The sequence below is a fragment of the Flavobacterium sasangense DSM 21067 genome (genome assembly GCF_000686885.1).
In the GTDB taxonomy this organism is placed as follows: domain Bacteria; phylum Bacteroidota; class Bacteroidia; order Flavobacteriales; family Flavobacteriaceae; genus Flavobacterium; species Flavobacterium sasangense.
Genome location: NZ_JMLU01000006.1, coordinates 1 through 57671, shown reverse-complemented (window position 1 = coordinate 57671; position 57671 = coordinate 1). Strand labels below are relative to the sequence as shown.

Here is a 57671-nt window from a genome sequence, read left to right as displayed (position 1 = left end):
TTTGTTGTCATCTACAATTAGAATTTTAATTGCGTTATGTAAAACCTCTTCCTTACTATTTGGGATTGATGGTTTGTTTTCTGAATTATTTCGGTTAAAATAATTCTGTAAAGCATCATGTTTTATTGGTTTTATAATGCTTTGTACGTTTTTATTTGTTCCAATTTCATTAAATTTCGAATTAGAATTTTGCATTACAATTATGGATATGTAAGGCAAATCATTTAACTCATTTATGATATTAATTGTTGTTGTTTCAGACAAATATTCTAAATCTAAAAGTAATAAATCGTAATTATTTTTGGAAATAAATGCAGCAATGTTTTCTAGGTTGTTTTGGTAAACATCAGCATTAATAGCAAAGTTTTGTAACATGTTTTTAATTATTGAAGCTACAAGTTCATTATCTTCAATGATTAATGCGTTCTTAAAGTTGTGTTTGTTTGTATTTAAGTGGTTGTTGTAAAATTCTGATTTTAAGTCTAATTCGAAGCTAAAAGTAGAACCTACATTCGGTTCGCTATCAATTTCTAATTTACTATTCATTAATTTAAGAAGGCTGTTGGTTATGGTTAATCCAAGTCCAGTTCCTCCATAATTTCGTGTTGTAGAATTGTCTTCTTGTGTAAAAGCTTCCAAGATTTTTTTCTTGTTTCCTTTTTTAATTCCAATACCGGTATCTTTAACACTAAATTTAATTTTAGACGAGTTATCATTTATGTTGGTCGACGAAACTTCTAGCTCAATTTGCCCTTTTTGAGTAAACTTGACTGCGTTATTAAGAAGATTTTGTAAAATTTGTTTTAATCGCATTTCATCAACCCAAATAGCACAATGTACATTTTTATGAATGTTTACAATGAGTTCAAGGTTTTTTTGATGTGCCATTAATTTCATCATATCAATGCATTGATTTATGATGGAATGTAAACTTGTTTTTTCGTTATTGATAATTAATTTTCCAGCTTCAATTTTTGAAATGTCTAAAATGTCATTAACGACATCTAGTAAAGTAGATGCCGATTGATTAACGGTTTCTAAATGTTGTTTTTGAATTTCTGTTAAATCGGAGTTTAAAAGCAAATTACTAAAGCCAATAATTCCATTTAATGGTGTTCTGATTTCATGACTCATGTTTGCCAAGAATTCTGATTTAGCTTTATTGGAAGATTCGGCTAATTCTTTTGCAATAACGGCTTCTTCGGCAACTTTTCTTTCTGTAATATCAATTAAAACGCCTTCAATGTATGCAACTTCGTTATTAATGATAATGCCTTCACCATATTCTTCAATCCAAACGTAATTGCCATCTTTTCGTCTAATTCTACAGGTAACTTTGTAAGGTTTTCTGTTGTGTAAAGCTTCTTCTATTCTGAATCTTAACTCTTCTTTTTCTTCGGGATGATAAAGGTCGAGTAATGTAACTTTATTACTCATAAAATCATCGCGATGGTATCCTGTTAATTTTTCAATTTCATCGTTTAGATAAACTTTTGTTCGAGCAGTGTCATATTTAACTAAGAAAACAGAAGCAGGAATGTTATTTGCTAACAGTCTAAATTTTTCTTCGCTTTCTGCAATTGCCTTTTCATTGTTGATTCTAATAATTGTTGAAGCAATATTGTTTGCTAATGTAAGTAAAATGCTGATTTCTTCGTCATTCCAAATGCGTTCAGTTTTACAGTCGTCAAAGCCAATAAAGCCTAAAAAAGTATCTTTGTAAAAAAGAGGAATTATTAAGATAGAAACAATATTTTGGTCAATTAAGATATCTTTGAAATTGCTTTCTGGAACATTCTTGGTTAAATTTATGTAAGGTTTCTTATTTAATATAATTTGTATAAAATCTGCAAATTCTTCGTGAGGCATATTTTGAAAAATAGGATTGTCTATCTCTGCTAAATCGGTTTCAGAAACCCATTCGAAACGTTGACTTATTAAATTTGTTTTGATATCATTTTCAAAATAATACAGGCGATCTACTTTTAAAACCTTTCCTATTTGCTCTATTGACGAATCGAATATTTTAGATTTATCTTTGTGAATTAACAAATTGCTGGTTACGTTTGCAATTGCGGTTAAAATTTCATTTTTGTAAATGATTTGGTTTTCAGCATTTTTTCTTTTGGTGGTTTCAATTGCAAGCGCTATTATTTCGGCAACAGTTTTTGAGAAATTAATATCTTCATTTGTCCAATATCTGAGTTCGTGAGTAGCTTCTAAACACAAAATATTGTTTAGTTCACCACCTATGTATATGGGGATATCTAGTAATGATTTAATGTCATACTTTGGAAAATATTCTGTGGTAAATTCTTCCAGGGATTCATCTTTAAACACATTTGAAGCAATAATTATTGGTTGCGATTCAATATTTGAAATGTAGTTGCTAATATTTTTCTTAGGAATTGACAAATCTGCATAATGTTTGTCTTCGCTATGTACATAAATGTTTTTTAAATCAATTTGGTCTTGCTCATAATTCCAAAGCGCCACTCGGTCAATTTTTAATCCGATAGCAGTTTCTTTACAAATATGTTGGATTAAAGCATCTAAATCTTGAAAAGTTAAAAAGTTTAATGTGGATAATTTATTTGAGACATTATTTAATCGACTGATTTCCTCAATTCGCTTGTGTTCTTCAAGTTCTATTAATTTAGCAGTTGTAATATCTCTAATTATACACGAAAATCCAGAGACCATATCATTTTCGTCTCTTTTAATGGTTACTTTTTGAGAAACCCAAATTTCTTCGCCATTCTTTTTAATTATAGGAAATTCTAAAATGTCAAATTCATCGGTTTCAGAAATAGAATCGACATAAAATTTTGACACAGTGCTTTTAAAATCTTCTCTAATGAAATCACTAAAGTGTCTTCCTAAAAGTTCTTCAAGTTTGTAACCTAGTGTTTGAATTGAAAATTTGTTAGCATAAATAATATTTCCATATCTATCGCTTTCATAGATAATGTCTTTAGCATTTTGAATTAAATTGGTATATTTAGTTTCTAAACTAATTTTTGAGGTAACATCTTGTCCTGTTGCTACATAAGTGTTGTTGGTTTGTTTAAAATCGGTCCATTGAATGAATTTGTAATCACCGTTTTTGCATTTTAATTTTCTGAAATAAACAGCATTTGGTTTGAATTTATTTGAATAATCTCCAGATTCAAATTCAGTATCTTCGGTTAAAGACCAAAATGCTTTTCCTAAAACTTCTTCGGGAGTATAACCTAAAATTTTAGTTATGGAATCATTACAATATTGAACGTTGCCTAAATTGTCTGCCGCAATAATTATAGAGTTTGTATTGTTTATAATGTCTTGAGTAAAAATGAGCCTTTCATTTGCTTTAATGTTTCTTATTATTTGCCCTAAATGAATAATCATAATAATAAACAAAGCATTTATAAGTGTTACGATATTTAATGTTTCTTCATTTTTTAAAATGGTAAGAAAGAATAACAGAATAAAGTTAATACCAATAAAAATAATATAGGTTGTAAATCGTTTAAAAATTGCAAAAGCAAAAAATAGCAGTAATAAATATTTTGAAAACAAAAGAAAGTTCATGCTTTCTTTAAAAAAACCATAAATTACAGATAAAAGCAGTAAATAAAAGCAAATTCTAAAAATAGTATAACTGTATCTAGCTATTTCTTTCTTTGATGTTATTATGAAAATGAAAACACAAAAAGCTCCAATGAGAAATTCAAAATAGGAACTAATGCTTTTAGATTCATTAAAAATCAAATAGAACAATTCGGCAACCGGAAAAATCAATCCGAGATACAAAAAATAATATCGATATTGTGCGTTGGAATGATGGTTTATAGTGTTTCTTAAAGTTCGAAAATCAATATTAGACGATTTTAATTGAAAGTTAAAAAACAACCCAAAAACGGTTAGTAATAAAATTAAATAAATAAAAACATATAGACTGGCAACAGCCGAGATGTTGGATAAAAAAAAGAATCCATTTTGTAGAGTTACTGCCATTTAGCGATGTTACTGTTTCAAATATAAATGTAATTAAATATTTTTATAAAATCAAAAAGTTTATTAAATCAAGTTAAAATTATGGTTAATTCATATATTTTCACTAAAATTGGGGTCTTTTAAGAATATATTAATTATGAAAAAAATCAGTTTAACAATACTATTTTTTGTAGTTAGCTCATTATCAGTTGTAGCGCAACAAAAAATTACGTTAGAAGAAATCTGGGGTGGCGCTTTCAGAACAAAAGGAATGGACGCTTTAAGTGCTATGAAAAACACCAACCAATACACGGTGTTAAATTTCGATAGAAATTCTAAAAGTTATCAAATCGATTTATACGATTTTGCTACTTTAGAAAAAGTAAGCACCCTTTTTGATACTAAAAATCATCCTGAAGTAAAATCAATTGATAGCTATTCATTTGATAAAAGCGAGAAAAAGATTTTAATCGCAACTAACTCAAATCCTATTTTCCGTCATTCTTTTACGGCGCAGTATTTTATCTACGATATTCCATCAAAAACGGTAAATAGTTTTACTACAAATGCCATTCAAGAGCCAACATTTAGCGCTGATGGAACCAAAATTGCTTACGCATTTGAAAACAATCTATATGTTCATGATTTATCATCAGGTGTAAAAATTCAAATTACGCAAGATGGCCAAAAAAATAAAATCATTAACGGTATTACAGATTGGGTTTATGAAGAAGAATTTGCCTTCGTAAAAGCGTATGATTGGAATGTAACTGGTACAAAAATCGCTTACATCAAGTTTGATGAAACGGAAGTTCCAGAATTTTCTATGGACATGTATAATGAAGGTTTATATCCAACGCAAACTGTTTTTAAATATCCAAAAGCGGGTGAAAAAAACGCAATTGTTTCGTTGCACATTTTCGATTTAAAATCAGGAACAACAAAGAAAATCAATTTAGGAGATTACAAAGATTTTTATATTCCAAGAATCAAATGGACGAATGATGCTGCTACTTTGAGTGTTCAAGTAATGAATCGTCACCAAAATAATTTAGACTTACATTTTGTAGATGCAAACGCTGGAACAACAAAAATTGTTTTAAACGAAAAAGACGCAGCTTATGTTGATGTTACTGATAACTTAACTTTCTTGAAAGACAATAGTTTTATCTGGACATCAGAAAAAGACGGATTCAATCATATTTACCATTATGATAAATCAGGTAAATTGAAAAAACAAATTACTTCTGGAAAATGGGAAGTAACAAACTATTACGGTTTTGATGAAAAATCAGGAATGGTTTACTACCAATCTGTAGAGAATGGTTCTATCAATAGAGATGTTTACGCAATCAAAGTTGATGGAAAATCAAAAGTAAGATTGTCATCAAAAACAGGAACAAATTCAGCAACTTTTAGTCCAAATTTCCAATTCTTTATCAATACGTATTCAAGTGCAACTTCGGCACCAACTTATACTTTAAATGATTCTAAAACAGGAGCAGTTATTAAAACTATTGTTTCAAATGAAGCTGTTGAACAAAAATTAGCAAAATACGATGTAGCTCCAAAAGAGTTTTTCGTATTAACTACAGAAAAAGGGCATCAATTAAACGCTTGGATGATTAAACCGAAAAATTTTGATGCTACTAAGAAATATCCAGTTTTCATGTTTCAATATTCTGGACCAGGTTCTCAACAAGTAGCGAATACTTGGAACGGAACTAATGATTATTGGTTCATGATGTTAGCGCAACAAGGCTATATCGTAGCTTGTGTAGATGGAAGAGGAACTGGTTTCAAAGGAGCTGCTTTCAAAAAATGTACCCAAAAAGAATTAGGAAAGTTTGAAGTAGAAGATCAAATTGATGCGGCTAAAGTAATCGGAAAATACAACTACGTTGACGCATCTAGAATTGGAATTTTTGGATGGAGTTATGGCGGATTCATGTCGTCTAACTGTTTGTTCCAAGGTGCTGATGTATTCAAAATGGCAATTGCAGTAGCTCCAGTAACTTCTTGGAGATATTATGATAGTATTTATACAGAAAGATACATGCAAACACCACAAGAAAATGCAAGTGGTTATGATAACAATTCACCAATCAATCACGTAAGTAAATTAAAGGGAAACTTCTTGTTAATTCACGGAACAGCTGATGACAACGTTCACGTTCAAAACACTATGAAAATGGTAGAGGCTTTAGTGCAAGCCAACAAACAATTCGATTGGGCAATTTATCCAGATAAAAACCACGGAATTTATGGTGGAAAAACCCGCCTACAATTGTACACTAAAATGACCAATTACATCAAAGAAAAATTATAATAAACCAATAAACTAAAACAAATTATATGGAAAACAATGCTGTAAAAACGGGACATCCTAAAGGGCTGTACTTTTTATTCTTCACAGAAATGTGGGAGCGATTCAGTTATTATGGAATGAGAGCTATCTTTATTCTATTTATGACTAAAGTATTATTAATGAAAGATGCTGATGCTTCTGAAATTTACGGAAGTTATACAGGATTAGTATACTTAACACCCCTTTTAGGAGGTTATTTGTGCGACAAGTTTTTAGGTAATAGAAGAAGTATTGTAATTGGAGGTCTTTTAATGGCAATTGGTCAGTTCTTCATGTTTTTCAGTGCTTCGGTTGGAGCAAATGGAGGTGTTTCGTTAATGTGGATGGGATTAACCGCAATTATCATTGGTAATGGTTTCTTTAAACCAAATATTTCAACCATGGTGGGACAATTATATCCTGCAAACGACAGAAGAATCGACAGTGCATTTACCATTTTCTACATGGGAATTAACTTAGGGGCTTTCTTTTCGCCTTTAGTTTGTGGATCTATGGATTTTAAATGGGGATTTTTAGCAGCCGGAGTAGGAATGTTGATTGGTTTAGTTGCTTTTGTTTTAGGTCAAAAAAAATATTTGGTTTCAGAAGAAGGAAAATCAATTGGATTGCCAGTTAAAAAGTTAGATGTTAAAAGTATCGCTATGATTATTGGTTCAATTGGAATTATTTTCTTTATGTTGAACTTCAAACAAATGTTTAAAAGTGATGTAGATATTATTAGTTACTTCATCTATGGTGCTATGGTGGCAATGCCAATTTTAATTTTTAGTGATAAAAGTTTAACTAAAATTGAAACACAAAGAATTACGGTAATTTTCCTTTTAGCGTTTTTCGTAATTTTCTTCTGGGGTGCTTTCGAGCAAGCAGGAGCTTCATTAACGTTATTTGCAGATAGACAAACAGAGCGAACCATTTTTGGATGGGAGATGCCAGCGTCTTATTTTCAATCAGTAAATCCTTTAGCAGTTATTTCTTTAGCGCCAATTATGACTATCGTTTGGGGATTCTTGTATGCTAGAAAATTAGAGCCATCTTCTCCTAAGAAAATGGCGATTGGACTTGGTTTAGTTGCTTTAGGATATGTAGTAATTGCAATTGCTGTAAAAGGTTTAGGGTTAGGTGAAAAAGTTTCTATGTGGTGGTTAATTGGATTATATGTAATTCATACGATTGGAGAATTATGTTTATCGCCAATTGGTTTATCAATGGTTTCCAAATTAGCTCCTTTACGTTTGTCATCTTTAATGATGGGAACTTGGTTCTTAGCAAATGCGGCTGCAAATAAATTCGCAGGAACATTAAGTGCTTTAATTCCTGGTGGTGAAGACGGAACAGGTGGTGCAACATCTTTCTTAGGATTCCAAATCACGAATTTATATGAGTTCTTCATTTTGTTCATTATCATGTCGGGAGCTGCTGCTGCAATTTTATTTGTATTGAGTTCTTGGTTAGAAAAAAGAATGCACAACGACCACGTAGAAGGCCAACCAGAATAGATTCGAATTTTAAAATATTTTTTATATCTTTCAAACCTACAAGAAACCCTTGTAGGTTTGTTTTTTTAATACAATAAATTATGTGGAAAAGTCATCCTAAAGCATTGCCTTACTTGTTTTTATCTGAAATGTGGGAGCGTTTCGGTTACTATTTAATGATTGGTATTTTTACCCTTTATTTAAAAGATGTCGAAGCCGGATTCGCTATGACCGAGAAAGAAGCATCCGATTTATACGGAACTTTTATCGCTTTAGTCTTCTTAACACCTTTCATTGGTGGTTTAGTTGCTGATAGATATTGGGGTTATAAAAAATCCATTGTTATAGGTGGATTAATGATGGGAGCTGGTTATTTCATGATGGGAATTCATGATGTTACCATGCTTTACATCGCCATGACATTAGTAATTGTAGGTAATGGTTTTTTCAAACCAAATATTTCAACATTATTAGGAAACTTCTATTCAGAGGATAAATATAAAGACAAAAAAGACGAAGGGTACAACATTTTCTACATGGGAATTAACGTTGGAGCTTTCATTTGTAACTTCTTTGGAGCTGCTTTACAAATTTTATTAGGTTGGCAATATGCTTTCATGGCGGCTGGTGTTGGAATGTTTATTGGTGTAATCGTTTTCATTTTAGGAACAAAACATTATGGCGATAAAACAGAAAAAAAAGGAGTACAACCAGGCGATATGCCTTTCTGGAAAATTGTAATGTTTATTTTAGTACCATCTGCAGTTTTTGGAGTTATTGGTTGGTTGTTAAAAGGAGTGACTTCTGAGGCTAATCCAAACGGTTATATTTTTGGTTCGGATAGTACAGATGCTTTTATTTTCGCTTGTATTCCCGTAATTTTCTTCTACGGAAGTTTATATTTTAAAGCCAAAGTAGAAGACAAAAGACCAATCGGTGCTTTGTTAACCATTTTCGCAGTGGTAATTTTATTTTGGGCTGTTTTCAAATTGAATGGTTCAGCTCTAACAACTTGGGCAGATCGTTATACAGATAGAGAAATCACAGGAACCACTCAAACGGTTTTTAATGGATTGAAATTAGCTAAAGAAGTAGAATACAAAAAAGATACCGTTGAATTATACGATTCAAGTTTTCGAATTCAAAAAGTAGATGGCGAAGTTCAAAAAACGGTTGATTATCCAGTTTATTTCAGAAACGTAGCCAAAGATAAATTACCTGAAGAAGGTTCGAAAGTATCGCTTTGGGCAACCAATTTAAGTCAGTCAATCAATCCTGGTTGGGTAATTATTTTAACGCCATTAGTTGTTGCTTTCTTCACGTTTTTAAGAAGCAGAAAGAAAGAACCATCAACACCAACAAAAATTGCGTTCGGATTATTAATTTCCGCTTTATCTGTTTTAGTAATGATTGCTGCCGTAAATATGGGAGCAAACGGAACCGAAAAAGTAAGCGTTTGGTGGTTAGTTGCCAATTATGGTGTTATCACAATTGGAGAATTATTTTTGAGTCCGATGGGATTGTCTGTTGTCTCTAAATTAAGTCCAACGAACATTACTTCTTTAATGATGGGTGGTTGGTTTTTATCTACTTCTATAGGAAATAAATTAAGTGGAGTTTTAGCGAGTCTTTGGGATACCTATGATAACAAACAAGACTTCTTTTGGGTTAACTTCGGATTATTAATGTTTGCAACCATGTTGATGTTTGTTTTATTGAAACAACTTAATAAGGTAATGCAAGAAAAAGGAATTCACTAAGCATGGAAAAAGAAATAACAATTGAAGAAATTCAAAATTTTGAAGGAAAGTATCCAAAACAACTTTGGTATTTATTTACTGTAGAAATGTGGGAGCGCTTCTGTTTTTATGGAATGCGTGGAGTGCTAACTTTTTTTATGGTGGATCAACTTTTATTAAAAGATGACGCTGCCAATTTGCAATATGGCGCCATTCAGGCCTTTGTGTATGCTTTTACATTCATAGGTGGAATATTTGCGGATAAAATTCTAGGTTTCAAAAAATCATTATTCTTTGGGGGAATTGTTATGATTCTTGGGAATTTACTGATTGCATTTGCTCCTCAACAGATGTTTTATTATGGAATAGCTTTTTCAATTATAGGAACAGGTTTTTTCAAGCCTAACATTTCTTCAATGGTTGGGGAATTATACCATGAAAAAGATCCAAGAAGGGATGCAGGATACGGAATGTTCTATGCAGGAATTAATATTGGTGGTTTACTTGGCGGTGCGCTTTGTATTTATTTGGGTAAATATCATTCATGGACGTTATGCTTTTTAGCAGCAGCAATTGTAATGGTAGCAGGTTTAATAACTTTTCTATTAACAAAGAAATACCTTGGGCCAATTGGAGATTCACCATTATTAGCAATGCCAGAATCGAAAAGAAAAATTAGAGAAATTGCTGTTTATGTAGGGTCTCTTTTAAGTATTCCATTCATTTATACTATGGTAATTAATACCGATTACACTGATTATTTCATGTACACAATTGGAATTGTTGCAATTGGTTATTTTGTTTTTGAGTTATTAAAATTAGGTGAAATAAGCTTGCAAAAAAAGTTAATTGCGGCATTTTCATTTATCTTTTTTTACTTCTTATTCAATGCAATTTATGAACAAAGTGGCGGTTCATTATCGCTATTTGCAAAAGATAATTTAAATTCTAATTTGTTAGGTTTTACCATTGATCCTAATGTTGTTAATAATAGTTCAAATACATTTTTTGTTATTGTTTTAAGCCCGCTAATAGGATTGTTATGGTTGTGGTTAGCAAAGAAAAAAATAGAACCTAATACATTAATTAAATTTGGAATTGGCTTTTTATTTCTTTCAGCTTCCTTTTACTTGTTCTACTATACTAAGTTTTTCGCAAATATTGACGGAATGACTTCTTTAAACCTTTTTACGTTTGCTTATTTAGTAACAACAATTGGAGAGCTTTGTTTAGGACCAATAGGGATGTCAATTATCACCAAGTTATCGCCTAAAAAATTGTTCGGAATGATGATGGGATTATGGTTTTTGGCAAGTGCATTTGGTCAATTAGCTGCTGGAAAATTAGGTGCCGCAATATCACAATCTAATGGAGGAACAACTTTAATGTCAAAATTACAATCTTATACAGATGGCTATTATACGTTAGCTATTTATGCTCTGGTTGCTGGGGTATTTTTGATTGCTATTTCGCCAATCATTAAAAAATTAATGCAAGAAGTTAAGTAACAGCTATTTTTGGCATTTTATTTGCTTAATTTTGTTTTATAAATTTATAATATGAAAAAGATTTTAGTTATAGCGTTTTTAACTTTGACGAGTATGTCAATACAAGCACAAGAAGAGTTAACATGGCATACCGATATGTCAAAAGCAGCTGATATTTCTATAAAAGAGAATAAACCAATGTTTTTGTTTTTTACGGGTTCTGATTGGTGTGGATGGTGTATTCGTTTGCAAAAAGAAGTTTTCAAAACTCCAGAATTTATCAAATGGGCAAAAGAAAATGTGGTTTTAGTAGAATTAGATTTTCCCAGAAAAAATGAACAAACAGATGCTGTGAAAATGCAAAATGCACAGCTACAGCAACAATTACAAGTTAGAGGATATCCAACAGTTTGGTTTGTAAGTGCCGCTAAAACAGCTGAAGCTAAAGTTAATTTAACGGCTTTAGGAAGTACAGGTTATGTGGCTGGAGGTCCAAAAGTTTGGATTGATGGAGCTAATCAAATTATCCAAAACAAATAACAATTATTTCAATCTATAAAATCCCTTTTCGGCAATAGCATGAAAAGGGATTTTTTCTTTTCTACAAGTGGCTTCCCAACGTTTAACAATGTTTTTGTAGTTGCTTTTGTCCGCAATAATCACTTTTGGTTTTATTTTATGAATCAATCGTGATAAATTGATTTTAGGATTTTGAGTTAATATGATAATTTCAGGAGGAATAGAAGTTTTGTATATGCCTAAACTATCAACCACCAAAATTCTTTTATTTTGAAATGAAATCGCATTTTGCATCGGGAAAATTCGCAATGAATCGGAGAACGTTCCTCTTGTGTAATGATTTAAAGTCGTGTTGTGATTTTCCGGAATGTCAGTAAATGCAATAACACTATTTTGATTTTTGATTCCAATTAAAGTCGATTTTTCATTAAAAATAACTAATTCACTTCCTTGATTTTCGTTCCATTTTACACTAATATAACTCAATTGAAAAAGTAAAATGCTTGCTAAAATGTATTTTATATTTTTAACTTTTGTGTGATACATCCAATAAATAAAGGCAACGATAACTAAATACATCGAAAAAGTGAGCCAACCCGAAAACGAAATATTCGTGATAATGCCACTTTTAAATTGGGCAATCCAATGAATATAATCGTTCATAAATTGAATGCTGAATTCTAAAATTTTCCCTAAGAAAACTGCAACTATAGGAAGTACATAATTTAGAGGTAAAATCACAATTCCAACAATCAAAACCAAACTTGAAAGTGGAATAATAACTAAATTCGCTAATAAAAATAATAAAGGCAATTGATTGAAATAATACAAACTCAAAGGTAGAACACCAATTTGCGCTGCTAATGAAACTAAAATCGTATCGGTAAAGTAAACTGCTATTTTATTTTCGGAAAAATAGAATTTCTTGTAAAAAGGTTGAAACAAAACGATTGATAAAACGGCTGCATAACTCAATTGAAATCCAATATCAAAAATCGCATTCGGTTTTACCAATAAAATCAAAAAAGCAGAAATAGCTAACGCATTATAAATCGCTTTCGGCTGATTGAAATAATTTCCGATACTAATAAAACTAAACAAAGTCACCGCTCTTGTTACTGATGCTGGCAAACCTGTAAGCAAAGCAAATAACCATAAAATTGCTAAGACAATTAACAATTTAATTTCCGCTCCAAACTTTACTTTCTTCAGAGGTTTCAACAAGAACACAATAAAGAAGTAAATGATAGAAATATGCAATCCCGAAATCGCTAAAATATGAATCACGCCAGCGTTAGAATAATCGGCAATGGTTTCTTTGTCTAATTCTAATCGTTGCCCTAAAATCAAAGCGTCAATTATGGCTTTGGTTTTAGGTTCAAAATGATGAATCTCAAAACTTTTACTGAGATTATTTCTTAAATTTTCAATGTAATAATCTGTGGTTTTATGTCTTTGAATGATTTTAATTTGATTTTCTTGCGTGTAAATTTGATGGAAGACATTCTGCTTTTCTAAATATTTCGAATAATCAAATTGGTACGGATTGAAAGCTTTTGGAATCGGATAAATTGTGCTATTTAGCCAAATTTCATCACCTGAATGTAAGGTCTCAATATTTGATTTCGGAACATAAAGCAACAATTTTCCAGAAGCAATCGAATCATTAAAATGCGAAAGTGAAATGAAATATTTATGGTATTTATCATTCGGTTTTAAAGTTGTGGTAACGATGGCTCTAATCGAATTGGATTCTTCAAATGAATTTTTGGTGTAATGATGTTTCGAATTCAAATCGGAATGAATATAAAAACTCATCATTCCTAAAGTAAAAGCGAGTAGGTAAGTGGTAATTCCGAAAAGAGAATTTTGAAGCAAAGCTTTTTTACTTTTCCAAAAGAGGAAGCTAAAAATTCCCAAATAAGAAAATAGTAAAATTACAAGTGTTTGAAAACTCCACTGCAAGTGAAATGCTGCAATAATTCCTATCGCAAAACTAATGGTAATGGTGAGTAAAGGAAACTTTAATACTTTCAATCACTGTTGTTTTTGAAGTAGTATTTAGTTTTAAGGAGTTGGGACTTCTTAATTCCAAAAATATAAAAAAATCGTTAAGTTTATAATAAATCGATAAGAATATTCTTTATTTTTTGAAAGAATCTAGAATTAGTTCCGCAGTCTTTTTACTTGCGCCTTCGCCACCTAATTTTTGTTTTAAATCGGCATAATTGTTCAATAAAATGCTGCGACTTTCTGAATTCAAAAGTTTATTCAATTCTAATTTTAAATTCTTCGTGTTCAATTCCTCTTGGATTAACTCCTTAACCACTTCTTTATCCATGATTAAATTTACCAATGAAATGTATTTTAAAGTGATGATGCGTTTGGCAATTTGGTATGAAACCCAACTTCCTTTATAACAAACCACTTCAGGAACATTAAACAATGCAGTTTCTAAAGTTGCTGTTCCAGAAGTTACCAAAGCAGCGTGCGAATGACTTAATAAATCGTAAGTTTTGTTCGAAATAAATTTTACATTTTCATTCGTTAAAAACGTCTTGTAAAACTCATATTCCTGACTTGGAGCGCCAGCAATTACGAACTGATAATCCGGAAAATCTTTTACAACCGAAAGCATAATCGAAAGCATTTTAGCAATTTCTTGCTTGCGACTTCCTGGTAATAATGCAATAATTGGTTTGTCTGATAAATGATTTTCTTTTCTAAAAACTTCATCTGAAACTTCCGTTCTACTTGCAATAGCATCAATTAGCGGATGTCCGACAAAATGAACTGGGAAACTATGTTTTTTCTCGTAAAAATCTTTTTCAAAAGGAAGAATTACGTACATAAAATCCACATCTCGTTTAATAGCTTTAATGCGATTTTCTTTCCAAGCCCAAATTTGAGGTGAAATATAGTAATGTGTTGGGATATTTCGCTCTTTTGCCCAAGTAGCAATACGCATATTAAATCCAGGGTAATCTATAAAAATAATCGCATCGGGTTGAAAAGCTTCAATGTCTTTTTTGCAGATTTTGATGTTGTTCAAAATCGTTTTTAGATTCATTACGACTTCAATAAATCCCATAAAAGCCAATTCACGGTAGTGTTTTACTAAAGTTCCGCCCACATTTTGCATCAAATCGCCACCCCAAAAACGGATTTCGGCTGATGGATCTTTTTCATACAAAGCTTTCATAAGGTTAGAACCATGTAAATCGCCCGAAGCTTCTCCTGCTATGATATAATATTTCATTTTCTAATCGTCTAAATTTATAATTCCCAAGAATTTAATTGTTGCATCGCATGATGTGCTGTTAAATCAAATTGCACTGGAACAATCGAAATATAACCATTTTCTAAAGCCCATTCATCCGTATCAGTTCCTTTATCTAAATTGACAAATTTGCCAGTTAACCAATAATATTCTTTTCCTTGTGGATTTGTTCTTTTGTCAAATTCCTCTTGCCACATGGCTTTCGCTTGACGACAAATTTTTACTCCTTTGATATCTTCTTTGCTTAATTTTGGGAAATTAACGTTTAAAATTACCCCTTCTGGTAAACCATTTTTTAAAACTTCTGATGCTATTTGTTTTATATAACTTTTGATGGGTTCAAAATCGGCATCCCAACTATAATCTAACAACGAAAATCCGATAGCAGGAATACCTTCGATTCCAGCTTCTACTGCTGCACTCATAGTTCCCGAATATATGACGTTAATAGAAGAATTAGAACCATGATTAATTCCTGAAACACACAAGTCGGGTTTTCTTTTTAGAATTTCATTCACCGCAATTTTTACACAATCTACGGGAGTTCCGCTACAACTGTATTCTTGTTCAAGGTCTTTGTCTAAATGTACTTTTTCTAATTTTAAAGTGTTGTTTATGGTTATTGCGTGTCCCATTGCGCTTTGTGGACTATCGGGAGCAACAACAACAACTTCTCCCAATTCTTTCATCACTTCAATTAAAGCGCGAATTCCAGGAGCAACAATGCTATCATCGTTAGTTACTAGTATCAGTGGTTTTGACATTTTTTGTACATTTTTTGCTAAATTAAATAATTTATGTCGAAACCTTTTTTTTGAATGCTAAATTTTATGGGTTTAACAAAAAATTATAGTAATTTGCACACTTGTGGCATGATTTTTTGTGTAATTTAGTTGAAAATTTTTCAATGAAACGAATAGTGGAATTTATGAAAAGAAATTATAAGGTTATATTGTTGGTAACTGCTTTATCAGCAATACTGTGGAGTTTTATTCCTAGAGAGAAAACAGAAGATCCAGAAAAAGACAAGCTTTTATTAGAGCTATTGACGTTTGTTTTAGAAAAAGGTCACTATAGTCCAGTTGAGATTAATGATGATTTCTCAAAAAAAGTCTATAAAAAATATTTAGATAATATTGATCCTACAAAACGATTTTTTATTCAAAGTGATATTGATGAGTTTAGTAAGTATGAGACTTCAATTGACGATATGATAAAAAATAAAGATTTGACTTTCTTTAATTTAACAAATGCTCGTTTGTTAAAAAGAATGAGCGAGTCTAGAGAAATATATGAAGATGTTTTAAGTAAACCTTTTGATTTTACTGTTAAGGAAAGTATTAATGTAGATTATGAAAAATTGCCTTTTTCAAAAAATAAGTCGGAGTTAATGGATAGATGGAGAAAACAATTGAAACTGTCAGCTCTTTCTTCTATAACGGATAAAGAACAACTTGAGGAAGATAAAAAGAAAAAGGATAATGCGTATGAGATGAAATCATTTGATGTGATTGAGAAAGAAGTACGCGAAAACTCATTAAAATCATTAAATGAGTATTTTGACTTCATAGAGAAAGAGTTAGAAAGAGACGATTGGTTTGCAATATTTTTAAATTCTATTGTGGAACGCTTTGATCCACATACTTTCTATTTTTCGCCAGATGATAAAGAAAAATTTGATGTAAGCATGAGCGGAACATTCCAAGGAATTGGTGCGCGTTTACAAAAGAAAGAATCTGGAGTTGAAGTTTCAGAATTAATTTCTGGCGGTCCGGCTTGGAGAGGAAAAGAATTAGAAGCGGGTGATTTGATTTTGAAAGTGGCTCAAGGAAAAGAAGAGCCTTTAGATATTGCAGGAATGCGTTTAGATGATGTAGTAAAAAAAATCAAAGGTCCTAAAGGAACTGAAGTTCGTTTAACAGTTAAAAAAGTTGATGGTACTATTAAAGTAATCTCAATTATTAGAGATGAAGTTGAAACAGAAGAAACATTTGCAAAATCAAGTATCGTAGTAAAAGATGGTAAAAAATATGGAATTATTTATTTGCCTAAATTCTATATTAGTTTTGAAAACAAAGAAAATCGTGATGCATTTAAAGATGTAGCGGCTGAGATTGAAAAACTAAAAGCACAAAACATCGATGGTCTTGTTATGGATTTACGCGATAATGGAGGAGGTTCTTTAGAAACGGTTGTTAAAATGGTAGGTTTGTTCATTCCAGATGGTCCAATTGTTCAAGTAAAAGCACCAGGAAGAAATCCTGAAATTTTGCCAGATCCAGATAAAAAAGTACAATATGATGGTCCACTTGTAGTAATGATTAATAATTTCTCTGCTTCGGCCTCTGAAATTTTTGCAGCAGCTATACAAGATTACAAACGTGGAATAGTGGTAGGAAGTAAACATTCTTACGGTAAAGGAACCGTTCAGAATGTAATTGATTTAAATCAGTTTATCAGAGGAAATTCTTATGGTGATTTAGGAGCGTTAAAAACTACTATTCAAAAATTTTATAGAATTAATGGTGGTTCAACGCAACGTGAAGGGGTTAAGAGCGATATTGTTTTCCCAGATCGTTTTTCTTATTTAGATATGGGTGAACGTGATGAAGAAAGCGCATTGCCTTGGGATAAGATTGAACCTGCTAAATACCAACCATTAAATGTTAATTTTGATAATGTTATTGCAAATAGCAAAAAGAGAATAGCTGCTAATCCAACTTTCAATTTAATAGATGAAAATGCTAAGTGGATTTTTGAGCGTAAAGATGAGAATGATTTTAGTTTAAACTTAAATGACTTTAAGAGAGAAATTGCGGCTGCAGATGTTAAGATTAAAAAGTTTAAAGCTATTTCAGATTACAACAATAAATATACTTTTACGTCCTTACCTGATGAAGTTGCTTTGTTTGAAAAAGACACTTTATTAAAACAGAAAAGAGAACGTTGGCACGAAGAATTACAAAAAGATATTTATGTGGAAGAAACTTTAAATGTTATTTCCGATATGAAATTGTTGACTAAAGGAAAAGGATTACCACAAAAAATAAGTATGAATTAAAATAAAAAAAATCCCGATTCAAAGAATCGGGATTTTTTTTATTAATCTAGTTTATCAAGTTTGTTTTGTGCTTTTTCTAAGTCTAATTGAAGTTCTAAAGCTTTGTTTTCTTTTTTAAGAATTTTCTCTCTCCATTTTAACTCTTCTTCAGTGTTTAATTTTCCTTTTCTTCTAAGCTTTTCAAATTTCTCTTTATCTTTTTCTAAATCTTTTTTGTTGTCTTCCATTTTAGATTTAGCTTTTTCTATGTTCTTTTTGGCTTTTTCTCTTTGAGCAATCGCTTTTTGAGCTTGCTTTAATTCTTTTTCTGCCTTTTTCTGAGCTTTTTCTGCTTCTTTCAAAGCTTTTTGACGTTCTTTTTCTGCCTTTTGTTGTTCTTTAATTATTTTTTCTTCTGCTTTTATTCTTTCTTTTTCCGCTTTTTGTTGTTCAAGTAGTAGCTTTTCTTGTTTTACTTTTACACTATCTATTACAGTTTCTTGAGCTAATGTGGCTTGTAAACTAAATAAACCCACTAAAATTAAAAATTTTATTTTCATGATCTTCGATTTTAAAATTATCTTTACAAAGGTAACAAAAACTAAGCCAAATCATGATAAGAACCCTTTATATCCTATTAGTTATCTCACTATTCTCTTGTAAAGAATTTGATGTAAATAATGAGAATTCACTTGAAAACAAGGAAGTTTTAGTAAGTAAAAATGTGATTTCTAGTGATTTTGATTTTCTGCCAACATCAACCACAAGCGATGTTTACAAACGTAATACTTATGCTTTTTCATATTCAGAAGCTCATGAACAAAGCGAATGGGTGGCATATTATTTAGATAGTGATGATGTAAAAACTACTAATTATGATCGGCCTTTTTTCGAACAAGATCCATTAGTAAAAACAGAATCAGCAGATTGGAGAAATTATAAAAAATCGGGTTACGATAAGGGTCACTTGTGTCCAGCTGGAGATAGAAAAGAAACATTAGATGAATATAATGAGACTTTCTTTACTTCTAATATTAGTCCACAAGAGCATGAATTCAATTCGGGTGTTTGGAATCGTTTAGAAGAAAAAGTGAGATATTGGGCTACAAAAAACGATGGATTATATATTGTTACAGGTGGTGTTTTAATTGATAATTTGAAAACAATAGGAAAAGAAAAGGTTTCAGTTCCTAATTATTTTTATAAAGTACTTTTATCTAAAGATGGAACCAAAATGATTGGTTTTTTAGTACCTCATAAAAATTCTAACAATCCTTTGTATGAATTTGTTGTTTCTGTTGATGAAATTGAAAAGATGACTGGAATTGATTTTTATCCAAATTTGCCAGACGAAATTGAAAATAAAATGGAGTCGAAATCTGATTATAAAGATTGGAGTTTCTAATTACCATTCATTTACTTTATTAGCGTCAAGCTTAATAAAGATAAATAGTAAAATGGTAAATGCCCATAAACTCGAACCACCGTATGAGAAAAAGGGAAGTGGTACTCCAATTGTTGGGAATAATTTAATCAACATGGCAATATTTACAAAGAAATGCGTAAATAAATAAGTTGCCACGCAATAGCCATAAACCCTACTAAATTTTGTTTTCTGATTTTCGGCTAAGTAAATTATTCTTAAAAATAAGGCAACAAATAAAAGAATTACCGTAATACTTCCCACAAATCCCCATTCTTCGCCTACTGTGGTAAAGATGTAATCGGTGTGTTGTTCCGGGACGAATCCTCCTTTTGTTTGCGTTCCTTCTAGATAACCTTTTCCAAGTAAACCTCCAGAACCGATGGCAATCATCGACTGATTAAGATTATAACCTTCGCGCTTCATGTCAACATCATCACCAATTAATACATTAATACGGTCTTTTTGATGCGGTTCTAATACTTTATCATAGACATAGCTGACAGAAAATGCAAAACCTGCCATAATCAGGTAAAGTAGTCCATATACGATAGGATTTCTTGATATTTTTCTATTAAATATATAATGAATTACCATTACAACAAATACAATTCCAATCAAATAGAATGGCTCTATTACCAATGATAAAAAGAACAATGCAATAGCAATTATACCTGAGAAAAAGTACCAACTTGGTAATCCTTCACGATTTAAAACAAAGATTAGTGAAATAAAAATCATAGCACTACCAGCATCAGGTTGCATTAATATTAGCAAAACGGGTAACCCTACAATTGCCAAACCTATGATTTGATGTTTGGTGTATTTTAAATTTATTTGCGAATAACTTAAGTATTTTGCTAGCAATAAAGCGGTTGCGGTTTTCACGAATTCTGATGGTTGAAAACCAAATCCTCCAAATTGATACCAGTTAGTTTGTCCTTTTTTAGTAACACCAAAAACAAAAAGTCCAAGTAAAAGTAGAATTCCCACGCCATAAAAAACAAAAGAAAGGCGTTCAAATATCTTTGCATCACTGAATAAAATTACTAGTATCAAAGGAATGGTTAATCCTATAAAAAGCATTTGACGGCCATAGATTTGTGAAATATCAAAAATTGAAGTTTCTTCTAATGGCAAAGAGGCAGAATAAATAGTCATCCAGCCCATAATTACTAAAACTATGTAAAGTAATATGCTGATATAATCAATTCTATTTCCTACACTTTGATTTTTCATTTAGTTTTCTTCCTCTTCTTTTTTGGCGTCGCTTATTTCTACTTTTATTTTATTTAAAGAATCTTGCAGTTTTGTAGGGTCAACTTTTCTTTGAAAGATGATGTTTTCAATTCTTTTATATTCTTCTAATAAACTTCCATTAAGCATGGTGGTTTCTAAATCTTTTCTGGTAATTTTTCCAGTTACATATTTTTCGGCCATTAATGTTGCAATTGGTCCTGCCCATCGGTTACCCCAATATCCATTTTCAACAACTACAGCAATAGCAATTGTTGGATTTTCTTTTGGTGCAAATGCAACAAATATAGAGTGGTCTTTTAATTGATAGGTTTTTCCAGCAACTCTAATTTTATTTTCAGCTGTTCCTGTTTTTCCACAAAGTTCTAATCCTTCTACTTTTAAATTCCAAGCTGTACCTACATTATACACATCTGCTAATCCTTGAATCATCGGTGGGAAATATTGTTTGTCGATGGTAGAATAATGTTTTGTGGTAAATTTTTTGTCTAAAACTTCTCCTTTAATCTTTTTTACAATGTGAGGCGTGTAGTAATATCCTTTATTTGCTACAACTGCCATCATGTTTGCTAATTGTAAGGTTGAAGTAGAAACTTCTCCTTGGCCAATGGAGTTTGAAATAATATACGAACTTCTGATTTTGGCACCATTATACATTCTTTTGTACATTTTAGAATCAGGAACTAATCCTTTTGATCCAATGGGCATATCGGTTCCTAAAAATTGACCTAATCCAAAACTTTTTACGTGGTTAGCCCAATTGTCTACACTATAATATGAATCTTTATATTTTTCAATGGTTCTTTTGTATGTGTTTCCAAAATAACTGTTACATGATTTATAAACACCATTGTTTAATTGTAAGGTGTGTAAACCACAGTGGCATTTCATGAAACGTCCAAAATTAGCTCCATGATTGCAATAAAAAGTCGATTGTTCATCAATTACTTCTTCTTGTAACCCAATCAAACCAGTTATAATTTTAAATGGAGAACCTGGCGGATATGTAGCCTGAAGTCCTCTGTCATATAAAGGCTTAGCAATGGAATCATGATAAAGAGCTGTGTAATTTTTAGAACGTTGTCTTCCTACTAACAATGCAGGGTCATAAGTAGGAGCTGTAACCAAAGCTAAAATTTCGCCTGTTTTAGGTTCAAGAGCTACAATTCCTCCTCTTTTGTTAATCATTAACTCGGTTCCGTATTTCTGAAGCTCGTAATCGATAGTTAAGGTTAAATCTTTTCCTTGTTGTGCAATGGTGTCAAATTGCCCATTTTTATAGGGACCAATAATTTTATTATGCTTGTCGCGAAGTAAATATTTTACTCCTTTAATTCCTCTTAATGTTTCTTCGTATTGTTGCTCAACACCTTGTTTTCCTATTAAGTCACCACTGTTGTAGTATTTGTTCTTCTTTAGAATGGCTTCATTAACTTGTGTTATAAAACCAAAAACGTTTGCCCCAACATTTACTTGATAATCACGAAGCGAACGCTTTTGTGTATAGAATCCTTCGAATTTTCTTTCTTTTTCTTGAAAAGCTGCATATTCTGCTTTGTTTAATTGTGACAAGAATACGGAAGGAAGTCTCGGACTATATACGTTTGCTTTTTCAATTTTTTTGATAAAATACTCTTTGGTAATGTGAAGTAAATTACAAAATTCAGTCGTGTCAATATTTTTTATTTCTCTCGGAACCACCATGATGTCATATGATGGCTGATTGGCAACCAAAAGCTTACCATTACGATCATAGATATAACCTCTCTCTGGGAAATCAAATACTTTTTTAATAGCATTATTTTCCGATTGTAATTTTAAATTCTCATCAATTACTTGAAGATAGAAAATTCGAACAATCAGAAGAAGGGAAGTAATAATGATTACGGCAGGTAAAACAGCTTTTCTCATCGTCTACTCGGCTTAATTATAAAAAGTGTTAGCAAACAAATAATAAACGTAAAAAGCGTACTAAATAGTGTACGAGTAAGTATCGTTAAAATTAAATCAAATCGGTAATATTCAAAAAAGAACATAACAAAATGATGAATAAAAATAGCTAATAGTAATAAAGTAATTCGTTCAGGCGAAATTTTATCAGCAATTTTTACAGTTTGATATTCGTAACTTAATCCAAATGAAAATTTAAAAAGAGTTGGGCGAACATAGGCTAAAATTAAAGATGACATCGTATGAATACCTCCTGAATTGCAAAACATATCTAAAAGAATTCCCATAGCAAAACTTCCAAGTAACAAAACACTTTTATTACTGTTTACAGGATATAGTAGAATAAATAAAACATAAGGATACGGGTTTAAGTAACCAAACAAGTTAATATTGTTAAATATTAAAACCTGAAGGGCTAAGAAAACGACAAATCGGATGCTATTTAAAATACTATTGTTCACTTATTGTTTTGGTGCTGTGGTTGCTGCTTCTAATTGTTGTTTCTCTTTTTTTCTTTTGTTTTCAATAACGTAAACATAGCCTAACGATGTCATGTCATTGAATAAACGAATATTGATAGTGTAATAATTTGTTTTCTTGTCAATGAAAATTTTGTCAATTTTTCCAATTGGAATATTTTCTGGAAAAATGTCTGAATTTCCACCTGTTACGATTGAATCTCCGTGTTTTAAAGATGCTAATCTTGGAACGTCAATTAGTTGTGCAAAACCTACATTTCGTCCATCCCAAATTAAAGATCCAAAGTGATTTGAATTTTTAATTTTAGCATTAATCTTTGATTTCGTATTTAAGACACTTAAAATAGTTGAATAATTTGCAGAAGTCTTTTCTATAATACCAATAATTCCTTTGTCATTCACCACTCCCATATCAACTTCAATTTTTGAATTTTTTCCTGAATTGATGGTGATATAGTTTTCCCTTGTATTAAATGTGTTTTTTACCACTTTGGCTACCACGACATTGTAATTGTTGAGGTCGTTTCTAAATAATGTTTTAGAAGTTAAAATGGTATCTTTTTTGTTGAATAACAATTCCTTAAGCAATGCATTTTCCGAAGCTAAATCTTTGTTTTTTTGCTTTAAACTAAAGTATTCATTTACCTCATTCACTTTTTCATAGTAAGCACCAGTAACAGCGTTAGCCGAATTTACATACTCGCTTCGGTGATAGGAATGCGATTTTACAACCAAAGAAAATGAGATGCCCAAAAGCAGCAAAAACAGCAATCGATGGCTGTTTTTTATGATAAAATTAATTATTTGCTGCATGGACTATTTTTTATTTAATCAGGATTCCTTTGTATTTGTTGATGTTCTTTAAGGTCATTCCCGTTCCTCTTACAACGGCTCTTAAAGGGTCTTCTGCGATGTAAACAGGTAAATCTGTTTTCATTGAAATTCGTTTGTCTAAACCTCTTAACATCGAACCTCCACCTGCTAGGTAAATACCTGTGTTGTAAATATCGGCAGATAATTCAGGTGGCGTTTGTGATAAGGTTTCCATAACCGCATCTTCAATACGTTGAATCGATTTGTCTAATGCTTTTGCAATTTCACGGTACGATACATCAACACGTTTTGGTTTTCCGGTTAATAAGTCTCTTCCGTCAACTGCCATATCTTCTGGTGGGCTGTCTAAATCTTCAGTAGCCGCACCAATTTGAATTTTTACTTTTTCAGCGGTAGTTTCTCCAACAAATAAATTGTGTTGCGTTCTCATGTAGTAAATGATATCATTTGTGAAAACGTCTCCGGCAATTTTTACCGACTTATCACAAACAATTCCGCCTAAAGCAATAACTGCAATTTCTGTTGTACCACCTCCGATATCTACAATCATGTTTCCTTTTGGTTGCATAATATCTAAACCAATACCAATTGCTGCCGCCATAGGTTCATGAATCAAATATACTTCTTTACCGTTAACACGCTCAGCAGATTCTTTTACCGCACGCATTTCCACTTCGGTAATTCCAGATGGAATACAAATTACCATACGAAGTGCTGGCGTAAATAATTTCTTTTTTAAAGCCGGAATACTTTTGATAAACATTTTTATCATTTGTTCCGACGCATCAAAATCAGCAATAACCCCATCTTTCAAAGGACGAATGGTCTTGATATTTTCATGAGTTTTACCTTGCATCATGTTGGCCTCTTTACCTACAGCAATAATTTTGCCAGTAATTCGGTCTCTTGCAACGATAGATGGACTGTCAATCACGACTTTATCGTTGTGAATGATTAGAGTATTTGCGGTACCAAGGTCGATTGCGATATCCTCGGTCATGAAATCAAAAAATCCCATAAGTTTGATAAGGGTTTAGCGTTTTTTGTATAATTGTATTCAACTCGCAAAATTATAAAAATAATCTGGAATAAATACAAATAAAAAGCGCATTAAAATATTTTTTTTAATGCGCTTGTGAAATATGTTTTGTAAGTGAAATTTTAATGTTTGAAATGACGAATTCCAGTGAATACCATTGCCATGTTATTATCGTTACAATAATTGATACTTAACTCATCTTTTATTGAACCTCCTGGCTGAATCACCGCTGTAATTCCAGCTTTGTTTGCAATTTCAACACAGTCTGGGAAAGGGAAGAACGCATCACTTGCCATAACCGCTCCAGTTAAATCAAATTCGAAAGAAGTGGCTTTTTCAATGGCTTGTCTTAAAGCGTCAACTCTTGAAGTTTGTCCGGTTCCAGAAGCACACAATTGTTTGTTTTTTGCAAATACAATTGTGTTTGATTTTGTGTGTTTGCAAATTTTTGAAGCAAATAATAAATCTTCAATTTCTTCTGCTGTTGGAACTGCTGATGTAACCGTTTTTAAATGGTCTTTAGAATCGGTAACATTGTCTTTATCTTGAACTAAAACACCGTTTAAACAAGTACGAACTGTTGTTTGAGGTAATTCAACTTCGTTTAAAATTAAGATAATTCTGTTTTTCTTTTCTTCCAAAATATCTATCGCTTCTTGGTCATAAGACGGAGCAATTACCACTTCGCAGAACAATTGGTTGATTTCGTTAGCCGTAGCCACATCAATTTTTCCATTAGCAATTAAAACTCCTCCGAAGGCAGAAGTTGGGTCACCTGCTAAAGCATCTAAATACGCTTCTTTCATCGTATTTCTGGTCGCTAAACCGCAAGCATTATTGTGTTTTAAAATCGCAAAAGTTGGATTGTCGTTTTTGAATTCGTTCATTAAATTCACAGCCGCATCAACGTCTAGTAAATTGTTGTACGACAATTCTTTTCCGTGAACTTTGGTAAACATTTTATCAAAATCGCCATAGAAAAATCCTTTTTGATGTGGATTTTCGCCATAACGCAATACATTTCCGTTTTGTTCGCTGATTTTTAAAACCGGTTCTTCAAAAACTTGATTGAAGTAGTTAAAAATAGCCGAATCATAATGTGAAGAAACATTAAAAGCTCTTGAAGCTAATAATTTTCTGTTTTCTAAAGTAGTAGCGCCATTGTTTTCGGTATAGAAATTCAAAAATGGTACGTATTGTTCAACTGAAGGGACAATTACCGTGTCTTTGAAGTTTTTAGCAGCTGCTCTAATTAAAGAAATACCACCGATATCAATTTTCTCAATAATATCTTGTTCGCTAGCGCCAGAAGCAACGGTTTTTTCAAACGGATACAAATCCACAATCACTAAATCGATTTGCGGAATGTTGAATTCTTTCATTTGTTCCACATCACCAGCGTGGTCTTGACGGTTTAAAATACCGCCGAAGATTTTTGGATGCAACGTTTTTACTCTTCCGCCTAAAATTTCAGGGAAAGCCGTAATATCTTCTACAGCAACTACTGGAATACCTAAATCTTTAATAAAAGTTTCAGTTCCGCCGGTAGAATAAATGGTTACATTGTTTTGGTGAAGGGCTTTAACAATAGGTTCTAAACCGTTTTTGTCAAATACAGAAATCAATGCCGAAGCAATTTTTTTTGTTGTGTTCATGGTGTTGTGTTGTTGTATCTGAATAGGTCTCAGATAAATGTTGTTGTTTTCGTGGTGCAAAAGTAGTTATACTTCTTAAAATAGTCAAACTTTATTGGAAGGGATTTTTTTAAAAAAAGAAAACCACTAAAAAAGTGGTTTCTTAATTTATTTTTGAAAATATTGCATTGTGAAATCAAGGAGTTGTTTCTTTATCGCAACAATACTATCAATCCCATTAACTTCGTATTTCAATCCATTAAGTTCAATGAAGTATTTGTTTTTTGAGCATGTTATTTTACAAATAATTTTTTTGTTGTTGTCATCAACTAAAATATTGAAACTGTTTTTTTGATCTCTGTATGAAATTCTATCAGAGTCTATTTCTTTTTTATGGATAAGAATTGTCTTAATTGCATGATAAATTTTTAATTCTTCTGCAGTAGTAATGATTACATTTCCATTTTTAGCTTCTTGTTCTATAACTCTTGGTAAAGCATTCTGAATGGCATTTGAGTTTATTAAAGTTCTTAATTTACTTTTTATGGTATCAGTCATTCTTTTACCTTGCATTCTGTTGAAAACTGCTTTTATAAAGTCATCAGAAGGATCTGATAGTTCAGCAGTAAAAGCCTCGTTAAAACCTTGTAAAAAATAAAACTCAGACGCTTCTTCTAATAATTCTTTGATGTCAATATTGTTTTTGTGAAACTTTGAAAGATTTTCGAAAAGAGCATCATTTAATTCTGAAAAGTCTAATACTAAAAATGGTGTAACATTTAAATTTGTTTCTTTGTTTGATTCGTCAGGACAATAGAATCTCCATTCAATTCCGTTAGTTAAAATTCCAATTTTAGAACTTGGTGTATTGATAAAGTATCCGTTTAATTGAGACGCTTCTTTGTCTGTTAGGTTTTTTCCATATTTTTTACATTCAACTAAAATTTCAGGACTTTTACCTTTTATGATTAATCCAAGATCTGCTTTGTCATTTTTTTGTCCCCAGCCTGCATTAAATTCTGTCAACATATCATCATGGTGACTGTATCCTAATATTTCAAATAATGGTTCAATTAGATACATTCTAGTTTGTGCTTCATTTGTGCATTTTTCTTCAAGTCTAGAAAAATCAAATTTTGTTAATGATTTTTTGATAACAGTTACAAATTGTTTGTTGATTGGCATACTGGAATTTTTTATAGTTTGAAACCAAAGTTAATTAATTTTTAAATAAGAAAATACGTATTTCCGTAAAATTGAAAATTAAAGAATTTCTTCAATATAAATAAATTCCCTCCAACTGTAACATTTTCACTCATTGCTCTACTTATTAGTAATAGCTCAGTATTATGCTTTTATATTTACGATTACTTTCAGAAAGTTTCAGTTTTGCCATCAATGCGTTGCGCAACAATAAATTGCGTACACTTTTGTCGTTGTTAGGCGTTACCATTGGTATTTTTTCCATTATTGCGGTGTTGGCTGCGGTAGATTCTATGGATAAAAAAATCAAGGAAGATTTGAGTGATATGGATATGAATACGATTTATTTAATCCGTTTTTCATTCGGCCCATCTGAAGTGCCAAGATGGAAGCGTGAGCAATTTCCAGATGTAACGTATGAAGAATATGAACATTTGAGAAGAAATGTAAAAGGTATTGATAAAATGTCTTTCAATTTGTTTACAAGAAATGAAAGCATAAAATACGATTCTAAAACGGTGAATTCGATTCGTGTAAAACCTTCAACTTCTGAATTTTTTGATATCGAACCTGTTAAAATCGATAAAGGACGTTTGTTTAATGAATCGGAGTCTAATTCGGGTAGCCCAGTTATTGTAATAGGAAGCGAAGTAGCTACTGGATTGTTTGAAAATAGCGATCCTATCGGAAAAAAAGTGCGTCTTTACGGTCAAAAATTTACTGTAATCGGTGTGTTAAAAAAGCAAGGTCAAGGCATGTTTGGCGATAGTAGTGATATTGCTGTGTTTTTTCCGGTAAATTTCTTAAGAAAAATGTATGGAGATAATAGCGATATGTTAACGCCAGCTATTTTAATAAAACCCGAGAAAGGAATTGATATAGCTGAATTTAAAGCTGAATTGGCGCAAAAATTAAGAAGTTTTAGAGGTGTAAAAACAGGTGAAATTGATAATTTCTTCCTTAATGTATTATCAGGTTTTACCGATTTTATTGATAATATCGTAGGACAAATGAATATGATTGGTTGGATTATCAGTGCCTTTTCGCTTTTGGTAGGAGGTTTTGGAATTGCCAACATTATGTTCGTATCGGTAAAAGAACGTACCAACTTAATCGGAATTCAAAAAGCTCTTGGGGCTAAAAATAAATTCATTTTGTTTCAATTTTTGTTTGAAGCTGTTATTTTGTCTTTAATTGGCGGAATCGTAGGAATGTTTTTAGTTTGGATTATTGCCATCGGACTTTCAGCAGCTCTTGATTTTGAATTTGTCTTGAGTGCCGCAAATATGTTATTAGGTTCTGGTTTAGCAGCCTTAATTGGATTGATTTCTGGAATTATTCCTGCAATTTCAGCCTCAAAATTAGACCCTGTAGAAGCTATTAGAAGCGGAATGTAATTTTTAGTATATTTGGCGATTAATATCCCAAATTGAAAAAGCAAATCATTAGTATCTTTTTGCTATTTATGTTGATAGCGCCTGCTGTTGTAACCTATTCTTGGCTTCAACAAAGAAAGCGTGTTGTTAAAAAAGAAGTGAAATGGAAAATGATTGCGGGAATTGATAAAAAGGAATTGGTTCTTCTAAAATTTTCCAAAGCTGAAACAACCAGTAAATTAAAGTGGAAACATTCTAAAGAGTTTGAATTCAACAATCAAATGTATGATGTTGTGGATAAAGTAGTTTCAAAAGACTCTATCAAGTATTGGTGCTGGTGGGATTTTAAAGAAACAAAATTAAACAAACAATTAGACGAACTTTTGGTTGGTGTTTATGAGAACGATTCAGAGTCTGAAGAGAAACAAAATTTAGTTTATAAGTTTTATAAATCGCTTTATTTACAACCTGTTTTTTCATGGTTACCCTTTATAGATAAAAATCATACTATTGTGGTTAATATGTGTGATGATTTTTATCAATCAAAGTCTTTAATTTTAGATTCGCCTCCGCCCAATATTTATTCTTAATTTTTTTAATTAATTTGGAATACTATTACAAAGTAATTCCTCATTAAACACATAGTTAAGTAAGAATAAATAATCCATAAAAATGAAAAAAATTATTTTTTATGCTGTTGTGTTGTTACCTTTTTTAGGGTTTTCGCAAACAGCAAAAGATACCGCTACAACCGAATTAAGCGAAGTGGTAATTTCAAATAAAGTTCCAAAAAAATATACACAATTACCTAATCAAGTTGAGGTAATCACAGCAAAACAAATCGACTTTCAAAACTTTCAAAGTACGGCTGAGATGCTTTCTAATTCAGGAGCCTTATTTGTGCAAAAATCCCAACAAGGCGGTGGAAGTCCTGTGATTAGAGGATTTGAAGCAAGTAGAGTTTTAATCACTGTTGATGGTGTAAGAATGAATAACTTAATATTCAGAGCAGGTCACTTGCAAAATGTAATTACAGTTGACGAAAATATGTTAGAAAATGTGGGTGTTTTCTATGGTCCATCTTCTACGTTATTTGGTAGTGATGCACTCGGTGGTTCAGTTGCAATGACAACTAAGAATGCTAAGTTTTTAAATGAGGTTCACAACAAATTTACTGGAGGGGTTAATACACGTTATAGTAGTGTAAATGAGGAAAAATCGATTGCTCTGAATTTAAATTATGCTACTTCAAAGTTTGCTTCCTTGACTTTCTTTTCATTTAATGATTTTGGAGATTTAAAAATGGGTAAAGAAAGAAATCATAATGGGGATTACTTTGGAGAAAGACCTAATTATGTTTCAACAGTTGGTGGTGTTGACCAATTAAATGTAAATGATGATAAGTACACACAAGTGGGGTCGGCTTACAAACAGTATAATTTCATGCAGAAATTTGCCTACAAAACAAATTCAGGATTTGTACACGGATTAAATCTTCAATATTCGACTACTTCTGATATCAATCGTTATGATAGATTAACAGAAACTGCTGGTTCAGGATTGAAATTTGCACAATGGTATTACGGTCCACAAGATAGATTGTTGGCGGTTTATTCATTACAAAAAGAAAAAGCGTTTTTAAATAGCGATTTAAAAGTTAATGTAGCGTATCAAAATGTAAAAGAAAGTCGTCATAACAGAAGATTTGGGAACTACAATTTACAACACAACGAAGAAAATGTAGACATGTTTTCGGTTTCGTTAGATTTAAATAAAAAATTTACTAAAGGAGAATTGTTTTATGGTTTTGAATCGTATTACGAAACTTTAAAATCAACAGCTTATGCTAAAAATATCAATACAGGAGCTGTAACTGATATCAACACGCGTTATCCAAACGGAGATAACAACATGATGCGTAATGATTTGTATATTTCTTATAACGAAAAAATGTCGGATAAAACATTTTGGAATGTAGGAGCTAGAGCGGGTTATACAACTTTAAAAAGTACTATTGCTGATAATTCGGTATTTTCATTGCCTTTTAACTCAATTTCTCAAGGAAACTTTACTTATAGTGGAACTTTAGGGATTACGCATAATACATCAAAAAACTTTGCTTTAAAAGGAAATATTGCTACTGGATTTAGAGCGCCAAATATTGATGACTTAGCAAAAGTATTTGAATCAAAAGCGGGTTCTTCTTCTTCATTAGGTATTTTAATTGTGCCAAACGAAGATTTAAAACCAGAAAAAACAATTACCGGAGATTTAGGAATTGTAATTCAATCTGATTCTAAGAGAATTAAATTAGAAAGTACGTATTTCTATACAAGAATGTATGATGCCATAGTAACAGATGATTTCACATACAACGGACAAAGCATCGTTAACTACAACGGATTTGATGCACAAGTGAAAGCGAATCAAAATAAAGGAAAGGCTTTTGTAACTGGATTTTCAACTAACGTAAGTGCTTACATCATTTCTGATTTATTATTTAGTGCTAATTTCAATTATACGCTTGGTAGAGTAGTAGAGGATGGTTCACAACGTCCATTAGATCATATTGCGCCTTATTTTGGTAAAGTGGGATTAACGTACACGTACAACAAACTTAACTTAGAAGGTTATATGTTGTATAATGGTAAAAAAGACATTAAAGATTATTCAACAAGTGGTGAAGATAATGCACAATATGCACCAGCTAATGGTATGCCAGCTTGGGAAACTTATAATTTTAAAGCAGGTTTCCAAGTGTTAAAAGGCGGAACTCTTTTTGCTGGAGTAGAAAATATTTTAGATACACAATACAGAGTGTTTGCTTCAGGAATTAACGCTCCTGGAAGAAATATTTATGGTGGAATTAAATACACTTTCTAAGAATATAAAGAACAAAAAAAATCCCGATAGTTTCCTATCGGGATTTTTTTTATCTGATTGGTTGATTTTGAATTAAATCCAAATACAAGTTTATTTTGTTTTTCAACTCTTTTCTGTGAGCGATGAAATCTAAGAAACCGTGCTCTAATAAGAATTCTGACGTTTGGAAACCTTCTGGTAAATCTTTACCGGTTGTGTCTCTTACAATACGTGGTCCTGCGAATCCAATTAAAGCTCCTGGTTCTCCAATATTGATATCACCAAGCATAGCATAAGAAGCTGTTGTTCCACCCGTTGTTGGGTCTGTACATAATGAAATGTATGGAATTCTTTCTTCAGCTAATTGCGCTAATTTTGCCGATGTTTTAGCTAACTGCATCAAAGAGAAAGCTGCTTCCATCATACGTGCTCCACCTGATTTAGAAATCAATACAAACGGAATTTTGTGTTTGATAGAATAGTCGATAGCTCTTGCGATTTTTTCTCCTACTACGGCTCCCATAGAACCACCAATAAAAGCAAAATCCATACAAGAAACTACTAAATCTTTTCCTTTTGATTTTCCTACACCTGTGCGAATAGCATCTTTCAGTTTGGTTTTATCCATAACCTCTTTTAAACGATCGCTATATTTTTTAGTGTCTTCAAATTTTAATGGGTCTTTAGATGTTAAGTTCGCATCTAATTCTTTGAATTCGTTATTGTCGAATAAAATTCCGAAATATTCTTTACTACCAATTCTAACATGAAAATCATCTTCTGGGCTAACCCATAAGTTTCTTGCTAATTCATCAGTATCAACAATTTTTCCTGTTGGTGATTTATACCATAAGCCTTTAGGGACATCTTTTTTGTCCTCAGTAGCTGTTGTAATTCCTTTTTCTTTTCTTTTAAACCAAGCCATAATTTTAATGGATAATGAATAATTGACAATTACATAATTATCAATTATCAAATGTTAATTATAAAGTATTTACGTTATTTAAATCGGCAAAAGCTTGTTCTAAACGTTTGTTGAACGTAACTTCTCCTTCACGAACCCATTTTCTTGGATCGTAGTGTTTTTTATTTGGACTATCAGCTCCGTCAGGACTTCCGATTTGTGTTCTTAAGTAATCAATTTTATTTACCATGTAATCACGAATTCCTTCAGTGAATGCAAATTGTAAATCGGTATCAATATTCATTTTAATAACTCCGTAAGAAATAGCTTCTCTAATTTCTTCTAACGTAGAACCAGAACCGCCATGGAAAACAAAATCAACTGGGTTATTTCCTGTGCTGAATTTATTTTGAACGTATTCTTGTGAGTTTTTAAGAATTTTCGGAGTTAATTTTACATTTCCTGGTTTGTAAACACCGTGAACATTTCCAAAAGAAGCAGCAATTGTAAATCTTGGACTTACTTTCATTAATTCTTCGTAAGCATAAGCTACTTCACTAGGTTGTGTATATAATTTTGAGCTATCTACATCTGAATTATCCACACCATCTTCTTCACCACCTGTAATTCCTAACTCGATTTCTAATGTCATGCCCATTTTGCTCATTCTTTCTAAATATTTTTTAGAAATTTCAATGTTCTCTTCGATTGGTTCTTCAGATAAATCAATCATGTGAGAACTGTATAATGGTTTTCCAGTTTCAGCAAAATGTTTTTCAGAAGCATCTAATAAACCATCAATCCATGGTAAAAGATTTTTGGCACAGTGGTCAGTATGTAAAATTACCGTAGCACCATAAGCTTCTGCTAAAGTATGAATGTGTTTTGCGCCAGCAACTGCTCCTAAAATAGCTGCTTGTTGATTTTCATTTGACAATCCTTTTCCAGCATTAAATTGTGCTCCACCATTAGAAAATTGAATGATTACAGGTGCGTTTAGTTTTGCAGCTGTTTCCAAAACTCCATTAATTGTACTAGATCCTACAACATTAACAGCAGGTAATGCAAATCCTTTTTGTTTTGCATAGTTAAAGATTTCTTGAACTTGATCTCCGGTAGCAACACCAGGTTTAATATTGTGACTCATAGTTGATTGTTTTAATATAGTTGTGCAAAAATAATAATTTAAAAAATTAGAACGGATAATTAATACCAAAATTTAGCACTGTTTTGCTAAAGTTGACTCCTTTCATCCATCGGTCGCCCACTTCTCTTCCTGGGTCATAAGCTTTGTAGCCTAAATCGAAACGGAAAACAAAGAAATCAAAATCGTATCGTAAACCAATACCAGAACCAAAAGCTAAGTCTTCAAAAGAACTAAATCCGTTAAAAGTGTAGTTTTTATCAGTTACGTTATCAAATAGATTCCAAATATTTCCTATGTCGGCAAAGAAAGCACTATAGAAATTTCCTCCCACTCTAAAACGATATTCCAAACTATACGCTAATTTAAAATTGGCCTCGTTAAAATCATTTGTTCCTCCACTTCTTCCAGGTCCAAGACTATACGCTTGCCAACCTCTGTTGTCGTTAGAACCTCCCGAAAAATAACTTCGTGAAAAAGGAATCGATTGCGCATTGCCGTAAGGAACCGCTAATCCTGCAAAGGCGCGCATTGCAAGTGTGTTTTTCTTGCCAAAATCCCAGTGCTTAATAAAATCAACTTCACCTTTTATGTATTGGGAATATTCAATTCCAAACATGGTTTTGTTTCCGTTTGAACTTAAAGGTTCGTTTTTGGTGTTAGCAAATAATGACAATACATTTCCTGCAGACTCTACTTTGGTTCTGATAGAATAAAAATTATTATCTAGTAAATTAGCTTTAGTATTTCTAAAAAAGGTTAGCGCTGAAGAAACAATTAAGTTATTTTCAATTAAACGTTTTCTTCTTTCTCCAATACTTCGAATAGTTTTGTATTCGTTATCACCTGGAGTTAAAGAAGTTGCTAAGTCCTGAACATCTTGAATGAAATTGATGGCGCCCTGTGTCGTTAAATTTCCATTTTCTATATTTAGAGGATCAACATTATAAGTCTGAGCTAAATTATTTAAAGTGTTGTACGAAGAAGAATAAACATTAAAATAATTTTCTGGATTTAAGTTCTTAATAAATTGTATACTCAATAAATCAAATCGAACGGTGTGTTTTTGTTTCGGAGTCCAATTATATCCAAATACTCCAGTTAAATTTTCTTTATCCAATCCAATGTTTCGCTGACTGGTTAAACCGATGTTGGCATTGGTAGTTGGCAACATTTCTTTTTTAATGATATTTCGAGTGTTTACTGGAAAAACAATTCTTGGAAAACTAAGCTTTCCTTCTAAACCATATTCAGAGATATTAAAAAACACATTGTTTGGATTTGCTAAATCTTTTGATGAACCAATGTTTCCTTTTGCTGATAACTCAAATATTTCGGCTCTTTTAAATAAGTTTCGCCAAGTAAAAGACATTCTTCCGCTAATTCCAAATTCTTGAACATCAGATGTGGTAACATCAAGTGATGGCTGCCAAATGTATTTTGGTTTACTCATCAAATAAATGTTAGCAATAAGTGAAGTGTTTGTGCTATCATTTGGATCTTCAATGTACTCGATATTTGGATAGTTAAATACTTTTAAATTGCTTAATGATTTAGAAGTTAACGTTCTGTCATTATCACTAAATAATTTCCCTTTTTCAATAAAAATGGCGTTTGTAATGGCTTTTGGTTTGTATTTTAATTTTCCAGCACTGTAAATATTGAAGTTTTTGTATGTAACACTATCGTTAAATTGATTGCGTTCCTTTTTAGAAGTATTATTGGTAAAAATATTAACCTGACTAATTTTATATACCGAAAAAGGACGTTTGATTAAAGTATCACCATCTTTTACATAACGATCTTCAATTTTTAAATTGATGTCCATTTTTTGAACAGAATCATCAATAATAGCGTCATATTTTACATTACTTTCTTGAAAATGATATACGCCATTATTTCTCAAATATTGGGTAATTCTTTTTCTTTCAGTATCAAAATTATTAAAACTATATTGTTCTCCTTTTTTTATGAAAGATTTTTTTTCTTGAAGCGAATATAAGCTATCAATAACAGGCGTTTCTATGTTTTTTGAAATAGAATCAATAAAATAAGGTTTCCCGGTGTTTACTTTATAAACTACTTTCCCTTTTTTCTTACCTACAGAATCTACTTCCATGGTTACTTTATTTCGAATGTAACCATCGTTGTAATAATAACCACTAAGACGATCTTTTGATCTACCTGCTTTTTTCTCGTCGATAATTACTGGAGCTTCTCCAGTTTCTTTCATGAAGTTGTGTATTCCACTAACAAAAAAAGAGTTTCCTAATCGGGCTACTTGTTTGGCTGATAAAAATTGGTTTAATCGTTTAATTCTATTTGGTTTACGGTTTAACCAAGCTTGGTAAGAAGAATCTGGATTTGGTTTTGCAGTATTATAGAGTAACAAACCAAAAGGGTAATTTAAAAAACGAGTATTGGGTTGTTGAAGCACTAAATTATTAACGCGATCTTCTTTTACCAATTCGTCATTTACGAATACCTCGTTTTTGGTCAATAATTTTTTACTTTCGGGAACTCGCTTAACTTGCGAACACGAATAAATTATTGTTCCGATTACAAATAATAATGTTATTTTTGATAAATTATTTCTCAAAGCACTTTTTAAAAGTTAGTCAAAAATACAATTTTTATGGTTAGTAAAAACCAAATTAAACTAATAACGAGTTTACAACAAAAAAAATATAGAAAACAAGAACAACTTTTCTTTGCCGAAGGCGTAAAGGTAGTTCAAGAATTGTTACATTCTAACTTTGAATTGCAAGATTTGTTTACTACAAAGCAAGATTTTCTTACAGTTCCAAAAAACAAAGTTCATGCCATTTCTGAAGTTGAGTTAAAAAAAATCAGTGCCTTAACGACACCAAATACTTGTTTAGCTGTTTTTAAAATTCCGAAAGTAAAAGAAATGGTTGAAAAAGGACTAATCGTTGCCTTAGACGATGTGCGCGATCCTGGGAATTTGGGAACAATTATTCGTTTATGTGATTGGTTTGGAATTGAAACGTTGTTTTGTTCTGAAGAATCGGTAGATATTTATAATCCTAAAGTAGTACAAGCTACGATGGGTTCTATTAGTAGAGTAAATGTGGTGTATGGAAATTTAGAAACGTTTTTATCACAAACTAAATTACCGGTTTTTGGTACTTTTATGGATGGAAATAACATTTACCAAGAAGAATTACCTAAAGAAGGAATCATTATCATGGGCAATGAAGCCAACGGAATTTCAACTTCGGTTGAAAAATTAGTTTCAGAGCGCATTGCTATTCCAAGATTTGGAAATCTTCAAGTTACAGAAAGTCTTAATGTTGCTACTGCAACCGCAATAATTTTAAGCGAATTTAAACGAAAATAATTTTTTAGTGAAATGCAAAATTGATGAAAAAGCCACGCGTTTTCATTTCTTGAATATTTCCTGTCCAAGGACTTCCTGGGGTGTTATCACGAATTAATTCATCTTTCATACTGAAAACACCTCTTATAGAAGGTGAAAACACGAAATATTCAAAATACAAGTCAATTCCAAATCCTACTTCGTAGAAATTCGACCATTTTGTCATTCGGAATCTATCGTTGTAATTGTCATCTGGAGCTTCGGCGTTACTACCTAAATTTAAGGCAGTAGATATACCACCTACAAGATACGGACGTACATTTCCAGTACGTAAGGCAGAATATTTCAACAAAAATGGAAAGAAAATATAGGTTGATTTTACTTCTCGTAATCGATCAACTGGGTCGGTAATATTAGGGTAAATTAGATTTCTTTGTGTAATGTATAAACCCGGTTCAAAACGGAAATCTAAAAATTCCGTTAATCTTAAATTGCCAATTAATCCCACGTTGAAACCCGTTGAAGATTGAACTTCAATATCTTGAGTAACCGATAAATAATCAAATTTAAAATCTAAACTATTAAATCCTAAATAATAGCCCCAATGAACGCGCTGTTTGTTCCAATTTTCTTTATTGATTATTGGATCTTTACTAAACATGCCTTCTTGGGCAAAGAGTAGGGGTGAAAAAAGTAATAAAAACAGTAACTTCTTCATGTTATTTTTTAGATGCTTGATAAATAGTCGCTACTCCAAAGGTTTGAGGTAAATGCTTCACCTCTATAAACCCAATTTTTCTCAAAATATTGTTTAAGGCTTCTCCAAATGGGAAATTTTGTGCTGAGGTAGACAAATATTGATACGCTTTTTTGTCTTTTGAAAATAATTTACCAATAGTTGGCATGATGAAATTGGTATAAACATAATATCCTTGTTTAAAAGGAAACTGCGTAGGTACCGAAGTTTCTAAAATAATCAATTGGCCGCCTGGTTTTAATGTTCTTAAAATATCGGTTAACCCTTTTTCTAGATTTTCAAAATTACGAACACCATACGCCACGGTAATAGCATCAAAATAATTGTCAGGATATGGAATGTTTTCGCCATCGCCTAACACCATTTGAATTCTAGAATCCAAGTTTTGAGCTGCAATTTTTTTCTTTCCAATGTCAAGCATACCTTGCGAAATATCCAAACCAATAATTTCAGTAGCAGAAGTATTGGCAAATAAAATCGCTAAATCACCCGTGCCAGTTGCAATATCTAAAATAGATTTTGGTTGTTTTGCTGCTACCATTTTTAAGATTTTCTTTTTCCACTTGGCATCAGTTCCAAAAGAAATAACTCGGTTTAAACCATCATAATTTTCAGAAATGGTATCAAACATTTGAGCAACTTGTTCTTTTTTTCCTAATTCAGAATCTTGATATGGCGTAATATTTTTTGACATTTTGCAATTTTTTGGAACACAAAAGTACTGATAAAAAATCAAATACAAGGGCAAAATTCAATTTGAACTTCAAAATTCAAATTAAAGAAATATTTTTTAGAACACAGATTTAAGAAATTTAAAAAATCTGTGAAAATTCCTTAAATCTGCGTCATCCGCGTTCTAAAAAACTATTTTCTAATGTACGTCAAAAAAGTAAAATCGTAATCGTGTTTTTCGTCTTTAGAATGAAATTCTTCGAAGACTAATTCCCATTTATTTGTATCGATTTCGGGAAAAAAAGTATCGGCTTCAATCGTAGTATGCACGCGAGTTAAATCGATTTTATCTGCGATTTCTATAGACTGATTGTAAATTTCGCCTCCGCCAATGATGAAAACTTCTTCATTTTTCGGGCATAAATCAATTGCTTTTTGCAAACTACTCGCTACGAAACAACCTTCTGGAACTTCGTAATCTTTTTGGCGCGTAATGATAATATGTGTTCTATTGGGTAACGGTTTTGGAAAACTTTCAAAAGTCTTTCTTCCCATCACAATATAATGTCCGGAAGTGATTGTTTTAAAACGCTTAAAATCATCTGGCAAATGCCAAACCAATTGATTGTCTTTTCCTAAAGCATTGTTTTCGGATGCGGCTGCGATTATGGTGAGCATGTTTAACGCATTTTAAAAGTTAATGGTTGAGCGTATCTAATAGCTACATTTTCCCCATTCTTACTTCCTGGAATCATTTTGGGTAGTAATTCTATTATTCGAACTCCTTCAAGTTGTAATAAAGGGTGTGCGTTACAAGCATAAATTTCATTTACTTCTCCTTCGCTTGATATGATGAATGTAACATTGGTTTTACCTTGTATATTCTCATTCATTGCTTTTTCAGGATAGTTGAAATTTGCTTTTATGTGTTCAGCCATTGAAACACTAAATGATTTTAATGCTTTTTCTTTGTTGTCTAAAAATTTAGATTTTTTAAAAGCAGGGTATGTGTTTAATTCTGAAATAGCTTGGGGATTATTGTTTTCTTCTTGCATTAACTCGTTATAATATTTCTCTAAATCACTTATTTCGTTCAATTTGAATCGAAAAGATGTATATTCGTTAAAGTATTTTGAGCAATTAGATGGAGGGATATTATTAATAATATTTGAGATAATATCATTGTATTTTTTTGACTTATCATCAATTATTATTACGCTAAATTTACCTTGTTTGTCAATAAAAAAAACACCTTTAATAAATTCTTTTTCTCCTACTTTAATTCCGCTTTTAATAATTTCATAGTTAATCAATTTTTTAATTTTTCTCAAATGATCAACTGCTTGGCTTTTTTGAACACTATCTAATGAATTAAATAATTTAGAATAATCTTGCGCATTTGCAAGACAAGTAAACAAAATAAAAAATATAAACTTTTTCATAAATTAAATTTTAAATCGCCACAACTCCCTTAATATGCGGATGCGGGTCATAGCCTTCTAACGTGAAATCTTCAAATTTGAAATCGAAAATATTTTTAATTTCTGGGTTTAGTTTCATCGTTGGTAAAGGTCGGCACTCGCGAGACAATTGTAATTCTAATTGTTCCATATGGTTGTTGTAAATGTGTGCATCACCAAAGGTGTGGATGAATTCGCCTACTTGTAAATCACAAACTTGAGCAATCATCATTGTAAACAAAGCATAAGATGCAATATTAAACGGAACGCCTAAGAAAATATCAGCACTGCGTTGGTACAACTGGCAACTTAATTTTCCATCCGCCACATAAAACTGAAAAAAGGCATGACATGGAGGTAAAGCCGCTTTTCCATTAGCAACATTTTCCGCAAACGAAACTGAAGTATCTGGTAAAACACTAGGATTCCATGCAGAAACTAACATTCTTCTGCTGTTTGGATTGGTTTTTAGCGTTTCGATTAATTCGGTAATTTGGTCGATTTCTTCGCTGTTCCAATTGCGCCATTGGTGTCCGTAAACCGGACCTAAATCGCCATTTTCATCCGCCCATTCGTCCCAAATTTTCACACCGTTTTCTTGTAAATATTTGATGTTGGTGTCACCATTTAAAAACCACAACAATTCGTAAATAATCGATTTTAAGTGTAATTTTTTAGTGGTTACCATTGGAAAACCTTCGCTTAAATCAAAACGCATTTGGTAACCAAAAACACTTAAGGTTCCAGTTCCGGTACGGTCGCCTTTTTGGTTGCCGTTTGCTAATACGTGTTTTACTAAATCGTGATATTGTTGCATATATAGTAAGTTTAAACCTGACAGGTTTCCAAAACCTGTCAGGTTTTTAATTTAATGATTAAACGCTTCTACGTCTTTTGGGTCGTGTTTATGTTTGAATAAAATTGCAAAAGCAACAGTAATAATTAACGCATAAATTGCAAAAGTTAACCAGATGTTATGCCAATCTTTTCCTGCTGGAGTTGTGAAATAAGTGTCTATTAAAAAACCACTTCCTAAACTCCCTAAAATGGCACCAAATCCATTAGTCATCATCATAAATAAGCCTTGCGCAGATGAACGTATTTTAGAATCGGTTGAGGTTTCTACGAATAATGAACCTGAAATATTAAAGAAATCAAATGCTAATCCGTAAACAATATTCGACATAATAATCATCCATAAACTTCCTGTTGGATCTCCAAAAGCGAAGAATCCGAAACGGAAAACCCAAGCAATTAAACTGAAAAGCATCACTTTTTTGATTCCATATCGTCTCAAGAAAAAAGGAATAGCTAAAATAAATATAGTTTCAGAAATTTGAGAAATTGATAAGACAATATTTGCTGATTTTACAACAAATGTATTCGCATATTCTGGAACGTTTTTGAAATCGTGAATATAAGTTTCGCCATACATGTTTGTTAATTGCAAAGCTGCACCTAAGAACATACTAAATACAAAAAACATCGCCATTTTAGATTGTTTGAATAATTTAAAAGCGTCTAAACCAAAAATTTGCGAGAAGGTTTTGTTAATGCTTTCATCTTTTGTTGGTTCGATTTTTGGCAAGGTGAAAGAGAAAATTCCTAATACAAATGCGAAAAATGAAGCAATATAAAATTGATTACATTCTACTGGCATATTTGTGACTGAAGCAATTGCTTTTCCAATTCCAATTCCAAAAGAGAATGGTGGACTTACATTACTAAAAATATTAGTACACCACATGGCCACAATGAAACCAATAGTTCCCCAAACACGAATAGGTGGGTAATCTTTTACTACATTAAAATTGAATTTTTTTAGAATTGCGTAGGAAAGAGAATTTGACAATGATAAGGTTGGCATGTAAAATATCATTCCAATAAGTAATACCCAAAAGAAAGTCGAAGGACTATCAATAGCTGGTAAGAAAAGTAAAATTATCCCATAAAGTATATGATGAATTCCATATAATTTTTCAAGATTTAGATATTTATCCGCGATGATTCCAGAAATCGGAGGCATTATAATAGAACCAATTCCTAAAGTTGAAAAAACTATTCCAAACTCAGCTCCAGACCATTGTTTAAAACCAAATCCATAACTTGCAAGTGTAGTTAGCCATGCGCCCCATACAAATAATTGTAAGAAACTTACAATCGTTAATTTTAATTTTATATTCATTTTGAAATAGTTTTAAGATTCTTTTTTTGAGATTTCATCTCTTATTTTTGCTGCTTTTTCGTAGTCCTCGTTTTGTACAGCTTCGTCTAATTTTTGGTATAATTCTTTTAGCGAATAACCTGAATAACTATCCGCAGGAACCACTACATCTTCTTGTCCAAAAGTTTCAGGAGTTGAAAGGATGTCGTCGTTTTCTTGGTTTTCGGTATTTTCGGTAGGATTGATGCTTAGGTAAATTCCAGCTTTGTCTAAAATATTTTTGTAAGTAAAAATAGGAGCATTAAAACGCAAAGCTAATGCAATCGCATCTGAAGTACGAGCATCAATAATTTCCTCGATTTTGTCTCTTTCGCAAATAATACTCGAATAGAAAACACCATCTACTAATTTATGAATAATCACTTGCTTTACTACGATGTCAAATCGGTCGGCAAAGTTTTTAAATAAATCGTGTGTAAGTGGGCGAGGCGGTTTAATTTCTTTTTCTAAAGCAATAGCAATCGATTGGGCTTCAAAAGCACCAATAACAATTGGAAGTTTTCTCTCACCATCCACTTCATTTAAGATTAAGGCATAAGCTCCGTTTTGCGTTTGGCTATAGGAAATACCTTTTATAGTTAATTTTACTAAACTCATTTGAAATTGTTAATTATCATTTTTTTGATACTCTGATTCGGATTTTAAATACAATCACAAAGTCAGAAAATGGCTAACAGAAAAACGGTTAGCCATTACTTCGTCAATTCGTTACCACTCGGGTCGCCCCAAAAATAAAAAAAAGAGCTATCTAAACAAAGATAACTCTAATTTTAATTTAATATATTTTTTAAACAACTATTTTATTACGAGTTGCTTGCTTTAAATGCTTTTAATTTTTCAATTAATTGAGGCACTACAGTGAAAGCATCACCTACAACTCCGTAATCAGCAACTTTAAAGAAAGGTGCTTCTGGATCTGTGTTGATTACTACTTTTACTTTTGATGAGTTAATACCTGCAATATGTTGAATTGCTCCAGAAATCCCAACAGCAATGTATAAATTAGAAGCTACTGGTTTTCCAGTTTGTCCTACGTGCTCGCTGTGAGGTCTCCATCCAATATCAGAAACTGGTTTAGAACATGCAGTTGCAGCACCTAAAACAGAAGCTAATTCTTCAATCATTCCCCAGTTTTCTGGACCTTTCATTCCACGACCTGCAGAAACTACGATTTCAGCATCAGCGATAGTTACTTTTCCAGTTACTTTTTCTACGTTTTCAACTTTGATTCCGAAATCCGCATCGTTTAATGAAGGAGCAAAACTTTCTTCAGTCATAGCAGCAGCATTTTCTACTAATCCGAAAGAGTTTTTAGCAATTCCTAAAACTTTTACTGGGGTTGAAATCTCAGTAATATTGAAAGCTTTGTTTGAGAAAGCAGTTCTTTTTACTTGGAAAGGCGAAGTGCTTTCTGGTAAAGCCACTACATTTGATGCATAACCAGCTTCTAGAGCTACCGCTACAAGTGGTGCTAAATATAAACTATCTGTTGATGAAGAAACTAAAACGATTTGAGTTCCTTCTTTTTTAGCTGCTTGAGCAATTACATCTGCGTAAGCTTTAGCACTGAAGTTGTTTAATTTATCGTTAGAAACGTTTAATACTTTGTCTACTCCGTAAGCTGCTAAAGCACTGTTATCAGAGTTGTTGATAGTTACTGCTGTAACTGTTGTTCCCATTGAAGCAGCAACTTTTTTTGCGTAAGAAGCTAATTCAAGTGCTACTTTTTTGATTTTTCCTTCTGCTGATTCAGCATATATTAATATCGACATGATTTTTTAAGTTTAAGAGTTTAAAATGTTTAAAAGTTTAAGTGTTAACTGAACACTAAAAACTGAACACTGATTACTAAATAACCTTAGCTTCGTTGTGTAACAAACTGATTAACTCATCTAAATTATCAGCACTTACTAATTTAACTGCTGATTTTGCAGCTGGTTTTTCAAATTTAACGGCTTTAGTTGCAGAAGCATCTCCTGTTGGCTCTACTAAAGTTAAAGCTTTAGTTCTTGCCATCATGATGCCTCTCATGTTTGGAATACGTAAATCTTTTTCTTCTACTAAACCTTTTTGACCACCAATAATTAATGGTAAACTTGCAGAAACGATTTCTTTTCCACCATCAATTTCTCTAGTTACTTTTGCTTCGTTTCCGTTTACATCAATACCAACACAAGCGTTTACGAAATTGTATCCTAACATAGCAGCCATCATTCCAGGAACCATTCCGCCATTGTAGTCTAATGATTCTTTTCCAGCGATTACTAAATCGTAACCTCCATTTTTAACTACATCAGCTAATTGTTTTGCAACAAACATTCCGTCAGTTGGGTTGGCGTTAATACGAATTGCTTCGTCTGCTCCAATAGCTAATGCTTTTCTTAGGGTTGCTTCAGCGTCAGCTCCACCAACGTTTACAACGGTAACATTTGCTCCTTGTTGCTCTTTAAACCAAATGGCTCTTGTTAAACCAAATTCATCATTAGGATTAATTACAAATTGAACACCATTCGTGTCAAATTCGCTGTCACCATTGACAAAATTAATCTTTGAAGTAGTATCAGGTACGTGACTGATGCAAACTAATATTTTCATTTTTATGTATTTTGTTAGTGAATATTTTCAGTCCCAAAAATACAAAATAATTTCTAAATAAAAACTATGCATGCATAATAAATATGTTTTTCTTAGATAAATTAGCTTTTTTTTACGAATTGTTTAAAATCATGTTTTTATGATCGTCTTAAAATGCATTTTTTTAATACTATAAGGTTGTAGTAGAAAGTAAATTCATTTTTTTTAATAACGAATTGGAATAATTTTATTTTTCTTACTTTTGCCAATCATAATTCAAAGAAATTAATTTCATGAGAACGATACAATTTAGAGAAGCTATTTGTGAAGCTATGAGCGAAGAAATGCGTCGCGACGAATCAATATATTTAATGGGTGAAGAAGTAGCAGAATATAATGGAGCTTACAAAGCTTCAAAAGGAATGCTAGATGAATTTGGACCAAAACGTGTAATTGATACACCAATTGCAGAGTTAGGATTTGCAGGAATCGCTGTAGGTTCGGCTATGAACGGGAATCGCCCTATTGTAGAATTCATGACGTTCAACTTCTCATTAGTAGGAATTGACCAAATTATCAATAACGCAGCAAAAATGCGCCAAATGTCTGCTGGACAATTTCCAATGCCAATGGTATTTAGAGGTCCGACAGCTTCTGCAGGTCAATTAGGTGCTACGCACTCGCAAGCTTTTGAAAACTGGTTTGCTAACACTCCAGGTTTAAAAGTTGTAGTTCCATCAACTGTTTATGATGCCAAAGGTTTATTGAAATCAGCTATTCGTGATAACGATCCAGTTATTTTCATGGAATCAGAGCAAATGTATGGAGATAAAGGGGAAGTGCCAGAAGGAGAATACACTATTCCATTAGGAGTTGCTGATATCAAAAGAGAAGGAACTGATGTAACGATTGTTTCTTTTGGAAAAATTATTAAAGAAGCGCATTTAGCAGCTGACGAATTAGCTAAAGAAGGCATTTCTTGTGAAATCATCGATTTAAGAACGGTTCGTCCTATGGATTATGATGCGATTATTAATTCGGTTAAGAAAACAAATAGATTGGTAGTTTTAGAAGAAGCTTGGCCATTTGCTTCCGTTGCTTCTGAAATCACTTATATGGTGCAAGAAAGAGCATTTGATTACTTAGATGCTCCGGTTCAGAGAATTACAACAGCAGATGCTCCTGCGCCTTATTCGCCAACTTTATTAAAAGAATGGTTGCCAAATTCGCAAGATGTAATTAAGGCAGTAAAAAAAGTTATGTATAAATAACAATTAACTTATTATATTTGAAACTTCATCAGTAACTTTCTGATGAAGTTTTTTTTTCCTATGAAGACAAAAATTGTATTATTCTTTTTATTTCTGAGCTCAATAGTTATTGGGCAAACCAAGGTTGGTGGAAAAGTAACAGACGAGTTTGGCGATCCTGTAGCTTTTGCAAATGTTATTTTTAAAAACTCAAAAGAAGGAGTAATTACAGATGAAAATGGGAATTTTTATTTCGAATCTAAAGAAAATTATTCCACTTTAGTGGTTTCGTATGTAGGATTTGAAAAAAAGGAAATTTCTTTAAAACCAGGTTTAAATACGGGATTAAAAATACAATTAAAGTCGGGAACGGAACTTAAAGAAGTGGTCATTTATACAGGAAAAACTTCTAAAAAGAACAATCCAGCGATTGATATATTGCGAAAAATTTGGGAACGTCGACGTAAAAACGGTCTTAAAATGTTTAAGCAATACCAATATGATAAATACGAAAAAGTGGAGTTTGACTTAAATACCATCGATTCCGCTTTCATGAATAGTAAAGTGTTTAAAGGAATGGAGTTCGTTTTCGATCAAATTGACACTTCAAGTATTTCAGGAAAAACCTATTTGCCAATTTTCATCAATGAAACCTTAAGTGAGGTTTACGGTGATAATAAAGAAAAAAAATATAAAGAGATTACAAAAGCCAACAAAAATTCTGGATTTGGTTCAGGTGATGGTGTAAATACATTCATCAAAGATTTATATGCCGATTTTGATATCTATGATAATTACTTAAAATTCTTCGATAAAGATTTCGTGAGTCCATTATCAAGAACGGGAATAAATGTGTATAACTACGTTTTAAATGATAGTATGTTCATTGATAATAAATGGTGTTATAATATTGTATACTATCCAAGACGTAAAAATGAATTGACGTTTAAAGGTGATTTTTGGGTAAACGACACCACTTTCGCTATCAAAAAAATCAATTTAGAAGCTAGTAAAAGCGCTAATATCAACTGGGTAAAAGAAATTTATATTGAACAAGAGTATGAAGTAATGAACGATTCTGTTTTCTTGTTGAAACGAGATTATATGATGTCTGATTTTAGTTTTTCGAAGAAAGAAGAATCAAAAGGAGTTTACGGAAAAAGAACTACATTGGCTAGAAATCATAAATTCGATATTAAAAAAGAAGATAAATTTTATAAAGAAGAAGTTAATTTCTACGACAACTCTGTATTTAACAAGCCCGATGAGTATTGGGAAGAAAATAGATTTGAAGCTTTAAATAAAAACGAAGCCGGCATCTATAAAATGCTTGATACGCTAAAAGAAGTGCCACGTTTTAAAAGAATTTATAATTTGGCATCAATTCTTGGAAGTGGCTATATTGAAATTCCAAAATTAAAAATGGATTACGGTCCAATATTCTCAACTTTTGGATATAACGATGTTGAAGGACAACGCTTACGAGCTGGCGGAAGAACGTATTTTGGTTCAAACGACACTTGGAGAATTCAAGGCTACACCGCATACGGATTTAAAGATAATAAATTCAAATACGGTATTTCTGGAAAGTGGATGGTAGACAAGAAAAATCGAATTATTCTTTCAGCTGGAAATCGTAGAGATGTTGAACAAATAGGGGTAAGTTTAACTACTTCTAATGATGTTTTGGGAAGAAGTTTTGCATCTTCGTCTTTCTTTTCAAGCGGAACTAACAATAAATTAACATCGGTTAACTTGACTACATTGGGTTTTGAAATTGAACCTGTAAAGAATTTAACTTTTCAAACCAATTTATCGTATCGAACTTTAAAATCAGCCTCTAATCAATTTAGTTTGGATTATTATACCGATGCAACTCAAACAACTACTAAGAGCGAAATCAAACAATCAGAAATTAATTTGGTTGCAGAATACACTCCAGGTAGAAGAACCGTTGGTTATGGTGTAGAGCGTTTAGAAGTAGATAATAATTATGCTAGAATTTTCTTAAGCTATAGTCAAGGGTTAAAAGGGGTTTTAAATAGCGATTTTGATTATCAAAAATTACAATTTTACTATCGTCAACCAGTTCTAGTTGGTGGTTTTGGAAGATTGTTTACTACTTTAGAATTGGGTAAAACATTTGGTCAAGTTCCTTTAGGTTTAATGGGAGTTATTCCAGGAAATCAATCGTATTTTATTATCGATAATACGTATAACTTACTTGATTACTATGATTTTGTGGCAGATCAATATGCTTCGCTTCATTTTGAACATCATTTTAATGGAAGATTATTTTCAAGAGTTCCGTTGTTAAGAAAATTAAATTGGAGAGAGATTGTAGGTATTAAAGGAGTTTACGGAACGGTTTCCGATGAAAATAGATTTATAAACGCTTCAGGTTTAGTGTATCGTGCTCCAGAAGATATTTATTGGGAGTACCATGCGGGAATTGGCAATATTTTCAAAGTATTACGAATCGATTTTGCTTGGCGCGGAAGTTACTTAGACATTCCAGATGCTAATAAATTTACCGTAAAAGCTTCTTTCGGATTCTATTTCTAAAAATGGAAAATGCCATAGCATATTTACTTAAGCAAGATGCTATTTTTGAAAAAATAAGCCAACAATTCGGTTTTCCAATTCAACCAAAAAGACCTCAAGGTTTTCAAACCTTACTTTTATTGATTTTAGAACAACAAGTTTCCGTTGATTCCGCGAAAGCTACTTTTAATAAATTAAAAACAGCTATTCCTAATTTTATACCTGAAAAAGTTGTTGTTTTTTCAGATGAAGATTTTCGTGTTTGTGGCGTAAGTCGTCAAAAAACAAAATACATAAAAGCGCTTGCTGAAGCCGTTTTGTCAAAAGAATTGGATTTGGAAAGTTTGGCTTTCAAAGATGCTGATGTGGTTCGTAAAGAACTCATTAAAATCAAAGGTATCGGTAATTGGACAATTGATATTTACCTGATGTTTTGCCTGAATTCGCTTGATATTATTCCACTTGGTGATATTGCTGTTGTAAATACCATGAAAGAGCTTTTAGATATTCATACGAAAGAAGAAATGGAAAGTTATGCTCAAAAATGGAAACCTTATCGTTCGGTAGCAACCTATTTTTTGTGGCATTATTATCTTGAAAAAAGAGGTAGAAAAATCACATATTAAATCTTTGTAAAATCTATACTTTTTTTGCAAAACTCTTTTGTTTCTAATGTTTTATAGTGGTAACTTTGCACCCGCTTTAAAATATAAGAAAAATGACAGCAGATAAAATTACTACATTTGATGTATTGATTGAGATTCCTAGAGGAAGTAGAAACAAATACGAGTACGATTTTGAATTAAAAAGAATGCGTTTTGACAGAATGTTATTTTCGTCAATGATGTATCCAGCAGATTACGGATTTATTCCAGAAACGTTAGCATTAGATGGAGACCCATTAGATGTTTTAGTTTTAGTAAACGAGCCGACATTCCCAGGTTGTGTGATGGAAGTAAAACCAATCGGTGTTTTCCACATGGCAGATGATAAAGGTCCAGATGAAAAAGTAATTTGTGTGCCCGTTTCTGACCCAATTTGGAACAAATTAAACGATTTGAGTGATGTAAATCCTCACTTAATTAAAGAAATCGAACACTTCTTCCAAGTGTACAAAGACTTAGAAAACAAAAAAGTTGATGTTGAAGGATGGGGAGATGTAAATGAAGCAAAAGAGATTCTTGTGAAATGTACAAACCGTTTCAACGAACTTGAAAATAAACCTGAAGGATTGTTTAGTATTAAATAATCAATTAAATTTTAAATAGAAAGGCAGTATTTTGATAAAAATATTGCCTTTTTTGTTTTATTTTCTTAATATTACCATAAAATAAACTAACAAAATCTAAATTATATTTTATGGAATCAATGATGATCTATGTTCCTATAGTCATGGCACTATTAGGATTGGCATTTATGGCAGCCAAACGCGCTTGGGTTCTTAAACAAGATGCCGGAGATGGTAAAATGAAAGAAATTTCAGATTACATCTACGAAGGAGCCTTAGCATTTTTAAAAGCAGAATATCGATTATTGGCGATATTTGTTCTTATTGCAAGTGTTGTTTTGGCTGGAATTACTTTTATACCTGGAGTTAAAACGCATTTATTAATAGTTGTAGCTTTCATTTTTGGAGCTATTTTTTCTGCTTTAGCTGGAAATATGGGGATGAAAATCGCCACAAAAACAAACGTTAGAACAACGCAAGCCGCTCGTACAAGTTTACCACAAGCATTAAAAGTGTCTTTTGGTGGTGGAACGGTAATGGGATTAGGGGTAGCTGGTTTAGCTGTTTTAGGATTAACAGGTTTCTTTATATTGTTTTTCCATATGTTCATGGATGGCGTTTGGACAGATACAGACGGAATGACAGTTGTTTTAGAAACATTAGCTGGATTTTCATTAGGTGCTGAATCAATCGCATTATTCGCACGTGTAGGAGGTGGAATTTACACCAAAGCTGCCGATGTAGGTGCAGACTTAGTAGGAAAAGTAGAAGCTGGTATTCCAGAAGATGATCCACGTAATCCTGCTACAATTGCTGATAACGTAGGTGATAACGTTGGAGACGTAGCGGGTATGGGTGCCGATTTATTCGGTTCATATGTAGCAACTGTTTTAGCGGCAATGGTTTTAGGAAATTATGTAATTAAAGATATGGGTGGTAAAATCGATGACGCTTTTGGCGGAATTGGACCAATTTTATTACCAATGGCAATCGCAGGTTTCGGAATTTTATTCTCTATCATTGGAACCATGTTAGTGAAAATTTCAAGTGACGATGCTAAAGAAGCTCAAGTGCAAAAAGCACTAAATATAGGAAACTGGGTTTCAATCGTTTTAACTGCGGTTTCTTGTTTCTTCTTAGTAAAATTCATGCTTCCTGAAGTAATGACAATGGAATTCTTCGGTGAAGGAGCACAAGAAATTTCAGCAATGCGTGTTTTCTACGCTACTTTAATCGGTTTATTTGTTGGTGGAGCTATTTCATCAGTTACAGAATATTATACAGGATTAGGTACAAAGCCAGTATTGGCAATTGTACAAAAATCTTCTACTGGAGCAGGAACTAACGTAATCGCTGGTTTAGCAACGGGTATGATTTCAACTTTCCCAACGGTATTATTATTTGGAGCAGCTATTTGGTCAACTTATGCTTTAGCAGGATTTTACGGTGTTGCTTTAGCCGCTTCTGCAATGATGGCTACAACTGCAATGCAATTAGCAATCGACGCGTTTGGGCCAATCTCTGATAACGCAGGTGGAATCGCTGAAATGAGTGAATTACCAAAAGAAGTTCGTACTCGTACAGATATTTTAGACTCAGTGGGTAACACGACGGCTGCAACAGGTAAAGGTTTCGCAATCGCTTCTGCTGCATTAACTTCATTAGCTTTATTTGCTGCTTATGTTACTTTCACGGGAATTGATGGAATTAATATTTTCAAAGCTCCTGTATTAGCAATGTTATTCGTTGGAGGTATGATTCCTGTGGTTTTCTCTGCATTAGCAATGAACTCTGTTGGTAAAGCTGCAATGGATATGGTATACGAAGTACGTCGTCAGTTCAAAGAAATTCCAGGAATTATGGAAGGAACGGGTAAACCAGAATATGGAAAATGTGTTGAAATTTCTACAAAAGCCGCTTTACGCGAAATGATGTTGCCAGGAATTTTAACGATTGGTTTCCCTATTGCAATCGTATTATTAGGAAAATTAGTTTACGCAGATAACAACCAATTAATCGCTGAAATGTTAGGTGGTTATATGGCTGGAGTTACCGTTTCAGGTGTGCTTTGGGCAGTGTTCCAAAACAATGCTGGTGGAGCTTGGGATAACGCTAAAAAATCTTTCGAAGCTGGAGTTGAAATCAACGGAGAAATGACATACAAAGGTTCTGATGCGCACAAAGCAGCGGTAACTGGAGATACAGTTGGAGATCCATTTAAAGATACTTCTGGACCATCAATGAATATCTTAATCAAATTAACATGTTTAATTGGTTTAGTAATCGCTCCAATCTTAGGAGGTCACGGTGCTACAACTGAAAAAGGTGCTTGTTGTGCTAAAACAGAAATGATGTGTTGCGATAAAGGAAAATGCGATATGTCTAAATGTGCAGATATGACAAAAGACGAGTGCGCAAAAATGTGTGAAGCAAATGGATGTTCTAAAGAATGTAAAGAAAAATGTATGGCTATGTATGATGAAAATGGAAAATTCATTGGAGATGAAGGACATGTTCATAGTGCAAGTTGTAACCATGACAAACATCAAGAAATTGTTGATATTAAAGTTAAGAAAGAAAAAGAAGCTAACGGAAAAGTAAAAGCAACGGTTACCATTACAAAAAAAGTAGATGGTAAAGAAACTACTGAAGAAAAAGTTTTCGAAGGAGACGATTTAGAAGTAGAAGCAAAAATTGCTGAACTAGGAAAATAATCTTTTTCAACACAAATAATGAAAACCGTACAGCAATGTGCGGTTTTTTTATTTAATTTTAGCCAAACAAACACAACTCAAATGAAAAAATTATTTTATTTTCTTCTTCTCATATTTGGTTGGACTTTTGGACAAGAATCCATTTCAATTATTCCAAAACCTGAATTTTTAAAAATTAAAAATAATTATTTCAAACTATCAAAAAATACAGAAATTGAATCGAATGTAATTGATAGTTTTGATATTGAATATTTACAAAATTCTATTCTAAATCAAACCGGACTAAAAATACAGTCCAAAAATAAGTCACAAGCAGTATCTAAGATTATTTTAAATTTAAGATACATTGATACAATCTCTACAAGAATTAAAAGTCAATATGAAATTAAAATAGATGAAAATCAAATCAAAATAAACGCAAATAGTTCAGAAGGAATTTTTTATGCTATCCAAAGTCTTTTACAAATAATACCTTTAGAAAAAAATCAAATTATTAAAATTCCTTGCCTACAACTTCAAGATTATGCAAAATACAATTGGCGCGGCATGCATCTCGACATTTGTCGTCATTTTTTTCCAAAGGAATTCATCAAAAAATACATTGATTATTTAGCGATGTACAAAATGAATACCTTTCATTGGCATTTAACCGATGATCAAGGTTGGCGCATCGAAATTAAAAAATATCCCAAATTAACGGAAGTCGGAGCTTGGCGAAATGGCTCTATGATTGGACATTACACCGACCAAACGTTTGATAACATTCGCTATGGCGGATTTTACACGCAAGAAGAAATCAAAGAAATCGTAGCTTACGCAAAAGAACGCCACATCACCATTATTCCTGAAATTGAAATGCCTGGTCATGCTTTAGCAGCTTTAGCATCGTACCCTGAATTTTCTTGTACCGATGGACCATTTGAAGTGGGAAAAACTTGGGGCGTTTTAGAAGATGTTTTTTGTCCAAAAGACGAAACCTTTACTTTTTTAGAAAATATTTTGACAGAAGTTATGGCATTATTTCCTTCTGAATATATTCACATCGGTGGCGATGAATCTCCAAAAGTGCGTTGGAAAAGTTGTCCGCATTGTCAAAAGAGAATCAAAGATGAAAAATTAAAAGACGAACACGAATTACAAAGCTATTTCATCCAAAGAATCGAAAAATTTGTCAACAGTAAAGGGCGAAAAATCATCGGTTGGGACGAAATTTTAGAAGGTGGATTAGCGCCAAACGCAGCAGTAATGAGTTGGCGTGGCACCGAAGGCGGAATTGCAGCTGCTAAACAAAAACATTTCGTAGTCATGTCACCAGGTTCACATTGTTATTTCGACCATTACCAAGGCGAACCTAAAAATGAACCGATTGCTTTTGGCGGTTATACCAATGTGGAAAAAGTGTATTCTTTCAATCCAATTCCAAAAGAACTTTCAGCAGAAGAATCGAAGTATATTTTAGGCGCTCAAGCCAATCTTTGGACGGAATATATCAATACGCCTGAACATGCCGAATATATGATTTTCCCAAGAATAGCAGCGCTTTCCGAAGTGGTTTGGGGAACATCTAATCCGAAAGAATACAAAGAATTCGAAAAAAGATTGATTTCACATTTCGAAATCTATGAGAAAAAAGGAATCAACTACAGCAAAGCCATTTTTGAAGTAACTTCCAAAGTACAACCTGCCAAAAACGGAGTAGCATTCGAATTAAAATCAGCAAATCCAAACGGAATCAAATACACAACCGATGGTTCAGAACCAAATGCGAATTCGATTTCTTATGAAAAACCAATACTAGTTGCTAAAAACCAATCCATAAAAGCTGCTTATTTCGAAAACGGAAAAGCAAAAAGTGCCACTATCGAACAACCATTTTTCATCACTAAATCAACGGGTAAAAAGATTGAATTAGTGCACCAACCACATGAAAATTATGGAATCGGTGGAAGTTTTACTTTGGTAGATGGAATGAAAGGAAACACTTCTAAATTCGGAAGAGATTGGTTAGGTTTCTGGGGAAAAGATATGAATGCCACTATCGATTTAGGAAAAACAGAAATGATTTCAAAAATAAGTATCAACACCCTTTCATCTGAAGGAAGTTGGATTTACTATCCAAAAAGCATCGGAATTTTAGTTTCAAAAGATGGAGAAAATTATATTCCAATTACAATTGTACCTTCTAATGAAATTAAAGAAAAGAAAGGGAAAATTGTGGTAGAATTCGACAAGCAAAATGTTCAATTTATAAAAGTCATTGCAGAAAACAACGGAATCATTTCAGATGGAAATCCAGGTGCAGGTTCCAACAGTTGGTTATTTGTAGACGAAATAAGTGTAGAATAATGACAAACAGAAGAAATTTTTTAAAGACAACCGCATTAGCAACTGCTGGCGTAGCGTTTCAGGCTTTCAATGGGAAATCTGAGGAAACTGAAATCGATATCAATTCAGGAAAAGTAAATAAACCTATCGTACTTTCTACTTGGAATTTCGGTTTACAAGCAAACGAAGCCGCTTGGGAAGTGTTAAAAAACAAAGGTCGCGCTTTAGATGCGGTTGAAGCCGGAGTAAAAATTCCAGAAGGTGATCCAAATGAAAGAAGTGTAGGTTACGGCGGTCGCCCAGATAGAGATGGTCGCGTAACATTAGACGCTTGTATCATGGACGAATTTTCGAATATTGGTTCGGTAGCTTGTTTGGAGCATATTAAACATCCGATTTCTGTTGCAAGAATGGTGATGGAAAAAACGCCTCATGTTATGTTGGTTGGTGATGGCGCTTTGCAGTTTGCCATCTCGCAAGGATTTCTAAAAGAAAATTTATTGTTAGAAGCTTCCGAAAAAGAATGGAAGGAATGGCTAAAAACCAGTGAATATTTACCAAAAGCCAACATCGAAAATCACGATACCATCGGAATGATTGCTTTAGATGCACAAGGAAATTTATCAGGAGCTTGTACTACTAGCGGAATGGCTTTCAAAATGCACGGAAGAGTTGGCGATTCACCAATTATTGGAGCTGGCTTATATGTGGATAACGAAATTGGTGCGGCAACCGCAACAGGTCATGGAGAAGAAGTAATCCGAATTACAGGCTGTCATTTGGTAGTGGAATTAATGCGTCAGGGAAAATCACCACAAAAAGCGTGCGAAGAAGCCGTGATGCGAATTGTAAAATTGACACAAAATCGAGGAAAAAATTTAAAAGATATCCAAGTTGGGTTCATTGCCTTGAATAAAAAAGGAGAATATGGTTCGTATTGTGTGCAAGGCGGCTTCAATTATGCCGTTCACGACGCAACAGGAAATAAATTAATCGATGCGAATTACTTTTTGAAATAGTTTATGAAGTTATTCTTTTTAATATTTGGCTTGATTTTTTTTAGTTGTGAAACTAAAACCAAAGAGAGTATTACTGAAACTAATAAGTTAGAAGAGACTTCAGAAGAAAAACAGAGTTTCTTTGTGGGTGATGTTAACAAGGATAAAGTTCAAGATACCGCATTCGTGAATTTTAATCAACAAAACGAATATGGTGATATGATAATTCGTTTCACAAATAATATTCCTGAAATAGATTTTGGACAAAGTTATGGCGTATCTATTAAAAAAATAGAAGATTTGAATTTTGATGGAGCGAATGAAATTATCATTTTTTCAAGAACTCATGAAGGTTGGTGGAATTCTATTTCTGTTTGGTCTTTTCAAAATGATAAATGGCAAGAAATTCAAAAGACAAAGGGTTTTGTTTCAAATGATAAGGATTTTGAAAATAGAATTGTAAAAGATAAAAATCAATATTATTTAATTGGTGATGATCAATGGAATGAAGATGAAAATGGTAATTTTAAGAAAATCAGAGTAAAAATTCAACAATGAAGAAACTAGAAATCGCTTGTTTTAATCTGGATTCTGCTCTAATAGCTCAAAAAGCAGCAGCCGATAGAGTAGAATTATGCGCAGATATGTCGGTTGGCGGTACAACTCCAATTATCGAAACGATTCAACAAGCTCGCAAAAATCTAAGTATTGATTTATATGTGATGATTCGCCCAAGAGGAGGAAATTTCGTTTTCTCAGAAGCAGAATTTGAACAAATGAAATCGGAAATCGAAATCATTAAAAAATTAGGAGTCAACGGCTTTGTTTTTGGAGTTTTGAAGGATGATAAAACAATTAATATCGAACAAAACAAAGCTTTGGTTGATTTAGCAAAACCATTTCCATGTACGTTTCACAGAGCTTTTGATGCCGTTTCGAATTACGAAAAAGCATTGGAAGATGTCATCTCGTGCGGATTTTCAACTATTCTGACTTCTGGAACTTTTCCAAATGTGATGGAAGGAAAAGAAGTTTTAAGACAATTAGTAATTCAAGCCAATAATCGAATCAAAATCATGCCTGGTGGTGGATTGCGTTCGACTAATATTTCGGAATTAAATGAGATGGTAAATGCGAATTGGTATCACTCATCCGCCATTACGGATGGAAGTGAAACTGCAAATCCAGAAGAAATCATCCAACTAAAGAAAAAGCTACAATCTTAAATGAACTTCTTTAATTTTTAAGCTTTCACTCTAAAAACTTATATGACTCCTATGTTTGCAAAGTTAATTTATAAGTTGTTATGATTTTTAAATTTGCATTAATAAAGTGAAAAGAGATGAGAGTAAGTTAAATGACAAATAGCTCTATGAAGCACATTGAATATAAGAAATTACCTCATTTCTTTTTATCTTTTAGAGTCTGAACAGAATGTAAGGAATTAAGAGAATCTTAATATCCAGAATATCCAATCAGGAGAAAAGACGGAGGAAGATTCATCACTTTATGATTAAATTTTAAACAAAAGTAATGATGAGAAAAGTAGTAAAGCAAGTAGCGGGAATTGACGTTGCACAAAAAGAATTAGTAG

Annotated in this window: 44 protein-coding genes (1 of these 44 running past the window's edge); 20 read left to right on the top strand and 24 right to left on the bottom strand. The window is 32.3% G+C overall.

Translation table 11 applies throughout. The annotated features are described in order from the left end of the window. Positions 1-3999, bottom strand: partial view of a PAS domain S-box protein gene (locus BP92_RS15885; protein ID WP_026725295.1) — the 5' portion only. It extends 342 nt beyond the left edge of the window; only the first 3999 of its 4341 coding nucleotides appear in the window; it begins with the start codon at positions 3997-3999; the stop codon falls past the left edge of the window. A gap of 136 nt (positions 4000-4135) precedes the next feature. Here BP92_RS15885 and BP92_RS0106365 point away from each other — a divergent pair, with 136 nt between their 5' ends. From BP92_RS0106365 to BP92_RS0106345, 5 genes are all read left to right on the top strand, one after another. Beyond that, positions 4136-6307, top strand: a complete 2172-nt coding sequence (locus BP92_RS0106365; RefSeq protein ID WP_026725294.1) for a S9 family peptidase — start codon at positions 4136-4138, stop codon at positions 6305-6307. A gap of 26 nt (positions 6308-6333) precedes the next feature. Further along, positions 6334-7842: a peptide MFS transporter gene (locus BP92_RS0106360; protein WP_026725293.1), complete on the top strand. Its 1509-nt coding sequence runs from the start codon at positions 6334-6336 to the stop codon at positions 7840-7842. An 80-nt stretch (positions 7843-7922) separates the two neighbouring features. Further along, positions 7923-9581 (top strand): peptide MFS transporter, encoded by a 1659-nt coding sequence (locus tag BP92_RS0106355; protein WP_026725292.1) that lies wholly within the window; start codon positions 7923-7925, stop codon positions 9579-9581. Between the two features lie 2 nt (positions 9582-9583). Next, the gene (locus tag BP92_RS0106350; RefSeq protein ID WP_026725291.1) at positions 9584-11068 is read left to right on the top strand and encodes a peptide MFS transporter; all 1485 of its coding nucleotides are present in this window, start codon (positions 9584-9586) and stop codon (positions 11066-11068) included. A gap of 51 nt (positions 11069-11119) precedes the next feature. Beyond that, entirely contained in the window at positions 11120-11587 is a 468-nt protein-coding gene (locus tag BP92_RS0106345; protein ID WP_026725290.1) for a thioredoxin family protein, read from the top strand. A gap of 3 nt (positions 11588-11590) precedes the next feature. On the opposite strand, the gene BP92_RS0106340 is transcribed toward BP92_RS0106345, so the two are convergent. From BP92_RS0106340 to surE, 3 genes are all read right to left on the bottom strand, one after another. After that, on the bottom strand, positions 11591-13603 hold the full coding sequence (locus tag BP92_RS0106340) for a ComEC/Rec2 family competence protein (RefSeq protein WP_035693011.1): 2013 nt from the start codon (positions 13601-13603) through the stop codon (positions 11591-11593). A gap of 106 nt (positions 13604-13709) precedes the next feature. Further along, positions 13710-14825: a lipid-A-disaccharide synthase gene (gene lpxB, locus BP92_RS0106335; RefSeq protein ID WP_026725288.1), complete on the bottom strand. Its 1116-nt coding sequence runs from the start codon at positions 14823-14825 to the stop codon at positions 13710-13712. Positions 14826-14842: 17 nt separating this feature from the next. Next, a complete protein-coding gene (surE, locus tag BP92_RS0106330; RefSeq protein ID WP_026725287.1) occupies positions 14843-15610 on the bottom strand; it encodes a 5'/3'-nucleotidase SurE in 768 nt (255 codons plus the stop codon). A gap of 143 nt (positions 15611-15753) precedes the next feature. On the opposite strand from surE, the gene BP92_RS0106325 reads away from it, so the two are divergent. Continuing rightward, complete coding sequence (locus BP92_RS0106325) at positions 15754-17907, top strand: carboxy terminal-processing peptidase (protein ID WP_026725286.1); 2154 nt, start codon at positions 15754-15756, stop codon at positions 17905-17907. A 41-nt stretch (positions 17908-17948) separates the two neighbouring features. On the opposite strand, the gene BP92_RS17010 is transcribed toward BP92_RS0106325, so the two are convergent. Beyond that, positions 17949-18446 (bottom strand): hypothetical protein, encoded by a 498-nt coding sequence (locus BP92_RS17010; protein WP_051604409.1) that lies wholly within the window; start codon positions 18444-18446, stop codon positions 17949-17951. A 53-nt stretch (positions 18447-18499) separates the two neighbouring features. Here BP92_RS17010 and BP92_RS0106315 point away from each other — a divergent pair, with 53 nt between their 5' ends. Beyond that, positions 18500-19291, top strand: coding sequence for a DNA/RNA non-specific endonuclease (locus BP92_RS0106315; RefSeq protein ID WP_035693008.1), 792 nt, complete (start codon positions 18500-18502; stop codon positions 19289-19291). Here the strand turns inward: BP92_RS0106315 and rodA are convergent, their stop codons facing one another. The 7 genes from rodA to BP92_RS0106280 form a co-directional block, all read right to left on the bottom strand. After that, complete coding sequence (gene rodA, locus BP92_RS0106310; protein WP_026725284.1) at positions 19292-20548, bottom strand: rod shape-determining protein RodA; 1257 nt, start codon at positions 20546-20548, stop codon at positions 19292-19294. Next, positions 20549-22477, bottom strand: coding sequence for a peptidoglycan D,D-transpeptidase FtsI family protein (locus BP92_RS0106305; RefSeq protein WP_026725283.1), 1929 nt, complete (start codon positions 22475-22477; stop codon positions 20549-20551). Next, positions 22474-22977 (bottom strand): hypothetical protein, encoded by a 504-nt coding sequence (locus BP92_RS0106300; protein WP_026725282.1) that lies wholly within the window; start codon positions 22975-22977, stop codon positions 22474-22476. Before BP92_RS0106300 ends, BP92_RS0106305 begins: the two co-directional genes overlap by 4 nt. Then, entirely contained in the window at positions 22978-23808 is an 831-nt protein-coding gene (gene mreC, locus BP92_RS0106295; protein WP_026725281.1) for a rod shape-determining protein MreC, read from the bottom strand. A gap of 10 nt (positions 23809-23818) precedes the next feature. Next, entirely contained in the window at positions 23819-24847 is a 1029-nt protein-coding gene (locus tag BP92_RS0106290) for a rod shape-determining protein (RefSeq protein ID WP_026725280.1), read from the bottom strand. 143 nt (positions 24848-24990) lie between these two features. After that, positions 24991-26523 carry a bifunctional phosphoribosylaminoimidazolecarboxamide formyltransferase/IMP cyclohydrolase gene (purH, locus tag BP92_RS0106285; RefSeq protein ID WP_026725279.1) on the bottom strand — a complete coding sequence of 511 codons (1533 nt, stop codon included), beginning with the start codon at positions 26521-26523 and terminating at the stop codon, positions 24991-24993. Positions 26524-26670: 147 nt separating this feature from the next. After that, positions 26671-27687: a type I restriction enzyme HsdR N-terminal domain-containing protein gene (locus BP92_RS0106280; RefSeq protein WP_026725278.1), complete on the bottom strand. Its 1017-nt coding sequence runs from the start codon at positions 27685-27687 to the stop codon at positions 26671-26673. 164 nt (positions 27688-27851) lie between these two features. Here BP92_RS0106280 and BP92_RS0106275 point away from each other — a divergent pair, with 164 nt between their 5' ends. From BP92_RS0106275 to BP92_RS15875, 3 genes are all read left to right on the top strand, one after another. Continuing rightward, the gene (locus BP92_RS0106275; protein WP_026725277.1) at positions 27852-29102 is read left to right on the top strand and encodes an ABC transporter permease; all 1251 of its coding nucleotides are present in this window, start codon (positions 27852-27854) and stop codon (positions 29100-29102) included. 32 nt (positions 29103-29134) lie between these two features. Beyond that, complete coding sequence (locus tag BP92_RS0106270; RefSeq protein WP_150111877.1) at positions 29135-29671, top strand: hypothetical protein; 537 nt, start codon at positions 29135-29137, stop codon at positions 29669-29671. 82 nt (positions 29672-29753) lie between these two features. Continuing rightward, complete coding sequence (locus tag BP92_RS15875; RefSeq protein ID WP_035693004.1) at positions 29754-31964, top strand: TonB-dependent receptor plug domain-containing protein; 2211 nt, start codon at positions 29754-29756, stop codon at positions 31962-31964. Positions 31965-32013: 49 nt separating this feature from the next. Here BP92_RS15875 and accD read toward each other — a convergent pair whose 3' ends face one another. Genes accD through tamL form a run of 3 tightly spaced genes read right to left on the bottom strand, consistent with a single transcriptional unit; the run spans position 32014 to position 36590 of the window. Next, on the bottom strand, positions 32014-32868 hold the full coding sequence (gene accD / locus BP92_RS0106260) for an acetyl-CoA carboxylase, carboxyltransferase subunit beta (RefSeq protein WP_026725275.1): 855 nt from the start codon (positions 32866-32868) through the stop codon (positions 32014-32016). Positions 32869-32926: 58 nt separating this feature from the next. Continuing rightward, positions 32927-33994: a class II fructose-bisphosphate aldolase gene (gene fbaA / locus BP92_RS0106255; protein WP_026725274.1), complete on the bottom strand. Its 1068-nt coding sequence runs from the start codon at positions 33992-33994 to the stop codon at positions 32927-32929. A gap of 46 nt (positions 33995-34040) precedes the next feature. Next, on the bottom strand, positions 34041-36590 hold the full coding sequence (gene tamL, locus BP92_RS0106250; protein ID WP_026725273.1) for a translocation and assembly module lipoprotein TamL: 2550 nt from the start codon (positions 36588-36590) through the stop codon (positions 34041-34043). Positions 36591-36626: 36 nt separating this feature from the next. Between tamL and BP92_RS0106245 the strand changes: the two genes are divergently transcribed. Further along, the gene (locus BP92_RS0106245) at positions 36627-37352 is read left to right on the top strand and encodes a TrmH family RNA methyltransferase (RefSeq protein WP_026725272.1); all 726 of its coding nucleotides are present in this window, start codon (positions 36627-36629) and stop codon (positions 37350-37352) included. A 4-nt stretch (positions 37353-37356) separates the two neighbouring features. Here BP92_RS0106245 and porT read toward each other — a convergent pair whose 3' ends face one another. From porT to BP92_RS0106200, 9 genes are all read right to left on the bottom strand, one after another. Further along, positions 37357-38049, bottom strand: coding sequence for a type IX secretion/gliding motility protein PorT/SprT (gene porT, locus BP92_RS0106240; protein WP_026725271.1), 693 nt, complete (start codon positions 38047-38049; stop codon positions 37357-37359). A 1-nt stretch (position 38050) separates the two neighbouring features. Continuing rightward, positions 38051-38782 (bottom strand): bifunctional demethylmenaquinone methyltransferase/2-methoxy-6-polyprenyl-1,4-benzoquinol methylase UbiE, encoded by a 732-nt coding sequence (ubiE, locus tag BP92_RS0106235; RefSeq protein ID WP_026725270.1) that lies wholly within the window; start codon positions 38780-38782, stop codon positions 38051-38053. A 170-nt stretch (positions 38783-38952) separates the two neighbouring features. Further along, positions 38953-39438 (bottom strand): dihydrofolate reductase, encoded by a 486-nt coding sequence (locus BP92_RS0106230; protein ID WP_026725269.1) that lies wholly within the window; start codon positions 39436-39438, stop codon positions 38953-38955. 2 nt (positions 39439-39440) lie between these two features. Then, positions 39441-40202, bottom strand: a complete 762-nt coding sequence (locus BP92_RS0106225) for an energy transducer TonB (RefSeq protein ID WP_026725268.1) — start codon at positions 40200-40202, stop codon at positions 39441-39443. Positions 40203-40212: 10 nt separating this feature from the next. Continuing rightward, positions 40213-41037: a thymidylate synthase gene (locus BP92_RS0106220; RefSeq protein WP_026725267.1), complete on the bottom strand. Its 825-nt coding sequence runs from the start codon at positions 41035-41037 to the stop codon at positions 40213-40215. Positions 41038-41088: 51 nt separating this feature from the next. Further along, on the bottom strand, positions 41089-42405 hold the full coding sequence (locus BP92_RS0106215; RefSeq protein ID WP_026725266.1) for a nucleoside permease: 1317 nt from the start codon (positions 42403-42405) through the stop codon (positions 41089-41091). A gap of 12 nt (positions 42406-42417) precedes the next feature. Beyond that, positions 42418-43041 (bottom strand): bifunctional nuclease family protein, encoded by a 624-nt coding sequence (locus tag BP92_RS0106210; protein WP_026725265.1) that lies wholly within the window; start codon positions 43039-43041, stop codon positions 42418-42420. Positions 43042-43247: 206 nt separating this feature from the next. Beyond that, positions 43248-44216 carry an electron transfer flavoprotein subunit alpha/FixB family protein gene (locus BP92_RS0106205; RefSeq protein WP_026725264.1) on the bottom strand — a complete coding sequence of 323 codons (969 nt, stop codon included), beginning with the start codon at positions 44214-44216 and terminating at the stop codon, positions 43248-43250. 76 nt (positions 44217-44292) lie between these two features. Next, positions 44293-45039: an electron transfer flavoprotein subunit beta/FixA family protein gene (locus tag BP92_RS0106200; protein ID WP_026725263.1), complete on the bottom strand. Its 747-nt coding sequence runs from the start codon at positions 45037-45039 to the stop codon at positions 44293-44295. A 272-nt stretch (positions 45040-45311) separates the two neighbouring features. Here BP92_RS0106200 and BP92_RS0106195 point away from each other — a divergent pair, with 272 nt between their 5' ends. The 9 genes from BP92_RS0106195 (at position 45312) to BP92_RS0106155 (ending at position 57303) form a co-directional block, all read left to right on the top strand. Beyond that, complete coding sequence (locus BP92_RS0106195; protein ID WP_026725262.1) at positions 45312-46289, top strand: pyruvate dehydrogenase complex E1 component subunit beta; 978 nt, start codon at positions 45312-45314, stop codon at positions 46287-46289. A gap of 60 nt (positions 46290-46349) precedes the next feature. Then, positions 46350-48833: a DUF5686 and carboxypeptidase-like regulatory domain-containing protein gene (locus BP92_RS0106190; RefSeq protein WP_026725261.1), complete on the top strand. Its 2484-nt coding sequence runs from the start codon at positions 46350-46352 to the stop codon at positions 48831-48833. Between the two features lie 2 nt (positions 48834-48835). Beyond that, entirely contained in the window at positions 48836-49438 is a 603-nt protein-coding gene (locus BP92_RS0106185; RefSeq protein WP_026725260.1) for a DNA-3-methyladenine glycosylase family protein, read from the top strand. Positions 49439-49530: 92 nt separating this feature from the next. Next, entirely contained in the window at positions 49531-50061 is a 531-nt protein-coding gene (locus BP92_RS0106180; protein WP_026725259.1) for an inorganic diphosphatase, read from the top strand. A 110-nt stretch (positions 50062-50171) separates the two neighbouring features. Further along, entirely contained in the window at positions 50172-52754 is a 2583-nt protein-coding gene (locus BP92_RS0106175) for a sodium-translocating pyrophosphatase (RefSeq protein WP_026725258.1), read from the top strand. An 81-nt stretch (positions 52755-52835) separates the two neighbouring features. Continuing rightward, on the top strand, positions 52836-55100 hold the full coding sequence (locus tag BP92_RS0106170) for a glycoside hydrolase family 20 protein (RefSeq protein ID WP_026725257.1): 2265 nt from the start codon (positions 52836-52838) through the stop codon (positions 55098-55100). Next, positions 55100-56098: an isoaspartyl peptidase/L-asparaginase gene (locus tag BP92_RS0106165; RefSeq protein WP_026725256.1), complete on the top strand. Its 999-nt coding sequence runs from the start codon at positions 55100-55102 to the stop codon at positions 56096-56098. The genes BP92_RS0106170 and BP92_RS0106165 overlap by 1 nt, the downstream gene beginning before the upstream one ends. A gap of 3 nt (positions 56099-56101) precedes the next feature. After that, complete coding sequence (locus BP92_RS0106160; protein ID WP_026725255.1) at positions 56102-56635, top strand: hypothetical protein; 534 nt, start codon at positions 56102-56104, stop codon at positions 56633-56635. Continuing rightward, on the top strand, positions 56632-57303 hold the full coding sequence (locus tag BP92_RS0106155; RefSeq protein WP_026725254.1) for a copper homeostasis protein CutC: 672 nt from the start codon (positions 56632-56634) through the stop codon (positions 57301-57303). Before BP92_RS0106160 ends, BP92_RS0106155 begins: the two co-directional genes overlap by 4 nt. Positions 57304-57671 lie beyond the last annotated feature (368 nt).

Coding starts and splice junctions, on each gene's coding strand:
- BP92_RS0106290 (WP_026725280.1), bottom strand. CDS start 24,847: ATGGGATTTTTTGATTTCATGACCGAGGATATCGCAATCGACCTTGGT.
- BP92_RS0106305 (WP_026725283.1), bottom strand. CDS start 22,477: ATGAGAAAAGCTGTTTTACCTGCCGTAATCATTATTACTTCCCTTCTT.
- BP92_RS0106350 (WP_026725291.1), top strand. CDS start 9,584: ATGGAAAAAGAAATAACAATTGAAGAAATTCAAAATTTTGAAGGAAAG.
- BP92_RS0106165 (WP_026725256.1), top strand. CDS start 55,100: ATGACAAACAGAAGAAATTTTTTAAAGACAACCGCATTAGCAACTGCT.
- BP92_RS0106175 (WP_026725258.1), top strand. CDS start 50,172: ATGGAATCAATGATGATCTATGTTCCTATAGTCATGGCACTATTAGGA.
- rodA (WP_026725284.1), bottom strand. CDS start 20,548: ATGAAAAATCAAAGTGTAGGAAATAGAATTGATTATATCAGCATATTA.
- BP92_RS0106210 (WP_026725265.1), bottom strand. CDS start 43,041: ATGAGTTTAGTAAAATTAACTATAAAAGGTATTTCCTATAGCCAAACG.
- BP92_RS0106170 (WP_026725257.1), top strand. CDS start 52,836: ATGAAAAAATTATTTTATTTTCTTCTTCTCATATTTGGTTGGACTTTT.
- fbaA (WP_026725274.1), bottom strand. CDS start 33,994: ATGAGTCACAATATTAAACCTGGTGTTGCTACCGGAGATCAAGTTCAA.
- BP92_RS0106365 (WP_026725294.1), top strand. CDS start 4,136: ATGAAAAAAATCAGTTTAACAATACTATTTTTTGTAGTTAGCTCATTA.
- BP92_RS0106280 (WP_026725278.1), bottom strand. CDS start 27,687: ATGCCAATCAACAAACAATTTGTAACTGTTATCAAAAAATCATTAACA.
- BP92_RS0106315 (WP_035693008.1), top strand. CDS start 18,500: ATGATAAGAACCCTTTATATCCTATTAGTTATCTCACTATTCTCTTGT.
- BP92_RS15875 (WP_035693004.1), top strand. CDS start 29,754: ATGAAAAAAATTATTTTTTATGCTGTTGTGTTGTTACCTTTTTTAGGG.
- mreC (WP_026725281.1), bottom strand. CDS start 23,808: ATGCAGCAAATAATTAATTTTATCATAAAAAACAGCCATCGATTGCTG.
- BP92_RS0106345 (WP_026725290.1), top strand. CDS start 11,120: ATGAAAAAGATTTTAGTTATAGCGTTTTTAACTTTGACGAGTATGTCA.
- BP92_RS0106275 (WP_026725277.1), top strand. CDS start 27,852: ATGCTTTTATATTTACGATTACTTTCAGAAAGTTTCAGTTTTGCCATC.
- BP92_RS0106215 (WP_026725266.1), bottom strand. CDS start 42,405: ATGAATATAAAATTAAAATTAACGATTGTAAGTTTCTTACAATTATTT.
- BP92_RS0106355 (WP_026725292.1), top strand. CDS start 7,923: ATGTGGAAAAGTCATCCTAAAGCATTGCCTTACTTGTTTTTATCTGAA.
- surE (WP_026725287.1), bottom strand. CDS start 15,610: ATGTCAAAACCACTGATACTAGTAACTAACGATGATAGCATTGTTGCT.
- BP92_RS0106325 (WP_026725286.1), top strand. CDS start 15,754: ATGAAACGAATAGTGGAATTTATGAAAAGAAATTATAAGGTTATATTG.
- BP92_RS0106155 (WP_026725254.1), top strand. CDS start 56,632: ATGAAGAAACTAGAAATCGCTTGTTTTAATCTGGATTCTGCTCTAATA.
- purH (WP_026725279.1), bottom strand. CDS start 26,523: ATGAACACAACAAAAAAAATTGCTTCGGCATTGATTTCTGTATTTGAC.
- BP92_RS0106195 (WP_026725262.1), top strand. CDS start 45,312: ATGAGAACGATACAATTTAGAGAAGCTATTTGTGAAGCTATGAGCGAA.
- BP92_RS0106180 (WP_026725259.1), top strand. CDS start 49,531: ATGACAGCAGATAAAATTACTACATTTGATGTATTGATTGAGATTCCT.
- BP92_RS0106225 (WP_026725268.1), bottom strand. CDS start 40,202: ATGAAAAAGTTTATATTTTTTATTTTGTTTACTTGTCTTGCAAATGCG.
- BP92_RS0106190 (WP_026725261.1), top strand. CDS start 46,350: ATGAAGACAAAAATTGTATTATTCTTTTTATTTCTGAGCTCAATAGTT.
- BP92_RS0106205 (WP_026725264.1), bottom strand. CDS start 44,216: ATGTCGATATTAATATATGCTGAATCAGCAGAAGGAAAAATCAAAAAA.
- BP92_RS0106200 (WP_026725263.1), bottom strand. CDS start 45,039: ATGAAAATATTAGTTTGCATCAGTCACGTACCTGATACTACTTCAAAG.
- BP92_RS0106245 (WP_026725272.1), top strand. CDS start 36,627: ATGGTTAGTAAAAACCAAATTAAACTAATAACGAGTTTACAACAAAAA.
- ubiE (WP_026725270.1), bottom strand. CDS start 38,782: ATGTCAAAAAATATTACGCCATATCAAGATTCTGAATTAGGAAAAAAA.
- lpxB (WP_026725288.1), bottom strand. CDS start 14,825: ATGAAATATTATATCATAGCAGGAGAAGCTTCGGGCGATTTACATGGT.
- BP92_RS0106230 (WP_026725269.1), bottom strand. CDS start 39,438: ATGCTCACCATAATCGCAGCCGCATCCGAAAACAATGCTTTAGGAAAA.
- BP92_RS0106360 (WP_026725293.1), top strand. CDS start 6,334: ATGGAAAACAATGCTGTAAAAACGGGACATCCTAAAGGGCTGTACTTT.
- BP92_RS17010 (WP_051604409.1), bottom strand. CDS start 18,446: ATGAAAATAAAATTTTTAATTTTAGTGGGTTTATTTAGTTTACAAGCC.
- BP92_RS0106160 (WP_026725255.1), top strand. CDS start 56,102: ATGAAGTTATTCTTTTTAATATTTGGCTTGATTTTTTTTAGTTGTGAA.
- BP92_RS0106185 (WP_026725260.1), top strand. CDS start 48,836: ATGGAAAATGCCATAGCATATTTACTTAAGCAAGATGCTATTTTTGAA.
- BP92_RS0106220 (WP_026725267.1), bottom strand. CDS start 41,037: ATGCAACAATATCACGATTTAGTAAAACACGTATTAGCAAACGGCAAC.
- accD (WP_026725275.1), bottom strand. CDS start 32,868: ATGGCTTGGTTTAAAAGAAAAGAAAAAGGAATTACAACAGCTACTGAG.
- porT (WP_026725271.1), bottom strand. CDS start 38,049: ATGAAGAAGTTACTGTTTTTATTACTTTTTTCACCCCTACTCTTTGCC.